The 56,172-nt window shown below is 63.1% G+C and carries 49 protein-coding genes and 2 pseudogenes; 26 read left to right on the plus strand and 25 right to left on the minus strand.

What is annotated here, in order from left to right:
- Positions 1 to 308: 308 nt before the first annotated feature.
- The 12 genes from AC0IYH_RS26025 to AC0IYH_RS26080 are packed head-to-tail and all read right to left on the minus strand — an operon-like array spanning position 309 to position 15,669.
- Complete coding sequence (locus AC0IYH_RS26025; protein ID WP_471836905.1) at positions 309 to 1,352, minus strand: acyltransferase family protein; 1,044 nt, start codon at positions 1,350 to 1,352, stop codon at positions 309 to 311.
- Positions 1,353 to 1,374: 22 nt separating this feature from the next.
- Entirely contained in the window at positions 1,375 to 2,784 is a 1,410-nt protein-coding gene (murJ, locus tag AC0IYH_RS26030; protein WP_471836907.1) for a murein biosynthesis integral membrane protein MurJ, read from the minus strand.
- Positions 2,784 to 4,211, minus strand: a complete 1,428-nt coding sequence (locus tag AC0IYH_RS26035) for an O-antigen ligase family protein (protein WP_471836909.1) — start codon at positions 4,209 to 4,211, stop codon at positions 2,784 to 2,786. Before AC0IYH_RS26035 ends, murJ begins: the two co-directional genes overlap by 1 nt.
- A gap of 2 nt (positions 4,212 to 4,213) precedes the next feature.
- Complete coding sequence (locus tag AC0IYH_RS26040; RefSeq protein ID WP_471836910.1) at positions 4,214 to 5,317, minus strand: glycosyltransferase family 4 protein; 1,104 nt, start codon at positions 5,315 to 5,317, stop codon at positions 4,214 to 4,216.
- Positions 5,308 to 6,525 (minus strand): glycosyltransferase family 4 protein, encoded by a 1,218-nt coding sequence (locus AC0IYH_RS26045; protein ID WP_471836912.1) that lies wholly within the window; start codon positions 6,523 to 6,525, stop codon positions 5,308 to 5,310. Before AC0IYH_RS26045 ends, AC0IYH_RS26040 begins: the two co-directional genes overlap by 10 nt.
- 8 nt (positions 6,526 to 6,533) lie before the next feature.
- Entirely contained in the window at positions 6,534 to 7,862 is a 1,329-nt protein-coding gene (locus AC0IYH_RS26050) for a glycoside hydrolase family protein (protein WP_471836913.1), read from the minus strand.
- Positions 7,852 to 9,042 carry a glycosyltransferase gene (locus AC0IYH_RS26055; protein WP_471836915.1) on the minus strand — a complete coding sequence of 397 codons (1,191 nt, stop codon included), beginning with the start codon at positions 9,040 to 9,042 and terminating at the stop codon, positions 7,852 to 7,854. Before AC0IYH_RS26055 ends, AC0IYH_RS26050 begins: the two co-directional genes overlap by 11 nt.
- Positions 9,042 to 11,033 (minus strand): GumC family protein, encoded by a 1,992-nt coding sequence (locus AC0IYH_RS26060; RefSeq protein ID WP_471836917.1) that lies wholly within the window; start codon positions 11,031 to 11,033, stop codon positions 9,042 to 9,044. Before AC0IYH_RS26060 ends, AC0IYH_RS26055 begins: the two co-directional genes overlap by 1 nt.
- A 14-nt stretch (positions 11,034 to 11,047) precedes the next feature.
- A complete protein-coding gene (locus AC0IYH_RS26065; protein ID WP_471836919.1) occupies positions 11,048 to 11,824 on the minus strand; it encodes a polysaccharide biosynthesis/export family protein in 777 nt (258 codons plus the stop codon).
- A gap of 29 nt (positions 11,825 to 11,853) precedes the next feature.
- Positions 11,854 to 12,765: a glycosyltransferase family 2 protein gene (locus AC0IYH_RS26070; RefSeq protein WP_471836921.1), complete on the minus strand. Its 912-nt coding sequence runs from the start codon at positions 12,763 to 12,765 to the stop codon at positions 11,854 to 11,856.
- 1 nt (position 12,766) lies between these two features.
- A complete protein-coding gene (locus tag AC0IYH_RS26075) occupies positions 12,767 to 14,230 on the minus strand; it encodes a mannose-1-phosphate guanylyltransferase/mannose-6-phosphate isomerase (protein ID WP_471836922.1) in 1,464 nt (487 codons plus the stop codon).
- The gene (locus AC0IYH_RS26080; RefSeq protein WP_116630549.1) at positions 14,230 to 15,669 is read right to left on the minus strand and encodes an undecaprenyl-phosphate glucose phosphotransferase; all 1,440 of its coding nucleotides are present in this window, start codon (positions 15,667 to 15,669) and stop codon (positions 14,230 to 14,232) included. The genes AC0IYH_RS26075 and AC0IYH_RS26080 overlap by 1 nt, the downstream gene beginning before the upstream one ends.
- A gap of 625 nt (positions 15,670 to 16,294) precedes the next feature.
- Between AC0IYH_RS26080 and AC0IYH_RS26085 the strand changes: the two genes are divergently transcribed.
- Complete coding sequence (locus AC0IYH_RS26085) at positions 16,295 to 16,924, plus strand: LysE family translocator (RefSeq protein ID WP_471836924.1); 630 nt, start codon at positions 16,295 to 16,297, stop codon at positions 16,922 to 16,924.
- A 46-nt stretch (positions 16,925 to 16,970) separates the two neighbouring features.
- Here AC0IYH_RS26085 and inhA read toward each other — a convergent pair whose 3' ends face one another.
- Entirely contained in the window at positions 16,971 to 17,651 is a 681-nt protein-coding gene (gene inhA / locus AC0IYH_RS26090) for an isonitrile hydratase (RefSeq protein WP_471836926.1), read from the minus strand.
- Between the two features lie 90 nt (positions 17,652 to 17,741).
- On the opposite strand from inhA, the gene AC0IYH_RS26095 reads away from it, so the two are divergent.
- On the plus strand, positions 17,742 to 18,710 hold the full coding sequence (locus AC0IYH_RS26095; RefSeq protein WP_471836928.1) for a GlxA family transcriptional regulator: 969 nt from the start codon (positions 17,742 to 17,744) through the stop codon (positions 18,708 to 18,710).
- Positions 18,711 to 18,818: 108 nt separating this feature from the next.
- A complete protein-coding gene (locus tag AC0IYH_RS26100; protein ID WP_471836930.1) occupies positions 18,819 to 21,026 on the plus strand; it encodes an ATP-binding protein in 2,208 nt (735 codons plus the stop codon).
- Here the strand turns inward: AC0IYH_RS26100 and AC0IYH_RS26105 are convergent.
- The 3 genes from AC0IYH_RS26105 to AC0IYH_RS26115 all read right to left on the minus strand — a co-directional run bounded on the left by AC0IYH_RS26105 (position 21,023) and on the right by AC0IYH_RS26115 (position 24,778).
- On the minus strand, positions 21,023 to 21,919 hold the full coding sequence (locus tag AC0IYH_RS26105; protein ID WP_471836932.1) for an alpha/beta fold hydrolase: 897 nt from the start codon (positions 21,917 to 21,919) through the stop codon (positions 21,023 to 21,025). The genes AC0IYH_RS26100 and AC0IYH_RS26105 overlap by 4 nt on opposite strands.
- A gap of 239 nt (positions 21,920 to 22,158) precedes the next feature.
- Positions 22,159 to 23,985, minus strand: a complete 1,827-nt coding sequence (locus AC0IYH_RS26110) for a glycoside hydrolase family 15 protein (RefSeq protein ID WP_122772817.1) — start codon at positions 23,983 to 23,985, stop codon at positions 22,159 to 22,161.
- Entirely contained in the window at positions 23,978 to 24,778 is an 801-nt protein-coding gene (locus AC0IYH_RS26115; protein WP_471836934.1) for a glucose 1-dehydrogenase, read from the minus strand. Before AC0IYH_RS26115 ends, AC0IYH_RS26110 begins: the two co-directional genes overlap by 8 nt.
- A 255-nt stretch (positions 24,779 to 25,033) precedes the next feature.
- On the opposite strand from AC0IYH_RS26115, the gene AC0IYH_RS26120 reads away from it, so the two are divergent.
- From AC0IYH_RS26120 to AC0IYH_RS26190, 15 genes are all read left to right on the plus strand, one after another.
- Complete coding sequence (locus tag AC0IYH_RS26120; protein ID WP_471836936.1) at positions 25,034 to 25,738, plus strand: HAD family hydrolase; 705 nt, start codon at positions 25,034 to 25,036, stop codon at positions 25,736 to 25,738.
- A 25-nt stretch (positions 25,739 to 25,763) separates the two neighbouring features.
- Positions 25,764 to 26,987: a transaldolase family protein gene (locus AC0IYH_RS26125; RefSeq protein ID WP_471836938.1), complete on the plus strand. Its 1,224-nt coding sequence runs from the start codon at positions 25,764 to 25,766 to the stop codon at positions 26,985 to 26,987.
- A complete protein-coding gene (locus AC0IYH_RS26130) occupies positions 26,984 to 27,712 on the plus strand; it encodes a sulfotransferase-like domain-containing protein (RefSeq protein WP_471836940.1) in 729 nt (242 codons plus the stop codon). The genes AC0IYH_RS26125 and AC0IYH_RS26130 overlap by 4 nt, the downstream gene beginning before the upstream one ends.
- A gap of 10 nt (positions 27,713 to 27,722) precedes the next feature.
- Positions 27,723 to 28,448: an SDR family NAD(P)-dependent oxidoreductase gene (locus AC0IYH_RS26135; protein WP_471836942.1), complete on the plus strand. Its 726-nt coding sequence runs from the start codon at positions 27,723 to 27,725 to the stop codon at positions 28,446 to 28,448.
- Positions 28,445 to 29,581, plus strand: coding sequence for a Rossmann-fold NAD(P)-binding domain-containing protein (locus AC0IYH_RS26140; RefSeq protein WP_471836944.1), 1,137 nt, complete (start codon positions 28,445 to 28,447; stop codon positions 29,579 to 29,581). The genes AC0IYH_RS26135 and AC0IYH_RS26140 overlap by 4 nt, the downstream gene beginning before the upstream one ends.
- 7 nt (positions 29,582 to 29,588) lie before the next feature.
- Positions 29,589 to 30,359 (plus strand): class I SAM-dependent methyltransferase, encoded by a 771-nt coding sequence (locus AC0IYH_RS26145; protein ID WP_471836945.1) that lies wholly within the window; start codon positions 29,589 to 29,591, stop codon positions 30,357 to 30,359.
- A gap of 10 nt (positions 30,360 to 30,369) precedes the next feature.
- Positions 30,370 to 31,599 carry an MFS transporter gene (locus AC0IYH_RS26150; protein ID WP_122772810.1) on the plus strand — a complete coding sequence of 410 codons (1,230 nt, stop codon included), beginning with the start codon at positions 30,370 to 30,372 and terminating at the stop codon, positions 31,597 to 31,599.
- Positions 31,596 to 32,195: an adenylyl-sulfate kinase gene (gene cysC / locus AC0IYH_RS26155; RefSeq protein ID WP_471836947.1), complete on the plus strand. Its 600-nt coding sequence runs from the start codon at positions 31,596 to 31,598 to the stop codon at positions 32,193 to 32,195. Before AC0IYH_RS26150 ends, cysC begins: the two co-directional genes overlap by 4 nt.
- Before the next feature lie 97 nt (positions 32,196 to 32,292).
- The gene (locus AC0IYH_RS26160; protein WP_471836949.1) at positions 32,293 to 32,937 is read left to right on the plus strand and encodes a CGNR zinc finger domain-containing protein; all 645 of its coding nucleotides are present in this window, start codon (positions 32,293 to 32,295) and stop codon (positions 32,935 to 32,937) included.
- Positions 32,938 to 33,028: 91 nt separating this feature from the next.
- The gene (locus tag AC0IYH_RS26165; RefSeq protein ID WP_471836951.1) at positions 33,029 to 33,529 is read left to right on the plus strand and encodes a sigma-70 family RNA polymerase sigma factor; all 501 of its coding nucleotides are present in this window, start codon (positions 33,029 to 33,031) and stop codon (positions 33,527 to 33,529) included.
- 29 nt (positions 33,530 to 33,558) lie between these two features.
- A complete protein-coding gene (locus AC0IYH_RS26170; RefSeq protein WP_471836953.1) occupies positions 33,559 to 34,512 on the plus strand; it encodes a FecR family protein in 954 nt (317 codons plus the stop codon).
- 97 nt (positions 34,513 to 34,609) lie between these two features.
- Complete coding sequence (locus AC0IYH_RS26175) at positions 34,610 to 37,015, plus strand: TonB-dependent siderophore receptor (protein ID WP_471836955.1); 2,406 nt, start codon at positions 34,610 to 34,612, stop codon at positions 37,013 to 37,015.
- A gap of 198 nt (positions 37,016 to 37,213) precedes the next feature.
- Entirely contained in the window at positions 37,214 to 38,149 is a 936-nt protein-coding gene (locus AC0IYH_RS26180; protein ID WP_471836956.1) for a type III secretion effector protein, read from the plus strand.
- 290 nt (positions 38,150 to 38,439) lie between these two features.
- Positions 38,440 to 38,601: a type III secretion effector protein gene (locus AC0IYH_RS26185; protein ID WP_116630529.1), complete on the plus strand. Its 162-nt coding sequence runs from the start codon at positions 38,440 to 38,442 to the stop codon at positions 38,599 to 38,601.
- Between the two features lie 179 nt (positions 38,602 to 38,780).
- On the plus strand, positions 38,781 to 39,686 hold the full coding sequence (locus AC0IYH_RS26190; protein WP_177411989.1) for a type III secretion protein: 906 nt from the start codon (positions 38,781 to 38,783) through the stop codon (positions 39,684 to 39,686).
- Positions 39,687 to 39,695: 9 nt separating this feature from the next.
- On the opposite strand, the gene AC0IYH_RS26195 is transcribed toward AC0IYH_RS26190, so the two are convergent.
- Positions 39,696 to 40,847, minus strand: coding sequence for an MFS transporter (locus AC0IYH_RS26195; protein WP_116630528.1), 1,152 nt, complete (start codon positions 40,845 to 40,847; stop codon positions 39,696 to 39,698).
- Between the two features lie 182 nt (positions 40,848 to 41,029).
- On the opposite strand from AC0IYH_RS26195, the gene AC0IYH_RS26200 reads away from it, so the two are divergent.
- Positions 41,030 to 41,989, plus strand: a complete 960-nt coding sequence (locus AC0IYH_RS26200; RefSeq protein ID WP_471836959.1) for a diaminopimelate epimerase — start codon at positions 41,030 to 41,032, stop codon at positions 41,987 to 41,989.
- A 23-nt stretch (positions 41,990 to 42,012) separates the two neighbouring features.
- Here the strand turns inward: AC0IYH_RS26200 and codA are convergent, their stop codons facing one another.
- The 5 genes from codA to AC0IYH_RS26225 all read right to left on the minus strand — a co-directional run bounded on the left by codA (position 42,013) and on the right by AC0IYH_RS26225 (position 46,492).
- Positions 42,013 to 43,248 carry a cytosine deaminase gene (gene codA / locus AC0IYH_RS26205; RefSeq protein WP_471836961.1) on the minus strand — a complete coding sequence of 412 codons (1,236 nt, stop codon included), beginning with the start codon at positions 43,246 to 43,248 and terminating at the stop codon, positions 42,013 to 42,015.
- 28 nt (positions 43,249 to 43,276) lie between these two features.
- The gene (locus AC0IYH_RS26210; protein ID WP_471836962.1) at positions 43,277 to 43,468 is read right to left on the minus strand and encodes a helix-turn-helix domain-containing protein; all 192 of its coding nucleotides are present in this window, start codon (positions 43,466 to 43,468) and stop codon (positions 43,277 to 43,279) included.
- Positions 43,465 to 44,733 carry a cytosine permease gene (gene codB / locus AC0IYH_RS26215; protein WP_122772805.1) on the minus strand — a complete coding sequence of 423 codons (1,269 nt, stop codon included), beginning with the start codon at positions 44,731 to 44,733 and terminating at the stop codon, positions 43,465 to 43,467. The genes AC0IYH_RS26210 and codB overlap by 4 nt, the downstream gene beginning before the upstream one ends.
- A 247-nt stretch (positions 44,734 to 44,980) precedes the next feature.
- Positions 44,981 to 45,337 (minus strand): 6-carboxytetrahydropterin synthase QueD, encoded by a 357-nt coding sequence (gene queD / locus AC0IYH_RS26220; RefSeq protein ID WP_003190259.1) that lies wholly within the window; start codon positions 45,335 to 45,337, stop codon positions 44,981 to 44,983.
- 75 nt (positions 45,338 to 45,412) lie between these two features.
- Positions 45,413 to 46,492 (minus strand): patatin-like phospholipase domain-containing protein, encoded by a 1,080-nt coding sequence (locus AC0IYH_RS26225; protein ID WP_471836964.1) that lies wholly within the window; start codon positions 46,490 to 46,492, stop codon positions 45,413 to 45,415.
- A 158-nt stretch (positions 46,493 to 46,650) separates the two neighbouring features.
- On the opposite strand from AC0IYH_RS26225, the gene AC0IYH_RS26230 reads away from it, so the two are divergent.
- The 4 genes from AC0IYH_RS26230 to AC0IYH_RS26245 are packed head-to-tail and all read left to right on the plus strand — an operon-like array spanning position 46,651 to position 49,242.
- Positions 46,651 to 46,953, plus strand: a complete 303-nt coding sequence (locus tag AC0IYH_RS26230; RefSeq protein ID WP_116630522.1) for a PepSY domain-containing protein — start codon at positions 46,651 to 46,653, stop codon at positions 46,951 to 46,953.
- Positions 46,953 to 47,264 carry a PepSY domain-containing protein gene (locus tag AC0IYH_RS26235; protein ID WP_116630521.1) on the plus strand — a complete coding sequence of 104 codons (312 nt, stop codon included), beginning with the start codon at positions 46,953 to 46,955 and terminating at the stop codon, positions 47,262 to 47,264. The genes AC0IYH_RS26230 and AC0IYH_RS26235 overlap by 1 nt, the downstream gene beginning before the upstream one ends.
- Positions 47,264 to 47,932 carry a response regulator transcription factor gene (locus AC0IYH_RS26240; protein ID WP_116630520.1) on the plus strand — a complete coding sequence of 223 codons (669 nt, stop codon included), beginning with the start codon at positions 47,264 to 47,266 and terminating at the stop codon, positions 47,930 to 47,932. The genes AC0IYH_RS26235 and AC0IYH_RS26240 overlap by 1 nt, the downstream gene beginning before the upstream one ends.
- Positions 47,929 to 49,242: a sensor histidine kinase gene (locus tag AC0IYH_RS26245; protein ID WP_116630519.1), complete on the plus strand. Its 1,314-nt coding sequence runs from the start codon at positions 47,929 to 47,931 to the stop codon at positions 49,240 to 49,242. The genes AC0IYH_RS26240 and AC0IYH_RS26245 overlap by 4 nt, the downstream gene beginning before the upstream one ends.
- 57 nt (positions 49,243 to 49,299) lie before the next feature.
- Here AC0IYH_RS26245 and AC0IYH_RS26250 read toward each other — a convergent pair whose 3' ends face one another.
- Together AC0IYH_RS26250 and AC0IYH_RS26255 are read right to left on the minus strand one after the other, a co-directional pair.
- The gene (locus AC0IYH_RS26250) at positions 49,300 to 50,055 is read right to left on the minus strand and encodes a methyl-accepting chemotaxis protein (RefSeq protein WP_471836992.1); all 756 of its coding nucleotides are present in this window, start codon (positions 50,053 to 50,055) and stop codon (positions 49,300 to 49,302) included.
- Between the two features lie 102 nt (positions 50,056 to 50,157).
- Positions 50,158 to 51,447, minus strand: a pseudogene (locus AC0IYH_RS26255) (methyl-accepting chemotaxis protein); the annotation flags it as partial.
- A 238-nt stretch (positions 51,448 to 51,685) separates the two neighbouring features.
- Between AC0IYH_RS26255 and AC0IYH_RS26260 the strand changes: the two are divergent.
- The 3 genes and pseudogenes from AC0IYH_RS26260 (at position 51,686) to AC0IYH_RS26270 (ending at position 54,748) form a co-directional block, all read left to right on the plus strand.
- Positions 51,686 to 53,005 carry a Na+/H+ antiporter family protein gene (locus AC0IYH_RS26260; protein WP_471836994.1) on the plus strand — a complete coding sequence of 440 codons (1,320 nt, stop codon included), beginning with the start codon at positions 51,686 to 51,688 and terminating at the stop codon, positions 53,003 to 53,005.
- Between the two features lie 63 nt (positions 53,006 to 53,068).
- A pseudogene (locus AC0IYH_RS26265) lies at positions 53,069 to 53,890 on the plus strand (cache domain-containing protein); the annotation flags it as partial.
- Positions 53,891 to 53,992: 102 nt separating this feature from the next.
- Positions 53,993 to 54,748, plus strand: coding sequence for a methyl-accepting chemotaxis protein (locus AC0IYH_RS26270; RefSeq protein ID WP_471836995.1), 756 nt, complete (start codon positions 53,993 to 53,995; stop codon positions 54,746 to 54,748).
- A 64-nt stretch (positions 54,749 to 54,812) separates the two neighbouring features.
- Here the strand turns inward: AC0IYH_RS26270 and trhP are convergent, their stop codons facing one another.
- Positions 54,813 to 56,126, minus strand: a complete 1,314-nt coding sequence (gene trhP / locus AC0IYH_RS26275) for a prephenate-dependent tRNA uridine(34) hydroxylase TrhP (protein WP_471836967.1) — start codon at positions 56,124 to 56,126, stop codon at positions 54,813 to 54,815.
- Positions 56,127 to 56,172: the final 46 nt, after the last annotated feature.

Genomic DNA, 56,172 nt, shown 5'->3' on the forward strand with positions numbered 1-56,172 from the left:
TAGGCGCCCCGTTAAACACGCTGGCCGAACGCAGGCTTGAATCCGTGGGTAACCCGGCAGGACGCCGGGTTAGCCGCACTGGGCCAAGGATGGCCCATTGCGGCGGCCCACGGATTCAAGCCGGAGAGAGGGCACACCGAGCCTAGGCGAGGTGCCGAGTGTAGGGGCAAGAGCCCTTTGGTTACTTTGGGGCTCTTTTCCAAAGTGACCCGCCGTAAGGGCGGAACCATAATCCGCCGTTACCTAAACAACGGATATGTACACCGACAAACCGCCATCGCAGGCAAGCCCCCTCCCACATTTTTGTTTCAGCGGCGCGCTTCAGGCGCCTTACGCACCGGAAACGGAAAGTAGAAAAACCGCAAAACCGCCACCCGCTTGATCACTTCCCCGATCAACAGCGGCACCACCACCGCCACCACAAAACCAACGCACGCCGCGACAAACGCGTGCAGCCCCAGGCGTTCCATCAGGTCAAAGGTCTTGTGCTGGATCTCACCGTGAAAGATCAACAGGATCAACGTCGACTGGCCGATGTAGGTCATCGCCCGGGTCACCAGCGCCGACACCATCAGCACCCGCGCCAAAGCCCAGCACGCGTACACGCCGATCACCGCCAACAGGCTGGTCCACAACCAGTGGTCATAGCGGCGTTGGGCCAGGTCCATGGTATCGCCCCGGTAGAGGAACACAGCGGCGAACAGCACCACGGCAACCAGCAGGGTCAGCCACGAGCCCGCATGGGTGCGCAGCCAGTCGCGCAGCAGGTAGCCGTAGATAAAGCAGGTGCTGCTGATCAAGGTGATATCCAGGCTGAACGGCAAGCCCGGCAGCACCCACGTGTGTTCGCTAAACGTCACCGGCAATTGCCAGAACCACGGCAGCATCCAGATGCCGAGCAGCAGCGGCACCAGCATCACCCCGCAGCTCACCGGCAGCGACAGGCGCTGGATCAGCCGCAGCACCACCCAGCTGAACAGGATCGCCACCCAGAAGTGCGGCAGAAACCACATCGCCTGCCACGGGATGGTGTCCACCGAGGCATACAGCACGCCGCCGATATCCGGCAGCAGCGGCTGGCCACGCAGCACGGCGCGCACGGTGACGTACAGCAGCATGGTGAAGAAAAACGGCTTGAGCAGGCCATCGGCCTTGCGCACCGCCATTTCCACAAACGGCTGCTCGGGCTTGAAGAACACCCCGGACAGGAAGAAAAACAGCGGCAAAATAAACGACGCCAGAATCGGGTACATCAGGTCCGGGGAGGTGGCGACGAACCAGCTGTGTGCGTACACGATCACCAGGATGCCGATGCCCTTGGCGATGTCCATTTGAATCCAACGATGCTTCATCCACGTTTCCCCAACCGATCATTCATGCCTTGCGCCACGGCTTGAGCCACAGCCCCATCGCGAGCAACACCACGGCGCCGGCCAGGGTGCTCAGCCCCAGTTGCAGCCACACGCCGTCAATCCGAAACAGCAGCAGCGCGGCCAGGCTCATCACGCCCGCGCTGATTACCCAATGTCGGGCCCAGGGCAGGGCATCGAGCAGACTCTGGCGTTGCATCAGCAGCAGGGCGGTGCAGAGCACTCCAGCCAGCGCGGCCAAGGGGATACCGGCCAGGCCGAACACGAAGGGCAGGGCGCCGAGCAGCAGCACGTTGACCAGGCTGCCGAGCAGCTCGCAGCGCAACGGCTGGCGCGTGTCGCCGGCGGCGTAGGCGTAACGCGCGAGCAAGGCGTTCCAGGCGCCAAACACCAGCGGCACGGCGAACCACGCCAACAACAGCGGCAGCGGCGAATCCGCCGATTGCTTGGGCAACAGCAGCGCCACCAGGCTCGGCGCCGCCGCTACCAGGCCGACGCCGGCGGGCAGGGTCAGCAGGCTGGCGGTTTCCAGGCCGCGCTTGAGCAGGGCCTGGCGCGCGTCGCCCTGGCGCCGGCTCATCATGCCCAGCAGCACCTGGTTGAGGCTCATCAGTGCAATCAGCGGCAGGTTCATCAGCTTGCGCGCCAGGTTCACCCAGGTCACCGCGCCTTCGCCCAGCAGCGACGCCACCAGCCGTTCGATCAACGCCAGGCCCTGGCTGGCGCCATTGCTTATCAACAAGGGACCGATGCGCTGGCCCAGCTCGCGCAACGGCGCAAAGGTCAGTTGCCAGCGCCACGGCCGCCAGCCCTGGCGCCAGATCGACGGCAGCAGCGCCAATGGCATCAACAGGCTGCCGGCCAGGCAGGCCAAGGCCAGCGCGTGTGGTTGGGTCGCGGTGCCGGCCAGCGCCAGGTAGGTGACCGGCGGCAGGTTGAACAGCAACGAGCCCAGCCCGGCCAGCACAAAACGTTCGCTGGCTTGCAAGGGAATGCTGAACAGCGCGTGCAGGATCAAGCCCGGCACGCACCAGGCGACAATCTGCAAATTGCTCCCGGCCAAGGCGGTGGCGCTGGCGGCCAGCCCTGGCCCGAGCAGTTGCACCAGCCACGGCGCCAACAGCGTCAGCAGCAGGCTGGTGACCAGCGCAATCAGCATCAACGCCGGGAACAGCACTGCCAGCCAGTCCAGGCGCTCGCCGTCCTTGCGCGCCAGGTACAGCGGCAGCGCGGCGGCGCTCAATACCCCACCGGCCAGCGACATGCGCAACGCCTCGGGTAAAAACAGCGCGATCAGGAACGCATCACTGCGCTCCCCCGCGCCCCAGGCCGCCACCAGCAGCCATTCGCGGGCGAAGCCCAGGCACAGGCCCAGCAGGGTTGCCACGGTCAGCCAGGCGGCAGAGCCCAGCATCAGGGTTGCGCGCCATCAAGCAGCGGTCCGCGCGACGCCACGGCCTTGACCTGCCCCAGCCGCGCCGGAAACAAGCGGCGCGCCTCCAGCACATTGATGCCCACCATCAGCCAGAACAGCGCGACCATCACCACCGCAAAGCTGAAGTAGTGGTCAAACAAACCGCTGACCAGCGCCGACAGAATCCCGCCGGTCGTGCCCAGCCACAGGGCGTTGTCCTTGGTCAGGCGGATCGGGCCTTTTTCCGGGCGCGCCTCACGCCACCAACGCACGGTCACGGCCACAAAAAACAGCATGCCGACGATGCCGATCTTGTAGATGTAGTTCAGCCACAGGTTGGAAATCCCCAGCAAATCCGTGCCCGGCACCGGCGGGTCGACCTTGAAGCCGATGCCGAACGGGTAGGCCGCCACGGCTTGGGGGAACATGCGGTATTCGTCGAAACGCACTTCGGTACTGGCGTTGCTCGAGGAGAAAATCGTCGCCAAGCGCTCCTGCAACGGTGGGTAGGCGATCACCAGCGCCACGGTCAGCGCCGCGCCGATCATCAACAGGCGCCCGGTGTACGGCACGCGGCGCGTCGCCATCCACACCAGCACCAGCGCCAGGCTGACCATCGCTCCGCGGCTACTGGCCAACAGCAAGGCCGCCGCCCCCAGGCAGGCAACGCCGAGGCCGAGTGCGCGCTTCCAGCCTTGCTCGGTCATGCCGAAGCAGAACGCCAGCGGCAGCAGCAACGCCATGATCCCGCCGATGGCATTCGGGTGGGTCCACGGCGAGCCCATACGCGACGACATCGCCTCGAGGCCGAATTTGAGCATGTCGAAGTTGGCGTAGTTGAACAGCGCCAGGATCGGCGCAATCCCGGCCCCGGAGCGCGTACGCACAAACACCCCGATCGACAGCACCAGCATCGCCAGGGTGCCCAGCAGCAGGGCGATCACCAGGTGTTCGCGGTGCTTGTGGTCCACCAGCAATTTGGCGGCGATAAATACTCCGGACAGGTTCAGCAGCCAGCGCAGCCAGTTGGCCACGCCGCTGGTGTCGGCGTGAATCGTGACCTGGCCGACAATGAACGGGAACACGCTGAACAGCATCAGCCACAACAGCATCTGGTCGGTGGGCCGGCGCGTCAGGCTCGGTGCCATGGGCAGGCGCACGAGGAAGCTCTGCCACAGGATCGCGCCCCAGGTCAGCGCCAGGATCGCCTCGCTGACCGTACTGCGGATGCCCAGGTTGACCGTGGAAAACGGCATGAACGTCGCCACAAAGGCAAACAGCAACAGGCCCCAGAACGGAAAGCGCAGGATGGTTACCGCCCCCGCCAGGCCGACCACGGCCACGAACGCCTTGGCCGGTGACAGCAACAGGGCCACCGCGCCAAACAGCAGGCCAAAGAGGATCGCGACGAGGCTTGTCAGGTTCACTCTCACGTAAGTTCCTCGATCAGTTCGGCCAGGCGCCGGCGGTAGGCGAGGTGGTTGAAACGCGCGGCCCATTGGCGGCGTTGCTCGGGTGTGTCTTCATCGGGTTGCCCACCCAGGCTGAGCATCAGCTGCACCAGCTCCGGGCCATCGGTGGGCGAAAAACGCGGCGCCGACGGCGGGGTGATTTCATCCAGCGAGGTACCACTGGCCACCGCCACCGGCGTGCCGACGCTCAGCGCTTCAATCACCGGCAGACCAAACCCTTCTGCATAGGACGGCTGCCACAGGCGCGAGGCGTTGCGGTACAGCGCGTGCAATTCGGCATCCGACACGCCGCTCAACGCGCGAATCCCCGACAGGCTGCGCTGGGCTTCGGGCAGGTGCTCCAGGCTGCCCACCAGCACCAGTTCCGGCACCTGGGGTGATTGGCGCCGCGCCTGCTGCCAGGCGTCCACCAGAAATGGCACGTTCTTGCGCAGCTCGCGCGTGCCCACCAGCAGCCAATACCGCTCGGGCAATTGGCGCGCGGACAGGTCGGCGGCCAACTCGGCAAAGCCATCGACCTGGTTAGGCAGCACACGAATCTTGCCCGCCGCCTTGGGAAACAGCCGCGCGGTTTCATCGGCGCTGTACTGCGACGGCGTCCACACACGGTCGGCGCTGTGCACCGCGTGGGCAATCGACAGCCGATCACTGGTCTTGTAGATAAGCGCCTTGAGGCGGTTGGCGTGGTAGTTGTTCAAGGTGATCTGGAACAGGTCATGCAGCAGCACCACGGTGCGCAAACCCTTGGGTTTGGGCGGCAACGGCAAACCCATGTTGAAGGTGCTGATGTACAGATCGATGTGCTGCTCACGCAACGCGCGCGGCAAAAAACCGGCCTCGAAGCGCAGGCGATTCTGCGGCTGGTGCATGGCGGTCTTCGCGCAACCCCAGTCCGGGCAGTGGGCCTGCAAGCGGGTTTCATCGCCCAGGGGCGCCACGGTAAAACGCTCAAGCTCGATGCCCGGCAAGGTCTGCAGGGCGCTTTCCAGCGCGTACACCTGGCGGCTGATGCCCGATTGCGGCGAGGTGCCGACGGTGCGGTAATCCAGGCCTATACGCATGCAGGCTCCTTTTGATTGTGCGGCGCGAGGCTCGCGTACACCTGCTCCAGCTGGCCGGCGGCGACGCTCCAGTCATGGGCTCGGCGTACATAGGCGCGACCGGCTTCGCCCATGGGCGCGGCGGCGTCGGGGAACTGCAGCAGGCGCACCACGGCGTCGGCCAGGTGCGTAGCGGTCTGGCCGCCAAGGTAGTCGAGGCCTTCCACCAGGTCCAGCCCCGACACGCCTTGCGCGGTGCTCGCCAGCGGCAGGCCGGCGGCCAGCGCTTCGAGGACCTTGAGCTTGGAGCCGCCGCCATGGCGCAACGGCGCCAGGAACACTGAACTGCTTGATTGCAGTTCCAGCAGGTCGGGCACAAAACCTTGCCATTCGATGCGCGGGTCCGGCCAGCGTTCGCGCCAGCTGGCAGGCATGCCGAACCCGCACACGCTCATGCGCGCCTGCGGGCAGCGCGCCCAGACCTTGGGCAGGATCTCATCCAGGGCCCACTCGATGGCGTCCACGTTCGGCGCGTATTCATAGTTGCCGAGGAACAGTACGCGGCGTGTCGACGGGTCGGGGCGAGCGTTGGCGAAGTGGTCGCAGTCCACGCCATTGACCACCACCGGCACCGGCTTGCCGGCGATTTTCGCCAGCACCTGGGCGTCGCTTTCGGTCACTGCCAACACCCGCGCGGCCTGGCGCATCACCCGACGTTCCCAACGCGCGTAGCGCCATTGGTCGTAGCGAATAAACGGCAGCGACCAGCCCGGCAGGCGGTCGTAGGTGGCGGCGCCGAGGGCCGATTCCACATTGTGTTCGGTCAGCACAAACGGCTGGGACTTACGCGCAAGCGCTTCTTCGTATGGCTGGAAACTGTAGCTGTGCTCGATCTGCACCACGTCCCAATGCTCACCCAGCAACCAGTTGAAGGTGTCCTGCAACTCGCCCGACAGGCCGTTCACACTCGCCAGCAGCGGGTAGGGCGCAAACAGCCCGGCCACCAGGGTCGTGACACTGCGCAGCGGGCGGCGCGGCAGGATGATTACCTGTTCGACCAGCGCCTCCAACACCTGGCGGTCGGTGAGCGACACGGGGTGCTTGTCATGCAGCAGCAAGGTGATCCGATGCCCACGCGCGGCGAGGCTGCGCAGCAGGTGGAACTGGCGCGTCTTGCCGCCGCTGGTGGCGGGCCAGGGCGAGTAGGGCAGGATCCATAAAATGCGCATGGCAGGCCTCAGTCCCATAACAGAATTTGCAGGTTCGGCTTGACCGTGACGGTCAGGCCGTTGGTGCCGCTCACCGGGGTTTGCGTGCCGCGCAGCGGGTCGTACAGGGTCGCGTTGGCCAGGTTCGGCAAGTGTGCGTTGCCGCCTTCGGCCGACCAGAAGAACCACAGCTTGTGCCCGTCGGCGCGGGTCCAGCCGATGCTGAACAGGCCGTCGGGCAATTGGTCGGCCACGGGTGGGTCGCCGGGGGTGAGCTGCGGGCCGCTGATGTCGAGGAAGTTTTTCAGCGCGGTGTAGGCCGGCTTGGGGTTGGCGTCGATATCCAGCAGGCCATAAAACTGGTCGCGCACGCTGGCGCGCTGGTCGAGGTCGCTGAGGGTGAACAGGAAGATCCGGTCAAAATCCATCGCACTCATCAGCGCCACGCGACGCAGGATGTAATCGGCCTGGCCTTGCTGGGTGATGATGTCCTGGGCGTCTTTGGGCCCGGGGTAGGTCGACCAGCCCCACTCGGTGCTCCACAGGGTTTGCACGCCGCCGTTGCGCAGGGCCAGGTTGAGCGCGTTGGTCTTGATGACAAAGTCCAGGTTGGCCGGGTCATTGCCTTCGGGCAGTTGGGTGTAAGGGTGATAGGAAATCACCGTGTTCAGGCTGGCCACGCCGAGTGCGCCGAGGGCGTCGAACATGGTCTGGCCGTTGGGCATTTCGCTGAAGAACGCCATGCCGGCGGCCACCACCGGCTTGCTCGGGGCCACACCCCGCAAGGCTGCGGCGCTGGCGGTGAGCAGCGCGGCAAAGCCGGCCGGGTCGGCCACCGGGCGCCAGAAGCCGAGCAGGTTAGGCTCGTTCCATACCTGCCAGGCGTCGACGCTGGGGTAACGCTGGGCCAGCAGCGCCATGCGCGTGGCAAATACGTTCGGGTCCTTGGGCGGGTACTGGTCCTGGTAGGGCGCACCGACCGGCGCGGTGGTGGCGAACGGCGCCGAGCCCACCAGGTAGAACACCGACTTGAGCTGGTTGCTTTGCAGGTTGCCGACCAGTTGATCCAGCGTGGCGACCTGGTACTGGTTCTCCACCGGCTCGAGTTGATCCCAGTGCAAATCCAGGCGCACCCACTCCAGGCCCAGGGCCTTGAGGCGGTCGATCTGCATCTGGTAACGCGCCGGGCTGAACCACAGGAACTGCGCGTTCACCCCCAGGAAATCCTTCCACACCACCACCTTGCTGCCCTTGAGCACGTGGTTCTCGGCGTCGGCCTGGCGCCCCCAGATAAAGGCGCTCAGGCCGATTACAGCGACCACCGCCAGGGTGGCCAGGTAGGTGCGTTTACGCGCCATGGCGGGCTCCGGCGATGGTTTCGGCAAACAGGTCGGCGAACTTCTGTGCGGTCAGCGGCCACAGGCGTTCGCGGCCGATTTCGCCGGCGCGTTCGGCCCAGTCGCGGGCCAGCAACGGGTTACGCGCCAGGCGCAGCAGCTGTGCGCTGAGCGCGGCCACATCGCCTTCGGGGTAGATGGCGCCGTTGCCGCTGGCGACTTCCTCGGCAAACGCGCGCGCATCCGAGGTGATCGCCCCGCGCCCGCACGCCGCGGCCCAGGACAGCGCGCCACTGGTGCCACGCTGGCGGCCGAGCAGGCCGAGTTTTTTCGATTCGCGGTAGGGCAGCACCATCACATGGTGGGCCTGGATGGTCTGGGCGATTTCGTCGGCGGGCAGGTTCAGGCGCCAGTCGATGGAATCGGTCAGGCCGAGTTCGGCGATCTGGCTCTTCAGCTGTTCCAGGTAGTTGCCGCCGGCGCCGAAGGCCATCTCGGCCGCGGTGCCGCCAGCCAGGGTCAGACGCACGCGGCCGCGCAATTCGGGGGCTTGGTTGAACACGTCCGCCAGGGCCTGTACCAGGTCTTCGATGCCTTTGCCGCGGTAGATAAACCCGAAGTACAGCAGGTGCAGGGTCTCCAGCGGCGGCAATGCTGCCGGCGGGATCGCCAGGTTGGCATGGTTGATCACTGCCACCTTGCCCGGTGGCAACTGCATGCGTTGGCTCAGGCACTCGGCGCCCAGGCGGGTGAGGGTGATCAGGCGGGTCAAACCGGCCGCCACCTGGCGTTCTTCACGCAGGGTCAACGGGTCGGCCAGCACCACAGCGGCCTGGGGCAGGGGGCTGGGCAAACGCTCCAGCAGGTTCAGCGGGAACGGCAACTGCTCACGCCGCCAGACGATGCGCTCCGGGTCGTGCACCGTGGCGGTCAGCGGCAGGTGCGAGTAGGCCTTGCGCAGCTCGCGCAGGGCCAGGAACTCGCCGAGGCGCCCGCCCCCCAGCTCGGCGTGTACCAGGTCCACGGTCTGCCAGTTGAAGGTCGCGACGGCCTGTTTGATCGCCGCACTGTTGCCCGGCACATCCGCCAGCGGCGTCAGCACCGTCACACCCAACTGCTCCAGCGCCGTGCGGAAATGGTTCGCGTAGTCGGCGATGCCGTTTTTCTCTGGCGGCAACGGCGCGAGCAGGGCGATACGCATCAGACTGCCCCTCGGTATTTGCCGATGGTCTGCAGCACTTTGCTCGGCACTTCAAACTTGCGACGGTTGATGATGATGCCGTCCACCTTGCCGAACGCGGTGTTGAGGATCGACAGCGCGTGTTCCACCACCGGCACAGTACTTTTGCGCGCTTCCACCACCAGCCCGATCAGGTCGGCGCGGCGCAGCGTGATGAACGCTTCGCGGTTGTCGAGCAACGCCGAGGCGTCGAGCAGCACCACTTCGCCCGGCGCGGCGGCTTCGAGCCCGCCGACCCGCACATTGATGCCGTTCTCGCGCAGCAACTGGCGCAGTTGTTCCACCACAAAGGTCACGCCTTCGCCATGCCGCGCCGAGGTCAGCCCCAGGGTCAGGCCCTGCTCGGCGATACGCGCGGGCTGCAACAGGCTGTACAGCCGGTAGATGCTTGCGTTGAAGGCGTTGGTGCTTTGCGCGGTGGTGGTGTCCAGCTCCGGCAGGGTGGTCCACAGCGGCAGGCCGAACTTGCGTTCCACCAGGCCGCCGTCGTGGATGCGCTGGTCGAGCAGGTAGCACAGGTAGATCACCAGCAGGCCGACGACGATCGCAAACGGGATCGCCAGCACCAGCATCACCAGGGTTTTCGGGAAGATGCGGCCGGGGTTCAGGGTGGCTTCTTCGATCACGGCGATGTTGCTGATCTGGCTGTTGTCCAGCTCACGGTCGATGCGCGATTTTTCCAGGTTGTCGACGTACAGCGCGTAGTTGCGCTCAGTGGTGTTCAGCTCGCGGGAGAGGCGCGCCAGTTCCGGTTCAATCTCAAGAGCCTCCTTGCGTTGGCCCTCCAGATTCACCAGTTGTTTCTGCTGCTCCACCAGTTGGGTACGCAGCGCCAGGTTGTTGCTCGACTCATCCAGCAGCACCCGCTGCAAGTGGATTTCCAGGGTGTTCGGCGCGCGGTTTTCCGAGGCCTGCACGGTGTTGCTCTCGCTGGCGACCATGCCCTGCATCGCGCGGATCGAGGCGTCCAGGGCTTTGACCGGCGGCGCGTTGTCGGTGTAGGTGCGCATCATGTCGGCTTTTTCCAGCAGCTTCTGGTTCAGCAGGCGACGCAAATCCTGCTGCTGCGGGTTGAGCGCGATCTGGCGAACCGTGGTGACTTCCTTGGGCTGGCCCTTGAGCTGGCTGCGGGTGCTCTGGATGGCGCTGTCGGACGAGGCGATCAGGCGCGTGGTGTTGAACACTTCGCCACGCAGCACGTTGATGCGCTCGGACAAGTCTTCCAGGCGGTCGGTGATGCTCGCCGCGCCAATCTGGTTGAGGTGCGTGAGGATCTGTTCCTTGTAGCTCTTGATCTCGGTGGCGCTGTTCGCCGCCTGGCCTTCATAGAAGGCGTACAGGCTCTTGCGCCCCAGGGCCTGGGTGCGTTCGTTGATGTAGGTTTCGACCCAATCCTTGACCACCGCCTGGGCGATTTCCGGGTCGCTCCAGGTAAAGCTGATGTCCATCACCGTGGAACCGGCGGCGTGGCTCACTTCAAAACTCTTCTCCAGGCCTGCGGCCAGGCGTTCCACCGGGGTGGTTTTTTCCACCACGCCGACGGTTTCCAGGACCACGCGCAGGCCATCGAACACCGCGCCGATGCCTTGCTTGACGTAGTGCTTGGTTTTCTTGATAAAACCTTCCGGCGGCGGCGCGTTGTTGATCACTTCCAGGTAGTGCTCGGCCACCGCACGCACGATCGGGCGCCCGGTCAGCAGGCGCTCTTCATCGACAATCGGGTCGCGCTGGGTGCTGGGCATCACCAGCGCCTGGCGGTTGCTGATCTCGATCGGCAGGGTCGAATCGCGCCCCGGTTTCACCAGCAGGCGCGCAGTGGATTCGTACTTGGCCGGCAGCAGGAATGCGCCCAGCAAGATGATCACCAGCGCGGCAATCGCTGCGAGTTTGAACTCGTGGCGGAAGATGAAGAACAGGCGAAGCAGATCACGAAAAGAACGGATCTCGATCATGGGATGTCGCTCCTTTAGTTATTGCCGCCGCTGGTGCGCGTGTAGTTGTAGCCAACCCCGATGGACTTGGTGAACGGGATCAGTTGGTTCATGTAGGTGTCCACTCCCTGGATGCGTTCGCCCACGTTGGATTTGGGCACGAACACCACATCACCGCGTTGCAGGCGCACGGGTTTGCGCCCGTTGGGGCCGGTCTTGAGCAACTGGCTGAAGTCCAGGAAGTAGGCGTGATAGGCGCCCTGGGCGTCTTCACGCAGCAGCGCGACCATGCTCGCGTCGCCCGCCGGGTTGACCCCGCCGGCACCGAGGATCGCCTGTTCCAGCGTGTTGGCCGTGGCGATCTGCACCGCCGTGGGGTTGTTCACCGCGCCGCCGACGATCACCGAATTTGCCGGTGCCTGGTTGATGTTCACCGTCACACGCGGCTCGCGGTAGGTCTGCGCGAGCTTGCCGGTCAGCTCGGTGGCGAGGTCCGAGGGCTGGCGCCCGGCCACCTGGATCGGGCCGAGGAACGGGTAGTTGATCTTGCCGTCGGTTTGCACCGTGTACAGCGTCAGCTCGTAGATGGTGCTGACGTTGAACGCCGACAGGGTCGGCATCTCGCCGGCGTCGCGCACAATACGCAACTGGTCGCCGACGCGGATGCGTTCGACCGCCGGCGGCAACTGGGCGAGCTGGTCGAGGGCGCGCTTGCCGTCTTCGACGGCCTGGCTGTCCGGTGACGCGATGCGTGCCGGGGTATTGCAGGCGGCCAGGGCCAGCATGGCCAGAGCGAGCACGGTTCTTTTCATCAAGGGGGACTTCCTGTGGGTCATGCTGCTCACCTCCAATAACCGGGAAACATGCTGATGCGCCGCTTGAGGGACAGCGGCAAACGACGCTCAAGATGGCCCAGCCGGTAGCCGAGCAATTTGAATGCACTGCGCACCAGCACTTCGGGCACGCGGTGCAGGGCACCGGCCTGGCGCAGGGCGGCGAGCTCGGCCAGCACATAGCGCTTGCCTTCGCCGCCGGCATCGCCAAACGCCTGGCGGATCCACGGTTCGCGGCCGTAGAACACGCCGATGTCGAAGTAGCGGTGAAACTCATCCATGAGTTTGTAATCGTGGGAGTGGTGCACCTGCGCCGTGGCGGCGTAGCGCACCTTGAAGCCACCGAGCAGCATGCGCGCGGCCACGTAGGCGTCTTCGCTGCCGATCACGTCGGCGGGGAAACCGCCCACCGCTTCCAGCGCACTGCGCCGGTACACCGAAAACGAGTCGGAGCTGAAGCAGGTCTTGATCCCCAGTTCAGGCGCATCCGCCAGGCTTTTGCTGCGGCTCTGCGCCGGGTAGTTGAAGTGCCGCGATTGCGCGCCCAGCACACCGGCGTCCGGGTGCGGCAGTTGGCGGCCGTAGGCCACGCCGTTGAGCGGGTCTTGCTGCAATTCATCGATCAGGTTGACGAAGGTGTCCGGGGTGGCGGGGATGGCGTCCTGAGTCATCACAATCAAAGCGTCGCCGCCCACTTGCTCGCTGGCCCAGCGCCGGGTGCCACCGTGGTTGAAGTCGCGGGCGTCGATCACTTCGACTCGCGCGCCGAACTCGCGAAAGCGCGCCACGGTGTCATCGCTGGAGGCGCTGTCGACCACCAGCATCTCGTCCGGTTGCAGGGTTTGCATCTGCAGCGCCGGCAGCAGGCGCGCCAGGTGGCTGGAGGCATTACGGGTCGGGATGATCAGGGACGTGCGCATATTATTGCTTCACATCGAGGGCGGGCGCGCGGCCGTAGATGTCGTCGAAGCGCACGATGTCGTCCTCGCCCAGGTACTCGCCGCTCTGCACCTCGATCATCACCAGGTCGATGATGCCGGGGTTGGTCAGGCGGTGTTTGTGCCCGGCCGGGATGTAGGTGGACTCGTTGGCGTTGATCAGAAATTCGCGTTCGCCATTGGTGATCTGCGCCGCGCCGCTGACCACCACCCAGTGTTCGCTGCGGTGGTGGTGCATCTGCAACGACAGCGACGCCTGGGGCTTGACCACGATGCGCTTGATCTTGAAGCGGCTGCTTTCCTCGAGCACGGTATAGGTGCCCCACGGCCGGGTGACGGTGCGGTGCAGGCTGTACGCCGGATGGTTCTGGCGCTTGAGTTCGGCGACGATGTAACGCACGTCCTGGCTGCGGTTGGCGTCGGCGATCAGCAGCGCGTCGGGGGTGTCGACGATGATCAGGTCGCGCACGCCCACCGCGCCCAATACGCGCTTGGGCGAGTCGATGTAGCAGTTGTGCACGTCATGCAAAATCGCCTCGCCATTGACCTGGTTGCCATGGGCATCGCTGGGGGTGAGTTGGCGCAGGGCTTCCCAGGAGCCGATGTCGCTCCAGCCGATGTCGCAGGGCACTACGGCGACTTGCGCGGATTTTTCCATCAGCGCCACGTCGATGGAAATGTCCGGCGCGCTGCCGAAGGCTTCTGGCTCCAGTTCACGCTGGCGCGAGGTTTTGTTCTGCAGGCTCTGGCTGTGTTCCAGCGCGGCGCGGGCAGCTGCCAGCACATCCGGGGCGTGGGCGCTGAGTTCGTCCACCAGGGTGCCGGCCTTGAAGCAGAACATGCCGGCGTTCCACAGGTGTTTGCCGCCGTCCAGGTAGCCCTGGGCGGTTGCCAGGTCGGGCTTCTCGACGAAGCGTTTGACCCGATTGCCATGGCTCAACGGCTCGCCTTGCTCGATATAGCCAAAGCCGGTTTCCGGGTGGTCGGGCTGGATGCCGAAGGTCACCAGGTAGCCGGCTTCGGCCAGCTCGCGGGCCTGGGTCACGGCCGCCGCGAACGCCACTTCATTGAGGATCAGGTGGTCGGCTGGCATCACCAGCAACTGCGCGTCGCCGCCAAAATGCTCCTGCACATGCAGCGCCGCCACGGCTATCGCCGCTGCGGTGTTGCGGCCAAAGGGCTCCAGCAACAGGTCCAGCGGCAGATGGGCCTTGTTGACCCCACGGTAGTCGTCCAGGGTGCGGAACAGCAGGTCGCGGTTGGTCACCGTCAACACGCTTTCCACGCCGGGCAGTTTGGCCGCGCGCTGGAAGGTCTTTTGCAGCAGGCTCTGGCCGTCGCGCATGCGCATGAACGGCTTGGGCATGTTCTGCCGGGACACCGGCCACAGCCGCGTGCCCGACCCACCGGAAATGATGCAGGGAATTAATCCGTTGAGGGTGTTCATCAATAGACTTCCTTGGTGGAAAGGACGGCGGGGACCGTCATGAAGACGATGTACAAGTCAAACCACACCGACCATTTGGAGATGTACTCGAGGTCGTATTCGACACGTTTCTGGATCTTGAACAGGGTGTCGGTTTCACCCCGGTAACCATTGATCTGCGCCCAGCCGGTGATGCCCGGCTTCACCCGGTGGCGCGAGCTGTATTCGCTCACTGCCACTTCGAAGGGAATGCCTGCGGCCTTGGTCGCCGTGGCATGCGGGCGCGGGCCGACCATCGACATGTTGCCCAGCAGCACGTTGAACAGCTGCGGCAGCTCGTCGATGCTGGTCTTGCGAATGATGCGGCCCACGCGGGTGATGCGCGGGTCTTTGCGGGTGGTTTGTTGTTCGGCGGTGAAATCGCTCTGGTCGGTGTACATCGAGCGAAACTTGAACACGCGGATTTCGTTGTCGTTGTAGCCGTAGCGGTTCTGGCGAAACAGGATCGGGCCCTTGGAGTCGAGCTTGATCGCAATCGCCGTGGCGACCATCACCGGCGCCAGGCACACCAGCGCCAGGCTGGCGAGCAGCAAATCCTCCAGGCGCTTGATCACCGGCGACCAGCCGCGCAATGGCAGTTGCGAGGTGTTGAACATCAGGATGCCGCCGACATCGGTGATCTTGCTGTGGCCGTAGCGCAGGGCGGCCATGTCGGGCACCAGCATCACGTTGACCGACATCTGCCGCAGGCGGTTGACCAGCCCGTGGATGCGCTGCTCGGCGGCCCACGGCAGGCAGATCATCACCTGGTTGACCTGCTGGCCGCGGATCAGCTTTTCCAGGTCGCGGGTGTTGCCCAGCAAGGGCAGGTTGCTCAGTTCCTTGGGGATACGCTCGGTGCGGTCGTCGATAAAACCAATCAGCCCGGAGCGAATATCGCCGTTGCGTTGCAGGTGGTCGGCGACGTGCACGGCGGTGTCGGTGAAGCCGAGGATCACCGTGCGCTGCAGGTATTTGCCGGCGCGCATCAGCTTGCGGTACAGGCGCAGCATCAGCAGGCGTTCGAGGCAGAACAGGGCCAGGCTGGCGAAGTACCAGACGAGCAGGTTACGTGGGGTCAATTGCGGGAAAAACTGCAGGATCTGGTACATGAACAGCAGGATGCAGAACGCCGCCGACCAGGCCTTGACCTTGGTTTTCAAGCGCAGGCGGTTGCTGAACAGCTCCTCGGAATAGATCCCCAGGGCCTGGAACAGAATGATGGTCAGCACCGCGAAAAATACCAGCAGCCCGATGAAGTGGGCGCGCAGCTCAGGGTCCAACGGGTCGATGAAAATCACCAGGACCAGAGGCGGCAGGATGGCAGAGAGGCCATGGATCAACTTGACGAAAACAACAAAGAACTCAACAAAACCGGCACGTGTTAAAAACAGGCTGTCGACGGACGACTTCTCTCGCATAAAACATTCCTCATTGCACTCCAGACTCTGCTGTTCGAGGATTTGTTCAATAAAGCAGTGGCTGCTTTAGAACGCGTGTCGAACTACGGCTACTCTGGGTAATACGCAACTATCAATCCAAATGCATAAACCAAACAAAGCTATGCAGTTGAAGGGAATCTGCGGGGTAGTGACTAAAGGAGTGTTCCCTTTTTGTGGTGGTCAATTAATTGACTATAGCGCGGAGGTGGCATGCTAGACAGGTTAATCAATCTCTTTAGTGTCATTTTATTGACTTTCCTTGTCCGAACACTCGGTGAATGGCTGTGTTTTTGAGTGTAGGAACAAATATCAAATTTTTCCTGCGAAAGGAAAAACCTTTTTCAATCGGGGAAGGGAAAGGGGGGACAAAGAGTGTGAGGCAGGGTGCACTAAGTGCCGTGCCAATAGGGGTTTCGTCTGGTCGTGAGTTGCATTTCAAACTAACTGTGAAAGGCTGCGATTTACCATTGAAGTTGCCCCGGCAGGCTGTTCCCAAGAGAAATCACTGGTGCCGGCATTGCGCTGAACAATGTATCCAGCACAATTTTTTGTTGGCCTGGACGCTGCCGGCTAATCTGCGGGTTTTCCTGCGGAGGGCTTGAGCATGATCGACCTTGCGACCCTGGCGGTTTTTTCCAGTGCGGTGCTGCTGCTGTTGTTATCGCCGGGGCCGAATATGGCGTTTGTGATCAGCCATGGCGTGACCCATGGCTGGCGCGGCGGGGTGGCGTCGGCCTTGGGGATTGGCGTGGCGGACCTGCTGCTGACGGTGTTGACGGCCACCGGGGTGACGGCGTTGGTGGCCAGTTGGCCGCCCTCGTTTGATCTGATTCGTTATGCGGGGGTGGTTTATCTGCTGTGGCTGGCGTTCAAGACCTTGCAGAAAAGCCCGCGCCTGGACGCGGCTCACGTCAGTCGAATACCGTTGGGCCGTGTATTTTGGCAGGCCATGTTAAACAGTTTGCTGAACCCCAAGGCGCTGCTGTTTTTTCTGGTGTTCCTGCCGCAATTCGTGCGGCCTGAGGCGGGAGCCATTGCCACGCAACTGATGCTGCTCGGCGGGGTGTTGACGTTGATCGCGGCAGTGTTTCACCTGCTGCTGGGGGCTTTTGGCGGAGCGCTGAGCCGATTTTTTGCCAAGCGCTCGCAAGGCGCGTTGCTGCAAAAGTGGGGACTGGCAACGGTGCTGACGCTGCTGGCCGTGCGCCTGGCGTTGATGTCGCGGCCCAACTGAATGCCCGTGTGGCGAGGGAGCAAGCTCCCTCGCCACAGGTATTGCGTCAGCCCAGCCGTGCCGCCGCCCGTGCAGTGATCTCACCACGCACCCTGCGTGACTCCACTACGCGTTTTTTCGCCTCTTCCAGCACATGCGCGGGCGCCGTCTGCGGGCTGCCGGCGTTGAACGGCGGCGCTGGCGCGTATTCGATCTGCAACTGCACCAGTTGCGCCGCCGCCTCGCTGTACAACTCGGCCGCCAGCACCAGCGCGAAGTCGATGCCGGCGGTAATCCCGCCACCGGTGAACAGGTTGCCGTCGCGCACCACGCGGTCCTGGACCGGGATCGCGCCGAGCGGGGCGAGCATGTCGTGGTAGGCCCAGTGGGTGGTCGCCTTGCGCCCGCGCAGCAAACCCGCCGCGCCGAGTACCAGTGAGCCGGTGCACACCGAGGTCACGTAGCGTGCGGTCTGCGCCTGAGCCTTGAGGAAGTCCAGGGTCTGCTCGTCTTCCATCAAGGCGCCAACGCCCGAACCGCCGGGCACGCAGATCACATCCAGGGTCGGGCAGTCGGCGTAGGTGGTGGTCGGGGTGAACACCAGGCCGGTGCTGGACGTGATCGGCGCGAGGTCTTTCCACACCAGGTGCAGCTTCACGTCCGGCAGCGAACCGAGCACGTCATAGGGGCCGGTGAGGTCCAGTTGCTGGATGCCGGGGAACAACAGGAAGCCGATCTGCAAGGTCATGAATGAAGCTCCGATAAAGGGGTGGACGGCTTCACTCTAGAGGCCTAGGCTTTGGCGAATACGCCATTGAGCCCACAAATCACGCCAATCATGCCCAGACTCATCCACGTGCTCGCTTTTGATAATGCCCAGGTGCTCGACGTGACCGGGCCGTTGCAGGTCTTCGCCTCGGCCAACGACCTGGCGCGCCAGCGCGGCTTGCCGTTGCCCTACGCGGTCAATGTGATCGCCGACCAGGCCGAGCCGGTGATGACCTCCGCCGGCCTCGCGCTGGTGGCGCAGCCGCTGCCCGCCGCCGACGCGCCGTGTGACACGCTGGTGATCGCCGGCGGCTGGGGCGTGTATGGCGCTGCCGAAGACTTGTCGCTGGTGGATTGGGTGCGCGGAAAAGCCCGGCACACCCGGCGAATGACCTCGGTGTGCACCGGCGCCTTCCTGCTGGCCGCCAGCGGTTTGCTCGACGGTTGCCGCGTCGCCACCCACTGGACTCGTTGCGAAGAACTCGCGCGCAAATTCCCTGCGCTGACGGTGGAAGCCAACCCGATCTTTATCCAGCAAGGCGCGGTGTGGACCTCTGCCGGGGTCACCGCCGGCATCGACCTGTGCCTGGCGCTGGTCGAGGAAGACCTGGGCCGCGCCGTGGCCCTGGAAGTAGCGCGCCACCTGGTGGTGTTCCTCAAGCGCCCCGGCGGCCAATCGCAATTCAGCGTGACCCTGGCCCTGCAAAAGGGCGGCAGCCGCTTTGCCGAACTGCACGCCTGGGTCGCCGAAAACCTCACCCTCGACCTCAGCATCGCAACCCTCGCCGCCCAGTCGGGCATGAGCGAGCGCAGCTTTGTGCGCCACTATCGCGCGGAAACCGGGCAGACGCCCGCGCGCGCCGTGGAGTTGATCCGCGTGGAAACCGCGCGCCGCCAGCTGGCCGACAGCACGGCCTCGATCAAGCGCATCGCCGTGCAGTGCGGTTTCGGCTGTGAAGAGACCTTGCGCCGCAGCTTTGTGCGCGCCCTGGAAGTCACGCCCCAGGCCTATCGCGAGCGCTTCTGCGCGCCGGCTTGAACGAAAACGTACACAGTTGAACCAAGGTGCTATGTTGGCGGACTACCTTCCGCAGTCAGCTCGAAGTGCTGCGCCGCTACTCCCTCCGCCCCCGGCGTGACGCTGCCCATGAAACCATTGCCTGCGACCGGCGCCGTCCTCAGTGACGACTGCGCCAGCGAGCCTATTCATATTCCTGGCGCGATCCAGCCCCATGGCCTGTTGTTGACCCTCAGCGAGCCGACGCTGGCGGTGCTGCAGGCCAGCACCAACGTCAATACCGAGCTGGGCCTGGGCGCTGCGTCGTTGACCGGCCAGGCGCTGGGCAGCCTGATCGGTGAGGCGGCGCTGGCCCAGGTGCGGCTGGCCCTTGCGGATTTGGATGCCGATGAGGACGAGCTGCATCACGTCACCCTCAAGGGCGAGCAATACGACGCCTTGCTGCACCGCCACCAGGGGCTGCTGTTTCTGGAGCTGGAGCGCAGCGTGCTGCCCCAGCATGCGGCAGCCCTGCACGTCGCTCGCACCCTGCGTCGCTTGCAGTCGGCCAAGACCCTCGATGGGCTGTACCAGCTCTGTGTCACCGAAATCCGTGCATTGACCGGTTACGACCGGGTCACCCTGTACCGTTTCGAACCGCAAGGCCACGGCAAGGTGATCGGCGAATCCCTGAGCGACGGCATGCAGCCGTACCTGGGCCTGTGTTTCCCAGCCTCGGATATTCCGCCCCAGGCCCGAGAACTCTACCGGCTGAACTGGATCCGGGTGATTCCCGATGCTGCCTATACGCCGGTGCCGATCCTGCCGGCCCTGCGCCCCGACACCGGCCAGGCCCTGGACCTCAGCTTTGCGGTGCTGCGCAGCGTGTCGCCGGTGCACTGCCATTACTTGAAAAACATGGGTGTGCGCTCCTCCATGAGCATCTCGCTGATCAAGGACGAGCAGCTCTGGGGCCTGATCACCTGTGGCCACCGCGAGCCATTGCGCGTGCCCCATGAACTGCGCACGGCCTGCACCAGTGTTGGCCAGTTGCTGTCGATGCAGATCACCTTGCTGCAGGAACAGGAGGCGCGGCGTCAGCAGCTGGAAAAAACCGCCATGATCGACGTCTTGGCCAGTGCCATGGCACAGGACACCTGCGACGTGATGGAGAGCCTGCGGCCGCACGCGCAGACCTTGTTGAACCTGACGGCGGCCAGCGGGCTGGCGATTCTGGTGGAGGAGCGTTTGCACTGCTTTGGCGTATGCCCCGGCGAAGAGGAAATCCGCGCGCTCTACCCGTGGGTCCGTCAGCAGGAAAAAGGCGTAGTTGCCAGTCACCAACTGGGTGCGGACTTTGCGCCAGCCGCCGCCTACCAAGATGTCGCCAGTGGCCTGTTGGCGTTTCGCCTGCCCAAACCGGTGGACAACGCCGTGATGTGGTTTCGCCCCGAGGTCAAGACCACGGTGCACTGGAGCGGCGAGCCGATAAAACAGCGCGAAGCCTTGGCCACCTCACTGAGCCCGCGCCAGTCGTTTGAATTATGGAAGCAGCAAGTCGACGGCAAGGCGCAGCAGTGGTCGAGCTCTGAATTGCAGGCGGTGGAGAGCCTGCGCCGTAACGCCCTTGAGCATGACCTGGCGCGCCAGGTGCAGCGCGAGCATGCCGCCGTGCGTGCACGGGATGAGCTGGTGGCGGTGGTCTCCCATGACCTGCGCAGCCCGCTGACCATCCTGTTGATGCAATGCGGGATGATGCGCAAGCTGGTGCCCGTCGAAGAAACCAAGGCCAACCGGCGCCTGACCACGGCGATTGAAACCATGCAGACCGCCACGTCGCGCATGAACACGCTGCTCGAAGACCTGATCGATATTTCGCGCATCGAGGCCGGGCGCTACCGGGTGGCCCTGCAACCGCTGGAGGTGCGCGCGACCCTCGACCAGCTCGGCCTGATGTGGCACCCGCTGGCGGCGGCCAAGGGCATCAACCTGACGTGGCGCGCCCAGCCGAGGCTGCGCGTCCAGGCCGACCCGGAGCGGCTGTTCCAAGTGTTTTCCAACCTGCTCGGCAACGCCCTCAAGTTCACCGACCTGGGCGGCGCCATTGAGGTGATCGCCCAGGCGGCAGACGATGAAGTGCTGTTTCGCGTGTGCGACAACGGCGTGGGGATCGGCGAGGCGCAACTGCCGTACATCTTCGAGCGCTACTGGACTTCCCGCGAGGGCAACCCCACCGGTAGCGGCCTGGGTTTGTATATCTCCCACGGCATCATCCAGGCCCACGGTGGCACGCTCTGGGCCGAGAGCGTGGCCGGGCAGGGCAGTGTGTTCAGCTTCAGGATCCCGGCGGCGGTTTAGGGCCGCTCGAGCAGCTCAAAGAGTGCCGCCAGCGTCGCTTGCGGCGCCTCCTGGGGAATATTGTGGCCCACGCCGGGCAACACCTGGCGCCGGTAAAAGCCGCTGAAGTGTTCCACGTCGTCATCCTCTTGCGGCGGCGGGCCCACGCCGTCATCGGCACCACACAGCGAAATGCTCGGCACCGTAATCGCCGGTTGCAGCGCCAGCGCCTGCTCGATGGCCTCCAGCGCCGGGTCGCCGGGCGCATACATGAAGCGGTGGCGATAAGAGTGAATCACCACCTCGACAAAATCCGGGTTATCGAACGACGGTGCCGTCTGTGCATACAGGCCCGGCCCCGCGGCCCAGGTCGGTGACCACAGTGACCACAGCAACTCACACAACTCACGACGGTTGGCGGTCAGCCCGTCCACGCCGCGCTGGGTGTGGAAGTAAAACTGGTACCACAGCCGATGCTCCGTCTCGGGCGCGCGTGGCTTGAGGGATTTGGCGATGTCCTGGATGTTGTAGCCGTCGCCGGTCACCAGGCCGTGCACCCGGTGTGGCCAGAGTGCGGCGACGATACAGGCGGCGCGGCCACCCCAGTCGTAGCCGGCGAGGGTGGCCTTTGGAATCTCGAGTGCATCCATGAAGTCCAGCAGGTCCTGGGCCAGGGCGGCTTGTTGGCCGGAGCGCATGATTTGTGGGTTGATGAACCGTGTGGGGCCGTAGCCGCGCAGGTAGGGGACCAGTACCCGGTAGCCGCGCCCGGCCAGCGCTGGGGCGATTGCGTCATAGCCACGGGGGTCGTAGGGGAAGCCGTGCAGCAGGATGACGGGTTTGCCGCCGGTGGGGCCGTGGCTTTCGTAGGCGATGTTGAGCATGGGGGTGCGGGCGTAGAGCAGGGTGGGCATGATGGGTTCCTGTCTGGGGGGCTGCTGGAACTCTAGCTGAAACGAATGACGAACCTCGTTCGTATCGAAGGCAATATTCTTACTTGTCCATGGGTTGTAATGCGATCCAAATGTGGGAGGGGGCTTGCCCCCGATAGCAGTGGGTCAGTTGCAGATTTATCAACTGACACACCCTCATCGGGGGCAAGCCCCCTCCCACATTTGGATCTCCACACATCAGGTGAGCCGCAGTTGGGTTTTCAGGGCTGCCAGGTGGTCTTCTCCCCGCTGAGTTTGCGGTCCAGGAAGGTCGCTGCGCTGATCAACGCCAGATGGCTCAACGCCTGTGGCGTATTACCCAAGTGTCGGGCCTGGCTGTCGAACTCTTCGGCGTACAGGCCCAACGGGTTGGCGTAGCGCAGCAGCTGTTCGAATTCCAGGTGGGCTTTTTCCACCTGCCCGGCGCGGGCCAGGCATTCGACGTACCAGAAGGAGCAGGCGGCGAAAGCGCCTTCGGTGCCTTGCAGGCCGTCGATCTGGTTATCGTCGTTGCGGTAGCGGTAGACCATGCCATCGCGCACCAGGCTTTTCTGGATGGCTTCCAGGGTCGAAAGCCAGCGCGGGTCGGTGGCGGCGACGAAGCGCACCAGGGGCATCAGCAGCATCGAACCGTCGAGGGCGGTGCTGCCGATATGCTGGACGAAATGCCCGCGTTCCTCATTCCAGAAGTTGCTCCAGATGTCGGCGTAGATCGCCTGGCGGGTCTGGTCCCAGCGTGCAAACGGCGCCGGCAGTGAACGCTTGGAGGCCAGGCGGATCGCGCGGTCCAGGGCCACCCAGCACATCAGTCGCGAATGCAGGAAGTGATGCTGCTCGCCGCGCATTTCCCAGATGCCGACGTCCTTCTGGTTCCAGATTTCGCAGACCTGGTCGGCAACTTCCACCGTGTGTTTCCAGCCTTCGTGGGAGATGGCTTCGCCGTATTTGTTGACCAGGTACACCGCGTCCATCAGCTCGCCATAGATATCCAGCTGGATCTGGTCGACCGCCTCATTGCCGATGCGCACCGGCGTGGCGCCGCCGTGGCCGCTGAGGTGGTCCAGGGTGGTTTCGGGCAGTTCCTGGCGGCCGTCGATGCCGTACAGGATGTTGATCTTGGTCGGCTGGCCGCAGCAGTCGCTGACCCGGCCTTTGAGCCAGCGCATGTAGGCGTTGGCTTCTTCGACGAAACCCAGGCGCATGAAGGCGTAGACGGTGAACGAGGCGTCGCGGATCCAGGTGTAGCGGTAGTCCCAGTTGCGCTCGCCGCCCGGGGTTTCCGGCAGGCCGAAGGTCGCGGCAGCGATGATGGCGCCGTGTTTGCGCGAGGTCAGCAGCTTGAGCGCCAGGGCCGAGCGGTTGACCATTTCGCGCCAGCGCCCGCGATAGGTCGACTGCGCGATCCAGCCGCGCCAGAACTTCAAGGTGTGCGCCAGCGCCAGGTCGGTGCAGCCGTTGTCGACGCGCTCATCCTCGAGGCCGCCGAGCACGAACTCGGCATCTTCCTCCTGGTTCAGCACGAAGCTGGCCACTGCAGCGTCGGCCTTGATCTGCAGCGGGTGGCTGCTGGACAGGCGCAGGCCGGGCTGGCCGTCGGCATTGAAGCACACCATGCCGTTATCCAGCGTTGCGACGGTGGGCGTGCGCGCATAGTCATGGCGCACGGCGCAGCGCAGGTGAATCGTGGCCTTGCCGCTGACCACGCGCACCCGGCGGATCAACAGCGGCAGGTCATCGGGCTCTTCGCTGATCGCCAGCAGGTCAGTGATCTCCACCACGGCTTCATCGCTGAGCCAGCGGGTTTGCAACACATTGGTGTCGGGCAGGTAGATCTGCTCGCGGCGGGCGTTGGGCAGGTCGGGGGTGAGTTGGAAGGTGCCGGCGTCGGGGGTGTCCAGCAGTGCGCAGAAGATCGAGGGGCTGTCGAATTCCGGCCAGCAGTAAAAGTCGATGCTGCCTTTGTCATTCACCAGAGCGGCGCTGCGCATGTCGCCGATGATGCCGTGGGCATCGATGGCGCTTTGTGGCTCGTTGTTCAAATCAACCATTGTCTCGAAACTCCGGGTAAAGGCTCATGCCGCCATCGATAAACAAGGTGCTGCCCACTACATAGTCGGAGGCATCACTGGCCAGCCACACCACGGCGTTGGCCACGTCTTCGACATCGCCGACGCGGCCATAGGGAATCAATTTAAGCAGTTGCTGTTCGGCTGCACCTTCGGTGGCGGCGCGATTGATTGCGGTACGAATCGCCCCCGGTGCAATGCCGTTGATGCGGATGCGCTGTTCGCTGACTTCCTGGGCGAGGGTGCGCATCAGCATTTCCACGCCGCCCTTGGACGCCGCGTAGTTCACATGCCCGGCCCAGGGGATCAGTTGGTGCACCGAACTCATGTGGATGATTTTGCCGGCCGCCCGTGACACGCCGTCGCGGATGCCCTGGCGCTTGAAAATCCGCACGGCCGCGCGGGCACACAAGAACTGCCCGGTGAGATTGACGCCGATCACGGCGTTCCAGTCGTCGAGGCTCATGTCGACCAGCGCGGCGTCCTTTTGCATGCCCGAGTTGGCCACCAGGATGTCGAGGTGGCCGAAGGCATCGAGGGTCTGGGCAAACAGGCGTTCGACGTCGGCTTCTTTAGAGACGTCGCCGCCGATGGCAATCGCCCGGCCACCCTCGGCCTTGATCTGCTCGGCCAGGGCCAAGGCCGGTGCGGCCTGACTGTTGTAATTCAGCACCACGGCGGCTCCGGCCTGCGCCAGGGCCTTGGCTGCGCCGGCGCCGATTCCGGAACTGGCGCCTGTCACCAGGGCCACTTGTTGCTCCAACGAAATGTGCATTGCCCACCCGGCCTTAAATTCGTGAATTCATTCAGCTGACTGACGCCGCGCGGCGGAAGTTCACCGGTGTGATTTTAGCGACTACAACCATGGTGATAAATGGAATAAAAGGATAATAAGAAATAACCATAAGATACTAAAAAACCGCTCAAAATCGTTTGACAGGGTTTTTTTGCCGCGTGTCTTATAGGCACTCCTCAGCCCGCTCCGTTGGTAGTTCGGAAGTCATCGCGGGGCCTTTTATAAGAGATGTTTATGTGCCTTTCGGCCGTTAAAGGAGAACTACCAGAACAGGAAAAATTGCCGGCCTGTTCCGGCGTGCCAAAGTTAGTGATCTTCGATTGCGACGGTGTACTTGTCCAAAGTGAAGAAATCACCCTGTCGGTGTTGATCGACCTGCTTAATGCCCGTGTGTCGGGTGACTTCAAATTTGACAAGACGCGGTTTATAGAACACTTCCGCGGGCGCAAGATTGCTGATTGTTTACGCGAAGCCGAACAGTTATTGAATCTTGAACTGGGCACTCAGTTCGAGGCGGACTTTAGAGCGCAGGCGCTGCATGCGTTGACGCTTGAATTGAAAGCCACCGATGGAATCCTTGAAGTATTGCAAGCGTTGCACATTCCTTACTGCGTGGCCTCGAGTGCGCCGCGCAACAAGATAGAACATTGTTTGCGCGTGGCAGGGCTGTTTTCTTATTTTGAAGGGCGAATATTCAGTTGTTACGAAGTGGGCCGCTGGAAACCCGACCCCTTGGTGTTTTTGACCGCCTGCGACACTTATAACATCGAAGTGGGCGATGCCCTGGTCATCGAAGACAGTGTTGCCGGTGTTCAGGCGGCAGTTGCCGCCAATATTAAAGTGCTGGGTCTTGCGCCTGTCGAGCGGCATGCGCAGTTGGCCGAGGCCGGCGCCTTACCGTTTGCCGATATGCGTGAATTGTTGACCCTTATTAATTAGCGAACTTCCTCAGGGAGGAGGCGTTGTGAATACTCTCGGTTACATCGAACGGCTTAAACAGAATGACCCCTCTTCAGAAGTGTGGTGGGATTCCTCAACCGTGGTGTATGCGCCTTATAAAAACTACTTGCTGGATAAGTACCCGGCGGCGGCCGCACATATTGAACAGCTGATGCCGGATGACTTCTCGCAGGCCCAAGGTTTTTGCAGTGTCACCACCAACCCCCGGCTGGTAACGGCGGTTATTCTCGAAAAACGTGAGTACTGGGCATCGCGATTTAACCTGGCGAGCCTGGCCCCCGCCGAGCTGCGCAAGAAGCTGTACAACGAAGTCATCAGCGAAGGCGCCACGGCACTGGCACCGCTATGGGTGCAATCGGCCCAGGCCGAGGGGTGGATCTGTGCCCAGGTCGACCCGGTGGACGTGCGCTGCGCCGAACGCATGACCGCCCGGGGGCTGGAGCTGCGGCAGCTGGCACCCAATGTGATGGTCAAGGTGCCCGGCAGCCTGGAAGGGATGTCGACCGTCGAAGACCTGGTGGCCCAGGGCGGATCGGTGAATATCACCTTCTGCTTTACGGTTTCGCAGTTCCAGGCCGGTATCCAGGCGATAGAGCGGGGCATGGCCACCGCCCGCAGCAACGGGGTCGACACCCGCCACTGCAAATACGTGATCACCTTCATGATCGGGCGCTTTTCCAGCCAGCCCGAGTTTGCCTTGCAGGCGGCAGAACGTGGCCTGGCACTGGATTGCGAAGCGCTGCGCTGGGCCGAGCTGATGGTTTACGAGCAGATACAGGCGCTGGTCGCGGCCTCGACTGTGCCGGTCAAAACCTTGCTCTCCAGTATAAAAATCGATGTCGACGAGCGCGGCAGCAAGCGTTGCTGGCACCTGGAAAAAACCGGCCAGCGCGCGACCTGCTACACCCTGACGCCGGATGTGGTGGAGTTCCTGATCGAGCGCGAAAGCCACGGCAAACCGGTATTGCCGGCGGACGAGCCATTGCAGGTGCCGCCAGCGATCTTCGCCAAGCTGATCCGCATCCCGTACTTCTGCGAAGCGTATTTCCTCGACAGCCTCGAGCCGTACGACTTCAGCAACCACGAGGCGTTTATCAACGCCTGCAATGAAGCCAACAGCGCGCACCGGCGCCTGGCGGATTACTGCGTGCGGCTCTGCCCGGTGACGAAGCCTTTCAAGCGTTCGCTCAACGCACTGCTGGCGGCTGAATTCGGGGTGGTGGCATGAACCGGATGGTCGGGTTATGGGCGCACCCACGCTCGCGCTCCACCGTGCTTGAGCGAGTATTTATCGAGCGCGGGGATTTCGAGGTCTTCCATGAGCCGTTCGCCCATATGGCGTTTTCGGCGGACTCGGCGATCCCTTCGGATGAATGGGACCACAGTTTGCCGACCACGTACCCGGGTATAAAAGAACACTTGCTGGCGGCTAAACAACGTACGAATGTCTTTCATAAAGACATGTGTTACCACTGCCTGGATGACTTGAAAGTTGATCTGGCATTTCTGGCCCAGCAAGACAACATCTTTCTGATCCGCGAACCCGCCAGCAGTATTATTTCCCATCACCGCGTCCACCCGGATATGCCGATGCAAGCCATCGGACATAAAGCTTTATATGACATCTTTTGTGTGGTGACCAAACTCACCGGCAAAGTGCCCTATGTCATTAATGCAGATGATCTCGCCGCCGAACCTGAGCGGGTCATTCGAAAACTGTGTGAATATTTGGACATCGAGTTCCTCCCCCACGCCATGACGTGGAAGCGCGAGTGCCCGCCCCAGTGGAAAACCTGGAGAAGTTGGCACGTGGCCGCCGAAAACAGTGAACGGATTGTTTCGCCGCAGACGCAACCGGTCGATATGCAAGTGCTCGACCAGCATCCGAAGTTAAGAGCGTTGTACGAATACCATCGGACGTTTTACGCACGTATGAACGAATTTTGCCAATAGGGATTGTTGTATGAAAAAGTTAATTGTGACCGGCGCGGCCAATGGTATTGGTCGCGCGACTGTAGAACAGGCGATCCAGGACGGCTATTTCGTTATTGCTGCGGATAAAGATGCACAAGGTCTTGAGGTATTACAAAACCGTTATACGGCGGATGTATTGGAAACCCATATTGCCGACTTCTCGGATAACGCGGTAATCAAAGGTTTTATTCCCGGGTTGTATGAACGGCATGCGACGATTTATGGCCTGGTCAATAACGCCGGTCTTTACCACGGTAAAAGTGTCTACGCCTATTCCGATGAGCAAATAGACGAAATTCTCAATGTGAACCTCAAGGCCCTGGTTTACCTGTCCAAAGACTTTGCCGAACGCGAGATGCAGCACGAAGCCCCGCGCAGCATCGTCAATATCAGCTCGGTGGCGGGGGAGGTGGGCAGTTGCGACGCGCTCTACGGTGCCACCAAGGCCGCCGTGATTGGCCTGACCAAGGCCAACGCGTGGAATTTCGCGCCGTTTGTACGGGTAAACGCAGTGTCCCCGGCGCTGATTCATGAGACCGCGATCTACGCCACCATCCCCGAATACCGGCGCGCCGAGTACGCACGCCAGGAAATCCTCAAGGACCCCATCCTGCCCGGCGGCGTCGCCGAGGTGATCTTGCTGCTGGTGGGCGAAGGCATGCGCCACATGACCGGCAAGGTCATCCCGGTCGACAACGGAGCCTACCCGCGATGAACCCGTCGACACGCCAGAAAAAACTGCTGCTGGTGGGCGCCGGCAACCTGTGCCTGCAGATCCTGAAGATTCTGGGGCCCAAAAATGCCTTCGAGTTTGTGGTGCTGGGCCGCAATGAAGAGGCCACGATCCGGCTGTGCAACCTGGTGGCGTTGTCGTGTGCGCAGTTGGGGCAAACCATTGCGATCAAGCCGGTGATCGCCGACCTGACCGATATCGGCCGGGTCACCCGTTTGCTGCGTGAGGAGGCGCCGGACATGCTGGTGAACTGCGCGTCGTTGCAGTCATGGCGGGTGATCACCGGCTTGCCCAAGCTGACGTTCGAGCAACTCGACCAGGCGCAGTTCGGCCCTTGGCTGCCGATGCACCTGACGTTGATGCACAGCCTGATGCAGGCGGTGAAGGCCTCCGGCATTGCCGTCAAAACCGTGAATGCGGCCTTTCCCGATGCGGTCAACCCGATCCTCGCGCGGGTCGGCCTCGCGCCGGATATCGGTGTGGGCAATGTGGCCAACCTGATCCCGGCCACGCGTTTTGCCATCGCGCGGCTGCTGGAATGTTCACTCGATGACGTGCAGGTGCAGCTGTATGCCCAGCATTACTTCAGCCACTACGTGCCGCGCGGTGGGCTGCCGCCGCGGGCCAGCTACCGTCTGCTGTACGAGGTGCGCGACCGGCCGAACGTAGCCCGCCTGCCGGCCGAGGCGATTTTTTCTACGGTGAAAACCGAGTTCAGCCGCCTGGGTGGCGTCGACGGGCAATTCCTCACCGCCTGTTCGGCGGTCACCGTGATCGAAGGGCTGTTTTCACCCACTCCGGTGCTGGTGCATGCCCCCGGCCCCCTTGGGTTGCCGGGCGGGTACCCGGTACGTCTGCAGGAGGGGCGCATCGAGGTGCAGTTCTCCGCGGCCTGCCCCCAGGACGAGGCGGTGCGCATCAACACCATCTGCCAGAGCCAGGACGGTATCGACGAAATCCATTGCGATGGGTCGGTCACTTACAACCCGCAGTGCATGGCCGTGATGCAGGCAATGCTGGGGTATTCGAAGACCACCATGTCCATCGAGCAGTCCGCCGATTTTGCCGGCGAATTGGCGAGCAAGTATTCCGCCTTTAAAAATTCAACCTGGTAGGTGTGTGATGAATCAGATGTCAGGGCGCAAGCACAACGAAGTTGCCAGTTACTCCGCGCAATACTCGGCGGATTTCGTCGAGCGTTGGGATGAGTTGATCGATTGGGACAAACGCAAGGCCGGCGAGGGCGGCTTTTTTGAAAGGCTGCTGCGCGAGCACGGCGTGCGTTCGGTGATCGATGTGTCGACCGGCAGTGGCTTTCATGCGGTACAGCTCAAGCAGGCCGGTTTCGAGGTGGTGGCCACGGACGGCAGCAGCACCATGCTGACCAAGGCGCGGGCGAACTTCCGCCAGCGCGGCCTGGAAATAGAATCCCATTACATGGAATGGCAAGCCCTCGACCCGAGCGTGCTGGGGCAGTTCGATGCGGTGGTGTGCCTGGGCAGCTCGCTGTGCCATGTGTTCGCCGCCCACGACCGCCTCCGGGTGCTGGAAAAATTCAGGGCCTTGCTCAAGCCGGGCGGCTTGCTGATTGTGGACCAGCGCAACTTCTTTGCGATTCGCGCCGGCAACTTCAAGGCCAGCGGCAATTATTACTACTGCGGCACGAACGCCTCGGTGAGCCTCGGCCAGGTCGACCAGCAGCTGTGTGAGTTCATCTACACCTTTGACGACGCCGAGCAGTACCGGTTGAAGGTCTACCCGTTATTGCCGGGTGAACTGGCCACGGAAATACTCGCCTCCGGGTTTTCAGACCATGAGAGCTACGGTGATTTCCAGCGTGATTACGACATGATGAATTGCGATTTCATCATCCACACCGCGCGCGCCAGTTAAGGGGAAACGCATGAGCACACTTGTACAGAGCCCCCCGCGCACGCTCGACAGCGTGGTGCTGGCGGTGGTGTTGACCGGCTTCGTGGCCAGCACCTATGGCTTCGGCGTTTACCTGTTCGCCAACCTGGTGGTGGACATGCGCCAGGACATCGGTTTTGACTACACCACCGTGGGCGTGATCACCGGCGGTGCGCAGATCGGCTTCCTGTTGTTTTCATCGGTTACAAGTGTCATCAGCCGGTTTGTCGAGGGCTGGAAAATCAGCCTGGTGTCGACGGTGGTGACGTCCCTGGCGCTGCTGGGGTTGAGTGTCAGCGACAGCATCTGGGTGTCCGGCGCCCTGTTGATTCTGCTCGGCGGCTGCTCGGCGTCGGTGTATATCCCGCTGGCGGAGATCGTCACCAAGGGCTTTAGCCCGGGTAACCGCTCGCGGGTCATGGGGCTGATTTCCAGCGGCACCAGCTATGGGGTATTCATCAATGGTTTGCTGGTGTCGTTCCTCACCCTGCATGGCGGCTGGCGTTCGATCTGGCTGACGGCCGGCCTGATCTCGGTGGCGCTGTGCCTGCTGGCGTGGTTTCTGTTGCGCAGCATGGCGGCGGGCCAGGACGTGGAGTTTTCCGCGACGCGCTCGGCGGCCGTGGGCAGCGACACACCCTGGCTGGGTCGTTCGTTGTACCTGACGTGGGCCATCGCGTTTCTCAATGGCATGGCGTTGCTGCCGTTCCAGACCTACCTCGCGCCGTTCCTGCGCGATGAGTTGGGTGTGTCGGTGCGGGACACCGGGTTTATCTGGACCACCCTCGGCGCGGTGGGCATGGCCTCGGGCTTCCTGGTGGGCTGGATTGCCGACAAAGTCGGTGTGCGGGCGTCGTTGGCGATGTGTTTTGTCAGCGCCGGGCTGGCCGCGACGCTGGTGTTCAGTTTCAACAGCCTCCCGCTGTTTTACCTGGCAGCGTTTCTGTTTGCGCTGGCGTTTTACCCGATCTTCGGGCTGGTCCCCAGCTATATCGGGCAAATCGTGCCGGTCAACCGCCTGACCCAGGCCTTTGGCATCGCCAATGTGTTGATCGGCCTGGGCGGCGTGTGCGGTAACTTCCTGGGTGGTTTTTCCAAGGACCTCACCGGGTCATTCTCGACCGTCTACTGGGTGGTTGCGCTGTTGCTGTTCGTGCAATGCGTGATGGTCTTCATGTTGGGTAAACCGCCGGAGTCGGCAACAGAGGGTGAGCGGCCATGAGTCCAGACCAGAACCTGCATGCCTTTGCGTTCAGCCATTTACGCGTCAACCCGGCACCCCTGCGGCAGAAGCCGCTGGTGATCTGGATGACCGGCCTTTCGGCCTCCGGCAAGTCGACCATCGCCGATGCGCTGGACATTGCCCTGCAGGCACAGGGGCGGTTTACCAGCATCATCGACGGCGACTCGGTGCGCGGCGGGCTGTGTCGCGACCTGGGGTTTACCGACAGCGACCGCGACGAGAACATCCGGCGGGTCGCGGAAGTCGCGCGGTTGATGCTGGACGCCGGGCTGATCGTGATCGTGGCGCTGATCTCGCCGTCAGCGGCCAGCCGGCATTACGCGCGCTCCATCATCGGCAATGAGTTCTTTGTTGAAGTGCACGTGGATGCGCCGCTGGAAACCGCCGAACAGCGCGACCCCAAAGGTTTGTACAAAAAGGCCCGCGCGGGGTTGATCAAACACTTCACCGGGATTGATTCGGCCTACGACCTGCCAGTGTTTCCGGAAGTACACGTGAATACCCAAGCGCTGTCGGTCGACCAGTCTGTCGCGACGATTCTGGACTGGATGGCGCATAGCAGCGATCAGCCTTAGCCGTCGGTCTTTGCGCCGGTTTGCCAATATCGGCACTTTGAGAAAACAAGGTACTCTGCGCCATCGCCGCAAGACCGCGTGATCCCAAGGAGCCGTTATGACGCATTTTACGGGCACTGCAAAATCTATCCGTCTGATTGGCGGGGCCCGGGTCCTGGACTTTATCAACACCACCAACGGCCGCCGCCCCGGCACTGCGCTCAAGGTGATGGAAGAGCGGCTTACCAGTTTTCAGTTCTTCTTTGAATGGGCACTGCATGCCTCATTGATCTCGGCCCAGGAGTTCGATGACTACAAACCGATGGTGTTTGAATCACCTATTTCGTACCAGCCGAACCTGGACGCGATTATTGCGTTCAGGGAGTGCCTGTACGCGGTGTTCTATCCGCTATCGATGCACCAGGCCGCGCCCGATGCGGCCTTGCAGCAGATCAACCAGGTGTTCCAGCAGGGCGTAACCTGGCGCGTGTTGCACGCGGTGCAAGGGCGGCCTGCCTGGGCGTGGAAGCCCTGCACCTCGGCGCAGGAATTGACCGAAATGCTGCTGGGGCGCCTGGCCATCGAGGCTACGCAGATGCTGGTGTCCGGCGACCTGCATGCATTGAGGAGTTGTACGGCCACCGACTGTGACTGGGTGTTCCTGGATATCTCCAAGAACAAACAGCGCAAATGGTGCCAGATGAGCGTGTGCGGCAGCCGCGAGAAGCTCAGTCGACTCAGGCAGGTGGCCGGCCAGCCTTGATTGCAACGCGCTGACACGGGCGACGGGTAGCAATTGCTCCGCTTAATAGGAAGCATTACTATTCACGCCCCGCCTCCCCAGTGCCCCCGCGATGATCCCTCAGCCGCCCCGCCGAACAGGCTTTTTCCAATACTACGAAGAGTTGATCGGGACCTGGACGCGCCGCCTGAGAAACCGTCAGCAGGCCGAAGACCTGGCCCATGACACCTTTGTGCGGGTGCTTGAGTCGAAATCTGCCGACATTGCGCAGCCGCGGGCCTACCTGCATCAAACCGCGCGCAATATTGCAGTGGACGGCTACCGGCGTGAGGACCGGCGCGAGGCCATGACCCTGGAAGCCTTTGACCAGAGTGCGCCCCACAGCGGCGACCCGGAGCATTACATGCATGCGATCCAGTTGGCGGACTCCATAGAGCGGGCCCTGGCCGAGTTGCCGCTGAACTGCCGCAAGATCTTCATCTGGCAGAAAATCGAGGGCCTGACCCAGCAGGAAATCGCCGAGCGCCTGGGGTTGTCAAAAAACATGGTGGAAAAGTATATGATCCGCACCCTGCGGCATCTACGTGACCGCCTGGACGCAATGGCCCCATGACCCATGCCCGCTCTGAAACAGGACCTTCCATGATGGATAGCCGTGCTCGCGACGAAGCCGCGCAATGGTTTGTACGCCTGCAAGACGCAGCGTTGAGCGTCGAAGACCGCCAGCGTTTTGATGCCTGGCGCAATGAAGCGCCCGAACACCAATATGAGTTCGATGTGCTGCAGGGCATGTGGAGCGCCGCTGACCTGCTGCCCAAGGCGCGCCTGCAGGCACTGTGCGAGACGCCGGCCGAGCGGCCCGAACGCCGTGGCGTATGGCGTTACGCAGTGGCCTCCAGTGTGGTCGCCGTGGCCTTGGGGTTGGGCCTGTTCAGCGGCCTTGATCACCCCAAACCCTACAGTGCCGAGTTCAGTACCCGCCTGGGCGAGCATCGTCAGGTCGCCTTGCCCGATGGCTCGGTGATGGACCTCAACAGCCGCAGCGTCGTCGCGGTGCACTATGAAAAAGGCCGGCGCGGCGTGGAGCTCAAGCAGGGCGAGGCGATGTTCAGCGTCGAGCACGACACCAGCCGGCCGTTTGTGGTCGCCGCCGGGGCAGGGCAGGTGACGGTCACCGGCACCCGCTTCGACGTGCGCCGCGATGACGACCAGACCCGTGTGGCCGTCGAGGCCGGTACCGTGAAGGTGCAAGGCCGCTCGCCGGAGGAGGTGGTGACGCTCACCGCCGGCCTCGGCTCCCATGTCGACAGCAAGGGGCAGGTGGCAACGGCCTATGCGGTGAACGCCGCAGAACTCACGGCCTGGCGCACCGGCAAGCTGGTGTTCAACAACGCCTCGCTGGCCGAAGTGGCGCGGGAAGTGTCGCGTTACCGCGAGCAGCCGCTGCGGGTCAGCACACCGGCGGTGGGCAACCTGCGCCTGACCAGCGTGTTCAAGGCCAACGACACCGACGCGCTGCTCAAAGCCCTGCCACACATCTTGCCGGTGGCCTTGCGCACCTTGCCGGACGGCAGCCAGGAAATTATTTCACGCTGACATTCAGGTTTTTTTCGAGTTCTTCGTCTTCTCCTGCAACTGCAACTGGTTTGCATTAACAGCCGCATACTTTTGCGATCACAGGACTAGGTTCGACGTGAAAAAACTTGCCGTTAACAACAATAAAATCTCCCGCTGGGCGCCGCTGGCCCTGGCGCTCGCCGTCAGCGCGGCAATGCCGTCGGCCTACGCGGCCGAGGGTATTCATATCCAGGCCCAACCCCTGGGCACGGCGTTGAGCCAGCTGGGCCAGCAGACTTCCCTGCAGGTGTTCTTCAGCCCCGATATGGTCGCGGGCAAGCAGGCGCCGGCGGTCGACGGCAACCTTTCCCCTGAACAGGCCCTGCGCCAGCTGCTGCAAGGCAGCGGCCTGGACTACCAGATCGACGCCGGTTCCGTGACCCTGCGCCCGCTGGGCAGTGGCACCGGTGAGGCCGTTCCGCCCCTGGAGCTGGGCGTTACCGATATCAAGGTGGTGGGTGACTGGTTGGGCGATGCCAACGCCGAAGTGGTGCAGAACCACCCCGGCGCGCGCACGGTAATCCGTCGCGAAGCCATGGTGGAGCAGGGCGCGATGAACGTCGGTGACGTACTGCGCCGGGTGCCCGGCGTGCAGGTGCAGGAATCCAACGGCACCGGCGGCAGCGATATTTCCCTCAACGTTGGTGTACGTGGCCTTACATCGCGCCTGTCACCGCGTTCTACCGTGCTGATCGACGGCGTACCGGCCGCGTTCGCGCCCTATGGCCAGCCACAACTGTCGATGGCGCCGATTTCCGCCGGCAACCTGGACAGCATCGACGTGGTACGCGGTGCCGGTTCCGTGCGTTATGGGCCACAGAACGTCGGCGGCGTGATCAACTTCGTGACCCGTGCAATCCCCGAGAAATTCTCCGGCGAAGTCGGCAGCACCCTGCAAACCTCTGCTCATGGCGGTTGGAAGCACGTCGATAACGCCTTTATCGGCGGCACGGCCGACAATGGCATCGGCGCCGCCTTGCTGTACTCCGGGGTCAATGGCAACGGCTATCGCAACAGCAACAACTCCAACGACATCGACGACGTGATCTTCAAGACCCACTGGGCGCCGACCGATCAAGACGACTTCTCGCTGAACTTCCACTACTACGACGCCAGCGCCGACATGCCCGGTGGCCTGACCCTGCGGCAATTCGACGCCAACCCGTACCAGTCGGTGCGTGACTGGGACAACTTCAGCGGCCGCCGTAAAGACGTGTCCTTCAAGTACATCCGCCAGATCGACGACCGCACCCAGGCCGAAGTGCTGACGTATTACTCCGACAGTTTCCGCGGCAGCAACATCGCCAACCGCGACCTGCGAACCCTCGGCTCCTACCCGCGTACCTACTACACCTTCGGCATCGAGCCACGGGTGTCCCATGTATTTGACGTGGGCCCGAGCACCCAGGAAGTCAGCGTCGGTTATCGCTACCTCAAGGAAGGCATGCACGAGCAAGCCACCAGCCTGGCCCTGGTCAACAACGTACCCACGCCGGTCGGCCAGAGCGACGGCCACGTTTATCAGGACCGTACCGGCGGCACCGAAGCCAATGCCTTCTATATCGACAACAAGGTCGATATCGGCAAGTGGACCCTCACCCCGGGCATCCGCTTCGAAGACATCCGCACCGAATGGCACGACCGCCCGGTGATCGCGCTGAACGGCACCCGCACCCAGGAAAAACGTCGCGAGATCCATAACAACGAACCGCTGCCGGCCCTGAGCGTGATGTATCACGTGTCCGACGCCTGGAAGCTGTTCGCCAACTACGAGACCTCGTTCGGCAGCCTGCAGTATTTCCAGCTGGGCCAGGGCGGCACCGGCGACCAGACCGCCAACGGCCTGAACCCGGAAAAAGCCAAGACCTATGAGGTTGGCACTCGCTACAACGACAACGTGTGGGGCGGCGAGCTGACGTTCTTCTACATCGACTTCTCGGATGAGCTGCAATACGTCAGCAACGACGTGGGCTGGACCAACCTCGGCGCCACCAAGCACACCGGTATCGAAGCCTCGGCCCACTACGACCTGGCGAACCTCGACCCGCGCCTGGACGGCCTGACCGCCAATGCCGGCTTCACCTACACCAAGGCCACCTCCGAGGGTGACGTGCCGTTCAAGGGCCGCGACCTGCCGCTGTACTCCCGTGAAGTGGCGACCCTGGGCTTGCGCTACGACATCAACCACTGGACCCACAACCTGGATGTGTACGCCCAGTCTGGCCAGCGCGCGCCGGGCACCACCGCCACCTACATCACCCAGGGCACGGCAGACGGCCAGTTCGGTGATATCCCGGGGTATGTTTCGGTCAACGTGCGCAGCGGCTACGACTTTGGCGAGCAATTGTCGAACCTCAAGCTGGGCGTCGGCGTGAAAAACGTCTTCGACCAGCAGCACTACACCCGTTCCAGCGATAACAATGCCGGGTTGTACCTGGGCGAGCCGCGCACGTTCTTCGTTCAGGCCAGCGTCGGGTTCTAACCCTCAGCCGTCAGGAAGCAGCGCAGCTCCACCGGGGCTGCGTTTTTTTTCGGGCGACTCCTACATTGGCGTTGCGTATTTCGCCCGCGAATCAGGAACCGATTCCGACACATAGGCCACATAGGGGAAAGCTGAACGGGCTTCGACGTCACGTTGGAGCACACGCTTGAAATCGCGCCCACTGTACTGGAGAACACTATGTCGGTATCGCTGCAGGACACACACGTCTTTACGTCATCAAACCCGGACCACGCGCACGGCAACGCCAAGGCAGAGCACACAGCCAGCCGGTCGGCACCTGCTGCGTTGTCCTTCAACGGCGGCAACGTGGCCACCGTCAGTTTTCAATTTAATGCACATCAGGCTGGCCCAATGTACGGCGATCAATACTCGCCAACGGACGGTCATCGTCACGCGCATCAACATGGCCATAACCAGGCCGGCCCTGAGATGCAGAGCTTCGTGCAACAGTTCCAGAACCTGCTGACCCAATGGTTTGGCGCCAATCGTTCACCGCGACCGGATACGAGTATCGGCAATCCTTACCCGCAAGCGCCGCGCAAGCACGACTCGCAGTACTCGGCGAAGAGTTCGCAGGAATTGACCACGCAGTTGCGCAACAACTTTGCCGCCCTCCAGAACCCTATGCTCCCCGGGTATGTGAGCGCCCAGAGCATTTTGGATACGGCGCAACGCGGGTGGTCCTTCAACAGCGCCGCTAACCACAACACGCGCCTGGCCAACGAACTGCTACGGCGTCCGGACCTGATGAAAATCTTTGATCGCAGCGGCCCTGACGGCCGCCTGGATGGGTTGATCAGCCTGCAGGACCTGGATGCGGTGATCAACGGCACCAACCCCTTCAAACTCACGCCTGACACGCAATTGGCCGCTGAGCTGCTCACGCATTTCGACGCGTTGAACGGCGGTCGTTACGGCCAGGATTTAACCTTCGATAACCTCAGGCAAATGGCCGGCCAGAGCCTGGCGGGAAACCCTCCCATGGCCCACGTGATCCAGTTGGCCCAGGAAGCGCTCAAGCGCGCCGATGTACTGAACGCCATCGACACTACCATTAAGGGGTTTCCTGACAGCCGGATCAGCCGGGAAGCGCTGCGGATGCTGGCGAGCTGACCCACATTCAGGCGCCGTGCCCTGGCTGCGGCGCCTGCCTTGAACATTTAAGGAACTCTTTACAGCCATTTACCACTTAGGTCCTACACGCCGGTTTGATCAGGCCGGTCGCTTTGTCAGATTTCAAGTGAGGGCTAACAATGACTTTAACCTCGTTTAATTCCCCCAAGCCCTGCTGCCATGAGCTGTTTCACAACCCCCATGACGCGCCTGTTCAGGTTTCAAGCTGGGATCTGGCGTCGCGAGAACTCCTTGGCGCCTCCACTGAACATGTGGTCGAAGCCCGCCGCATGAAAGCATTCGCCGGCCAGTGCAAATTCAAGGCGCCGGTCGCCGATGATTTTTCCCGAGGCATGCTCGCCGACGGGCAAGGCCCGGCCAGCAACGCACTGAAACACACCGGCTTGCTCAATGGCCTGACGACCTGGTGGCGCAGGCAGAAGCTGGATTGATCCACCCGGTAGTGGCGTTTTTTACATGCTGTCATGGGTCAGTGTCGATTGTTCGGAACTGTCGTATTCATCCAGCCACACATGAGTGGCTTGTCTGAGTGGAGCCCACTCGATGATTTTGGTCGCCACGATGGCGATCACCCAGCAGGCGTGTATCTGAAAAGAGTTGGAGAAAACCCATGACAATCGAGGGTGCATTACCTCACATCCGGCCCCTGGCCCTGGAGGAGCCCGACGTGCGATCACCGGCGGTCGCCCCTGAGCCCTGGAGCGAGAGCCCGCCTGCACGTAAGCAAGAGGCGGTTCGCCGGCCCTCGCTGCTGCGCGGAACCTTGTCTGTGCTGCATCACCCCACGCTGCAGAACTTCCCCGTTGCGCGTGCAAGCCTTTATCAGCCCGGCGCAGAGTCCACGGACAGCCAGTTGGTGACGGCGTTGAAAAAAGCCTTCGACCTGCTGCATCCCTTCTTGAACGACGGGTGCCTGACCTGTTCCTCATTACAGAAGATTGCTGCTCACCGCTACGCTGAAAGCGAGGCCCTGGACCGGACGATCCAGGTGGTCAAGGAAATACTCAAGCGCCCGCAGTTGAGCGATGCCATCCGCAGCCGCGACGGTGACATCACGCGCGACAGCCTGATGTTTGCCGCGTCAGCCTTGCAGGGCAACAGCTCCCCAAGCGTCTTCAGCCAGGACCCGTTCCATGCTCAGGGAAATGCCCAGGTGGTCCAGGCGTTGCAAGGCCAATTCGAGCAGTTGAGGGACACGAGCAAGGATCGCGCGTTTTTCCGCGAACAGCATCAGTATGTCGCGATTGCCACACTCAAGTCGGTCATGCAGGACCCGGAGGACGTTGATTCACAGGGTGCGCCCGTGCTGGAACCGTCCACCGGCCTGCCTAAATCCAGGTACAGCGAACTTTGTGTCTACACCGCCAAGAACATTCTCGAGCGCCCGGGTTTGCTGCCTGCATTGGTGCGCGCGAACGGTGCGCGGCTGTTTGGCCCGTCGTATAAGGAAGGCTGGCTCAGCAACAAAAGCCTCGACCGCTGGCTGGAGCAGGACGAGGCGCACAAGGCTCGCTGAAGCGCAGGTTTACACCTTGAGGATCTTGCCACTCACCGCCACCGCCGCCAGCAACACGGCGACCAGCACAAAGGCGGTGCTCAGGCTGCTGCCATGGGCGATAAACCCGATGACGGCGGGGCCGGCCAGAATGCCGGCGTAACCCAGGGTGGTAATGGCCGGCACGGCAATATGCTCCGGCATGACCGTTTGCTTGCCCACGGCGCTGTACAGCACTGGCACGATATTCGAACAGCCGGCGCCCACCAGCGCATAACCCAGCAGCGCGGTTTCCCAGGCAGGAAACAGGGTTGCCAGCAACATGCCAGCGGTGGCCAGCGCGCCGCCGATCACGATCACACGGGTGGCGCCCAGGCGCCGCACGATGGCGTCACCGGTCAGGCGCCCGGCGGTCATGGTCAGGGCGAACGCGGCGTAACCCAGGCCGGCGTAGGCTTCGTCCAGGCCACGCTCGGCGCTGAGGAACACCGCACTCCAGTCCAGCACCGCGCCTTCGGCCAGGAACACGATAAAACACAGGCAGCCGATAAACAGCACCACGCCATGGGGAATCGCAAATGCCGGCCCCGAGCTCTCACTGCCGTAAGGCAGCAGGTGCGGGGCGGCCTTGAGCAAGGCCGCCAGGGTGATGACGATGACCACCAGGGTCGCCTGCAACGGCGACAGGCCCAGCGCCAACAGCCCGGAAACCCCCGCCGCACCGACAATCCCGCCCAGGCTGAACAGCCCATGAAAGCCCGACATCATGGTTTTGCCGCTGGCCCGCTCGACGATCACCGCCTGCAAATTGACCGTGGAATCCACCGTGCCCAGGCCGGCGCCGAACAGGAACAAACCGGCCATCAGCAAGGGGATTGAACTGACCGTGGCCAGCAGCGGCAGGGCCAGGCAGATCATGATCGTGCCGGCGCTGAGCACCCGGCGGCAGCCAAAGCGCGAGGCCAACGCCCCTGCTACGGGCATGGCGATGATCGACCCCACCCCCAGGCACAACAGCAACAGGCCCAGGGTGCCTTCACTCAGGTCTGCACGCGCCTTGGCGTACGGCACCAGAGGGGCCCAGGCGGCGATACCGAAACCGGCGATGAAAAAGGCGATGCGAGTCGACATTTGCTCCAGCCGCCCGGGAACCACGGGGGCAGAAGTGGGGATGGCAGTCATGGAAAATCCTTGGTTTTGCGTTCAACGAACGATGTCCGGCGTGACATCCTTGCACATCAGGCCTTGGGGCGCGAGCCGGGTTCCCTTGGGATGGCAGACGCTGCGTTCTGTAATACGCTGCTTGGCATTTGTGTAGGAAACCAGACGGAATCGCCGATGAAAACTTTCAGGGACGCTGCGCTATGACCCAGTTTTATGACGCGCGCGGCAATATCTACGGGGTGGTCAGCCCGGCCTTTTTACGCGCGCGGGGCATTGCGCTGCCCGACGGTGCCGCCCAGGCGGCGAGCACGCGCACGGTGTGGGCTGCCACGGCCATCGACTCCGAATGCACTTGGGGTTCGACGCCACGTCCTGCAGACGCCAAGGCCCACCGTTGCGACGGGTTGCTGGTCGGGCCGTTCCAGGCTGCGCCGCCGTTTGACCTGCTGATCGTCAATACCGATGGATCGCTGGCCGAGCGCAGTGGCAACGGCTTGACGATCTTTGCCCAGGCGCTCACCGACCAGGGCTTGATGACCGACGCCGCCGAATTGCGCGTACATCACGACAAAACCGATGCGGTTTCACCGGTGGTCACAAGGGTGACCCCTGCAGAGTATGAACAGGTGACCGGGTTCTGGCTGGAGCTGGGCGTGCCTGCATTCGGGCCGTCCGCCGTGGGCGCGCAGGGGGTCGGGCACCACGTGAGCGAGCTGGCGGCGATCAACCCGCAGTGGGCGCACAGCCAGTTTGTGCGAGTGGGCAACCCGCATTGCGTGACCTTGGTGGAGCAGGTGTCGGCATTGCCGGACAACCTGCACATGCAGCAGCACGCCTTGTTCGAGCGGTTGAAGGCGATTGCCTTCGCGCCGCCTGCGGGAGCGGGGCGGCCCTGTGTCGCCGGGGTGAATTTGCAATGGGCAGCGCGCCAGCCCGACAATCGGGTGATTGCGCGGGTGTTCGAGCGGGGCGAGGGGCCTACGGCGTCTTCGGGTACCAGCGCCAGTGCGGTGGCCTGTGCGGCATGGCGGGCGGGGTGGGTTGAGAGTGGTGAAGTCGCAGTGGTGATGCCGGGTGGGACGGCGCCGGTGCGTTTGCAGGAACAGGCTGACACCTTGGTTAGCGTCAGCCTGTTTGGCACGGCGCGGGTCTGTGACTGAACCCCCCCCCCCCCCCCAAATTTTTAAACAAACTCCACCTGCGCCGGCTGGCGCTTCATCAATACCTTGCCATTACGGATCGAGTACAGCGGCAGGCCCTGGCTGCGGATCACTTCATAGTCGCTGTCGGCCGAGAGGATCAACAGGTTGGCCGGCCGCCCCGGTTCCAGCCCGTAGCGGTCGCCCAGGGCCATGGCCTTGGCGCTGTTGTCGGTGACCAGGTCGAGGGCGCTTTGCAGGTTGCGGTAGCCGAGCATATGGCAGATGTGCAGGCCGGCTTCCAGTACACGCAGGATGTTGCCGTTGCCCAGGGGGTACCAGGGGTCGACGATGGAGTCCTGGCCGAAGCACACGTTCATGCCGGCTTCGAGCAGTTCGTTTACGCGGGTTACGCCACGGCGTTTCGGGAAACTGTCGAAGCGGCCCTGCAGGTGGATGCTCTCGGTGGGGCAGGACACGAAGCTGATCCCGGAGTGCCCCAACAGGCGAAACAGTTTGGCGCAGTAGGCATTGTCGTAGGAGCCCATGGCCGTGGTGTGGCTGGCGGTGACGCGCGCGCCCATGTCGCGGCTGCGGGCTTCTTCGGCGAGCACCTCGAGAAAGCGCGAGTGCGGGTCGTCGGTTTCGTCGCAGTGCACGTCCACCAGGCAGCCGGTGCGTTCGGCCAGGTCCATCAGGAACTTCACCGAACTTACGCCCTGGTCGCGGGTGTATTCAAAGTGCGGAATGCCGCCGATCACGTCGGCGCCGAGGCGAATGGCTTCCTCCATCAGCTCGCGGCCATTGCGGTAGGACTCAATGCCCTCCTGAGGAAACGCGACGATTTGCAGGTCGATCAGGTGCGCGCTTTCTTCGCGCACTTCGAGCATGGCCTTGAGCGCGGTGAGGTCCGGGTCGGTGACGTCGACGTGGGTGCGCACGTGCTGGATGCCATGGGCGGCGAGGGCCTGGATGGTCTTTTTGGCGCGGGTCTTGGTGTCTTCCCTGGTGATGGTGGCCTTGCGTTCGCCCCAGCACTCAATGCCCTCGAACAGCGTGCCGCTCATGTTCCAGCGCGGCTCGCCGGCCGTGAGGGTGGCGTCGAGGTGGATATGCGGTTCGACAAAAGGCGGGGTCACCAGGTTGCCGGCGGCATCAATGTCATCCGGCCCCACGGTCGGCACGCTGGTTTGTGGGGTGATGCTGGCGATCCGGCCGTGTTCCAGGTGCAGATCATGCAGGCCTTCACGGTCGCGCAGGCGGGCGTTGATGATGTGCATGGGCAAGTTCCTCTTGGCTAAAAACAGTTCAGGCAGACTGCCGCCAGATCATCAGCGCGATGCTGATGTCCAGGCGGTCATAAGAATTTTCCAGCCGCAGCCCGCACAGGGCTTCCATACGCTGGATGCGGTGCGTGCGGTGCAGAGCCAGGCGCGGGGCGGCAGTCATCAGGTTACCATTCTCGTGGAACCCGACGTCCAGGGTCGGCCTCAGACTCATGCCCGTGCGTCAGCCAACGGCGCGCGAACCCGTAGCAGGGCGGTGAGCGCGATGTAGGTCAGCGACGCGACAACAATCCCCACCAACGGCGCGACCCACGGCGAGTTGAACGCCAGCACGGTGCCCACGGCATACGCCACCAGCCCCGGCCAGTTGAAGGCCGGCAGGCGTGCATCCGCCAGGCGCGGGTATCGGCCGCGATAGCGGTAGAAGAAGTCCGCCATGATCACCCCGCCAATCGGCGGAATCACGGTGCCCAGCAGAATCAGGTAGGGCACCAGCATGTCGTACATGCCGAGCAAGGCGAGCAGGGTGCCGATGACCGCGCCGGCCAGGGTCACGGTCTTGCGGCGCCGGGTGCGCAACAGGTTGCAACCGGCCACGGCGAAGTTGTAGATCGTATTGTCCTGGGTGCTCCAGATATTCAGCAGCAGCATGGCCATCGCCGCCATGGCGAAGCCTTGCAGCAGCAACACTTCCACCACGTCGGGCTGCTGATAGACGATGGCGCCATACGCGCCGATCAGCACCATCAGGCCATTGCCGATAAAGAAGCCGATCAGGCTGGCCAGCACTGCCACCTTTGCCGAGCGCGAAAACCGCGTCCAGTTGGTGGCCTGGGTCGCGCCGCTGACAAAGGTGCCGAACACCAGGGTGATCGCTGTGGACAAATCCAGCTCGCCGCTCGGCACCACCGCCAGCAAGCCGTCGAGCCCGCCGACTTTCACCGTGGCCACCCACATCGACACAAACAGCAGGATGCCCATGGCCGGCACGGCGATGTAGGAGAGAATCTCCAGCCCGCGATAGCCCACGTAGGCCGTGGCGCAAAACACCAGGCCGAACAGCACCATCAGGGCCAGCACGCTGCCCTGGCTCAGTTCGAAATACTTGCCGAGCACTACCGCGGCGGTGGCGGTGCCCCAGGCGTACCAGCCGATCTGGGTGAAACCGAGGATCAAGTCACTGAGCTTGCTGCCCACTTCGCCAAAGCAGAAGCGGCCCATCAACACCGAGTTCAAGCCGCTCTTGAAGGCGATGTAACCCAGGCCGGCGGCGTAGATGCCCAGCAGAAGGTTACCCAAGGCCACCACGCCGAGCATCTCGGTGAAACTGAACGCCACTCCCAGCTTGCCGCCGGCAAACATGGTCGCGGTAAAAAACGTGAAGCCCAACAGCACCATGGCGGTGGACGCCAGGCCCTTGCGCGCATGCATCGGGACTTCGCTGAGGGGGTAGTCGTTGCCCGGTTCTTGCTGCGTCATGTGCCTTGCTCCCTGAATGAGTGACGCAGGCCTGTTGCACTGCGCGTGCCAAATCAGCGGCAGTGAAGGGCGCACGGTCGGCACTGTGCACGCTGCAGAGTATTTATAGCCAAATCGGGGAGAAATGCAGGAAGGGCTGTTCGCCGTGCCCAGTCGGGCACGAAAGCGGTGCAGCGGTGATACAAACTGGATCAGTCGCTCGGGCACAAAAAAACCACCGCAAGGGTGGTTTTTTCACATCAAAGGCTTACTCGCCGCGATAGATGCAGCCGCTGGTGCAGGTCTCATGGATGCGGATCGCACTGAGTTCCGGCAGCAGGGGTTTCAACTCGTTCCAGATCCACTTGGCCAGCACTTCGCTGGTAGGGTTTTCCAGGCCGGGGATGTCGTTGAGGTAGTTGTGGTCGAGGCGTTCGTAGAGCGGCTTGAAAATCGCCTTGATCTCCGAGAAGTCGCGAATCCAGCCGGTATGGGGGTCGAGGTCGCCGCTCAGGTGGATCGCCACCTTGAACGAATGCCCATGCAGGCGCCCGCATTTGTGGCCTTCCGGCACGTGCGGCAGGCGGTGGGCGGATTCGAATGTAAATTCCTTGAAGATTTCCACAGTATTTTCAGCTCGGTCAGTATCTGGCAGGCGGCGAGTTTAACAGCTTGATCCCTCTGCGCGCATACCGCTGGGTCAGAGGGCTTGCAGGCGCTCGCCGAGCCCACCGTTATCGGCCAGTTGCAGAAACTCATCGCCCAGCCGCCGGCTCTCGCTCATTGCGGTTTGCCAGTATTTGTTGCGGCTCGCGTCGTCGCCCATGAAGCGCTTGAAGTCGCTGCGGTCCGGCAGCTTGCCGTGGGGCAGGCGGGCGAGGTAATCCCTGGACGGCGCGAGGAGCAGCACATCCTGCAGGCCCTGTTGACTGCTGCGCCGCCACGGCAGGCCCTTGTCGAACCAGCCGGGGATGACCCGGTCGGTGAAGTGCGGGTACAGCACGATGTCGTCGCCGTGGTAGGGCAGGTCGAGGTGATAGTCCAGCAGGCCGCCGTCGCGGTAGGTGCCGGCGCCGGCACCGGGCAGGTCGCGCACGCCTTGCATCACCATGGGGATCGAGCCCGAGGCCAGCAGCGCCTGGCGCAGGTTGCCGAGGTCCAGGCTGAGGAAACGCGAGGGGAAATCCGTGAGTGCATGCAGCGGCGGCGCCTGGCGCGGGTCATGGACGATCAGCCGCTCGAAATGCCGCGCCAGCCGCGCCCGGCCGCGCAGGTTGTCGGCAATCACCGACGACAGCCCCAGCCCCAGCCGCCCTCGGTGGTCATCGGCGAGCAGGCCGTGGCTTTTGACCACCATGATGTTCAGGCGGTAGTCGGGGTTGTCCAGCACCCGTGCATCGCGCCCGGCCAGCAGGTCGTCGAGCATGCGCTGGCAGCTGTGGCTGACCTCGGCCATGGTCACGCCTTTGGCAAAACGCTGTTCGTTGTACAGGCGGCCGAGGTCCAGCAGGCCTTGCACCGGGTCGGGCAGGCAGGCGCTGGCAAACCGCCAGGAGCCGATGGACGCGCCGATCAATGCGCGTTCCCGTGGCGCGCGCGGCAGCCAGTCGCCGAACAACGCCAGGTCCAGGCCCTGGATGCCCAGCGCCTTGGGGCCGCCGGCCGCGCCGGGGAGGATGCCGACGTCGGCAGGCGCCAGGCCCTGTTCGCGGATGCGGGTGAACGCGCGTTTACCGGCCTTGAGGGTCAGGGCCGGGAACTTGATGTGGATGGCTGTCATGCCGGTCTCCGTTGAAGCGAGCGGGGCATTATAGGAAATCTCGCCGAGAGTGAAATAAACAGCTGGCCCGGAATTGCCATGGTGGCAATTCAGTTTCAGTTAAGTTGCAGGGGGTACCGTGCCGGCGTAGGAAAAATATTGTGTAACGGAGACTTTTCATGAAGCGCCTCACAGCTCTGGTCGCCGCCGCTATCATCGCCTTTACGGCAACCCAGGCGGCAGCGGTGGGCCCCGACAAACCGCTGACCGTGCCCGCCACTGTTACTATTGTGGCTTTCGATCAACTCGACGCCACGGCCCTGGCCCTGCATCCCGGTTCGACGCTGCAAGATACCGACCTGGATGAGGCCTATGGCAAGTATGTGTATGAAGTCGAACTGCAAGATGCCAACGGCATTGAATGGGATGTTGAATTGGACGCGCTCTCCGGGCAGGTTCTCAAGAATCATCAGGATACGTAATGAAGGTAAATTTACGCGCCGGCAGCCGAGCACTGTTGTTGCTTATGGTGTTTTGCTCAAGCCTGGCGGCCCGCGACCTTAACCAGGATGAAGCCCTGGCGCTGCGCCAGCAGGGGGTTATCCTGCCGCTCGAGCAACTCTTGCAGCAGGCCATGGCACGCTACCCGGGCTCGCGGCTGCTGGAGGCGGAGCTGGAAAAGAAACACGGCCAATACGCCTACGAAGTGGAACTGGTAACCACCGAGGGCGTGGTGCGCGAGATCAAGCTCGACGCCACCTCCGGTGCGCTGATCAAAGACGAGGAAGACTGATGCGCCTGCTCCTGGTGGAAGATAACGTACCCCTGGCCGATGAGCTGCTGGCCGGCCTGCAGCGCCAGGGCTACGCCGTCGATTGGCTGGCCGATGGGCGCGACGCCGCGTACCAGGGCCGCAGCGAGCCCTATGACCTGATCATCCTCGACCTCGGCCTGCCCGGCCTGCCCGGGCTTGAGGTGCTGGCGCAATGGCGCGCGGCCGCGCTGGCCACCCCGGTGCTGGTGCTCACCGCCCGCGATTCCTGGGCCGAGCGCATCGAAGGGCTCAAGGCCGGCGCCGACGACTACCTGAGCAAACCCTTTCACCCCGAAGAGCTTTACCTGCGTATCCAGGCGCTGTTGCGCCGTTCCCATGGCCAGGCCAACCAGCCCACCTTGCAGGCCGCCGGCCTGCATCTGGATGAAGGCCGCCAATGCGTGCTGCGCGATGGCGACGAGATCCAGCTGACCGCCGCCGAATTCCGCCTGCTGCGCTATTTCATGTTGCATCCCGAACAGATCCTCTCGAAAAGCCACCTGGCCGAGCACCTGTATGACGGCGAGACCGAGCGCGATTCCAACGTGTTGGAAGTGCACGTCAACCACCTGCGCCGCAAGCTCGGCCGCAGCGTGATCGAAACCCGGCGCGGCCAGGGTTACCTGTTTGGCGCCAGCCCTGCATGAAGTCGATTCAGCGGCGCCTGAGCCTGGGCCTGATCAGCGTGATGGTGGTGGTCGGCGTGGTGCTGGCGCAAACCAGCCTGTGGTTGTTCGAGGCCGGTTTGCAGCGTTACCTGGAAGCCGGGCTGCGCAACGATGCCGAGAACCTGCTGGTGGCGCTGGTGCGCGGGCCCAATGGTGTGCAACTGGATGAGCAGCGTTTGTCGCCGGCCTATCAGCGGCCGTTTTCCGGGCATTACTTTCGTATTGATTTTGCCGACACGCACTGGCGCTCCCGTTCGCTGTGGGACCAGGAACTGCCCCAACTGCCCGAGGCCGGGCTCAAGGGCAACCTGCAACTGGGGCCGGAGGGCCAGCAACTGCTGGTGCTGCGTTCGGACTACAAGCGTTTCGGCCAACGAATTTCCATCAGCGTGGCCCAGGACTACACCCCCGTGCGGGAAAGCTTTCGCCTGATGCGGCGAATCGGCCTGGTGCTGGGGGTGGTGGCGTTGCTGCTGGTGTTGGTCCTGCAACGGGTGACTGTGCGCCGGGCCCTGCGCCCGCTGGAAACTGCGCGCGAACAGATCGCCCAGCTGCAACAAGGCCAGCGCTCGCAACTCGATACCCAGGTGCCCCTGGAACTGGAGCCGCTGGTGGCGCAGATCAACCACCTGCTGGCGCATACCGAAGACAGCCTCAAGCGTTCGCGCAACGCCCTCGGCAACCTTGGCCACGCCCTCAAGACCCCGTTGGCAGTGCTGTTGAGTGCCGCCTCCAGCGAGGCGCTCAAGGATCACCCCGAGCTGAGCAAACTGCTGCGTGACCAGCTGGAGCAGGTGCAGCGACGCCTCAACCGCGAACTCAATCGCGCGCGCCTGGCCGGCGAAACCTTGCCCGGAGCCTTGTTCGACTGTGAAAAAGAACTGCCCGGCCTGCTGGCGACACTGAACATGATCCACGGCGAGCACCTGGACCTCAGCTACCACGTCGCCCCGGGCCTGCACCTGCCCTGGGACCGTGAAGACTTGCTGGAGCTGCTCGGCAACCTGCTGGACAACGCCTGCAAATGGGCGGACGCCGAAGTGCGTTTGACGGTCAGTGAGGCGCAAAAAAGCTACGTGCTGGCGGTGGAAGATGACGGCCCCGGCATCCCGGAAACCCAGCGCGACCAAGTGTTCAGCCGTGGCGCTCGCCTGGATGAACAGATTGACGGCCATGGCCTGGGGCTGGGGATCGTACGGGATATCGTCGAGGTGTGGGGCGGGGTGTTGCAGTTGCAGGAGAGTGAGTTGGGTGGGTTGAAAGTGCTGATTGAACTGCCCAAACGCTGACGCGGTTCAAATGTGGGAGGGGGCAAGCCCCCTCCCACATTAGATTCCCTGCAGCTTTCAGACCCGGAACTGATCCATCAAGCCCTGCTGCTGATTCGCCAGGCTGTTCAACGCCTGGCTGACCCGCGCCGACTCGTTGGCCTGCTCCGACAGCGATTCGGTCACATCGCGGATGGTCGCCACATTGCTGTTGATCTCCTCGGCCACCGCGCTTTGCTCCTCGGCGGCACTGGCGATTTGCAGGTTCATGTCGCTGATCACCGTCACCGCCTCGCCGATCTGGCGCAGCGCGGTAACAGCCTCGCCGACTTGCTCGACGCTGCCCTGGGCCTGGCGATAGCTGTTGCCCATGGAGCCGACGACCTCCTCGGTGCCGCTCTGCAAGTGCTCGATCACCAGGCGGGTTTCTTCCACCGATTCCTGGGTGCGGCGTGCCAGGTTGCGCACCTCATCGGCGACCACCGCAAAGCCACGGCCGGCCTCACCGGCGCGGGCGGCTTCAATCGCTGCGTTGAGCGCCAGCAGGTTGGTCTGTTCGGCGATGCCACGGATCACTTCCAGCACTGAGCCGATTTTCTCGCTGTTGGCGGCCAGGCCTTCGACCTGGGCCATGGCGGTGCTCATGTCCGCGGCCAGCTCGCCAATATTACGGGTGGTGCGGTCGATCACCGTGAGGCCGTCGCGGGTGGCCTGGTCGGCATCGCGTGCGGCTTGCGCAGCCTGGGCGGCGCTGCGGGCCACGTCCTGGGCGGTGGCGCTCATTTCGTGGGAAGCGGTGGCCACCTGGTCGACCTGGCGGTATTGCTGCTCCATGCCGGCGCTGGTTTGCGTGGCGATGGCGGCGGACTGGTCGGCGGTGCCACGGGCGTCCTGCACCGAGCGTTTCACTTCGGCGATGATCGGTTGCAGCTTGTCGAGGAAGCGGTTGAACCAGCCGGCCAGTTGGCCCAGCTCATCCTGTTTGTCATAGGCCAGGCGTCGGGTCAGGTCGCCTTCGCCGCTGGCGATGTCTTCGAGCATGTGCGCCACGCCGAGGATCGGCCGGGTCACGCTGCGCGCCATCAGCCACACCAGCATCAGGCCAACCACCGCGGCCAGCAGGCCCAGGCTCAGTTCGAGCAGGGTGCCACGGGTGTTGTCGGCGTCCATCTGCGCTTTCAGCGCTTCGGCGGGGCCCACCAGGACTTTTTCCGGTACATCCAGCAACACGCCCCACGGCTTGCCGTCGGGGATGGGGGCGAAGGGCGCGAGCACCTTGAGTTGATGGTCGGTGCGCAAGCTGCGGATCTGCGTGCTGCCGGCCAGCGCGCTGATCAACTGGGCGCCGTTGGTCGTGTCGACCTTGTCCAGGCGCTGGCTGAGCTTGCTCGCGTCCGCGCTGTAGCCGGCGAGTATGCCGGTGGGGCTGAGGATGCTGACCTGGGTCTGGCCGTCATACAGCTTGTGGCTGGCCTGCTGGCTCACGGCCTGCAGGCTGTTGAGGTTGATGTCCACCGACAGCGAGGCGATGACTTTGCCATTGACCATCAGTGGAAACACGATGCTGGTCATCAGCACGTTTTGCCCGTCGATCACGTAAAAGTACGGCTCGATCACACAGGGCTTGAGGGTGCTGCGCGGGCAGGTGAACCAGGCGTTGGCCTTCTCGCCGCTGGGTCCGATAGTGGTGTCGGACATGTCGCTTTCCGGCAGTGCCATCGAGGTCAGCTTGCCGGGGGTGGGCTGCGACCAGTACAGGGCGAAGCGGCCCTTGTCGTTGCTGCCCAGCTCGGCCTGGTCGGCGAACAACTCGTCCTTGCCGTCCAGCGCATTGGCTTCGAACACCAGGGATAGGCCGAGCAGGTCCGGGTTGGCCTGCAGCGCGGCCTTGACCTGGCGGGTCAGGTCTTCGCGGGTGTCGAAGGCGTCGAGGAAGCGCTTCTCGGCTTGCTCGCGCAGGAACAGCACCTGGCGGGAGAAACCGTGGCCGTATTGGTAGGCGTCCATGAACTGACGGCGGATGCCCAGCGCCTGCACTTCACCCTGGGCCTCGATGCGCGCCTGGGCCGCTTCATCGAGCATCTGCATGCTCGACGCTTTGACCTGCTCCGAGCTTTGCGCCATGCGATACAGCGACAAACCCACCAGCAGGGTCACGATCCCCAGCAGGCAAAGGCCGGCGAGCAGGGTGATTTTCCATTGAATGGAGAGCTGCCTAAGCGACATCGGTACATCCTTACCTGAAAACACATAGAGCCTGTGTATCGGCCGATCTGGGATTTTCTTAATCAAACGGTCAATTTAATTCTGAAAGCGGCGCCGTTTTTTGACATGCGCTCCCACCTGTAGCAAAGTGCGCGCCCTCTAATAAGACCGCCTTCAAGCCTGCACGCTGGCAGCCAACCCCATGGCCGCCGGGGCGCGGGCATGCCTGTTTTTATGTTTTTTGCCTGAGGTAACCATGATTAACGCAGTCATCGCCGCGGTCGGCACCATGCTGGTGCTCAGCTTGTCCCGTGTGCATGTGGTCATCGCCATCATCGTCGGCGCCCTGGTGGGCGGGCTGACCGGTGGCCTGGGCATCGAGGCCACGCTCCAGGCCTTCAACGGCGGCCTGGGTGGCGGTGCGACCGTGGCCTTGTCCTACGCTTTGCTCGGCGCGTTCGCAGTGGCGATTGCCAAGTCCGGCCTGGCCCACGCCCTGGCGGACAAGGCCTTGCTGCTGGTGGATCGCCAGGAAGCCACCGGTGGCAGCCACGTCAAATGGCTGCTGATCGGTCTGTTGTGGGTGGTGGCGATTGCTTCGCAGAACATTCTGCCGATTCATATCGCGTTTATCCCGCTGCTGGTGCCCCCGCTGCTCTATGTGTTGACCAAGCTGCAACTGGACCGCCGTTTGATTGCCTGCGTGATGACCTTCGGCCTGATCACCCCTTACATGTTCCTGCCGGTGGGCTTCGGCAATATCTTCCTCAATCAGATCCTGCTGGCCAACGTGGCCAAGAGCGGCGTGGACATCAGCCAGGTCAACGTGACCCACGCCATGAGCCTGCCGGCGCTGGGCATGGTGGTCGGCCTGCTGGTGGCGGTGTTTATCAGCTACCGCAAAAAACGCGTGTATGACCTGGAGAAAATCGAACGGGTCGAGCAGGTGGCCGTGCAGTACAACCCGCTGACCCTGCTGGTGGCCGGTGTGGCGATTGCGTCGGCGTTCTTCATTCAATTGTGGCTGGACTCGATGATCATCGGCGCGCTGGCCGGGTTCCTGATTTTCTCGGTGTCGGGCATCGTGCGCTGGCGCGACACCGACGACCTGTTCACCGAAGGCATGAAGATGATGGCGATGATCGGCTTCATCATGATCGCCTCGTCGGGGTTTGCCGAAGTGCTCAAGGCCACGGGTGATGTGCGCTCGCTGGTGGAAGCCTCGGCGGCGTTCATCGGCCATAGCCGTGGTGTTGGCGCATTGCTGATGCTGCTGGTGGGGCTGCTGGTGACCATGGGCATCGGCTCGTCGTTTTCCACCGTGCCGATCCTGGCGGCGATCTTTGTGCCACTGTGCGTGCAACTGGGCTTCAGCCCGGTGGCGATCGTGTGCATCGTCGGCACGGCGGGAGCGCTGGGCGATGCCGGTTCACCCGCCTCGGATTCCACCCTCGGCCCGACCTCCGGCCTGAATATCGACGGCCAGCATCACCATATCTGGGACACCGTAGTGCCGACGTTCCTGCACTACAACATCCCGTTGCTGGCGTTTGGCTGGTTGGCAGCGATGAGCCTATAACCTACAGATATTTCCCGGATGGCCGATAACTTCTCCAAGTCGCCTAATAAGAGAGAAAAAGCCATGCGTCTGAGTTTGAAGGCCAAAGTCCTGTCCCTCGCGGTTGTGCCGGTGTTGCTGTTTGCCGTGGTGATCAGCCTGACCACCGTGTGGATCCTGCAAGGGCAGGCACGCAACGAGGTGGACGAAACCCGCCAGCGCCTGCTCAACGACGCCAAGGCCACCCTGCAAAGTTATGTGGAAGTGGCCATGAGCACCATCAAGCCGCTCTACGACGCAGCCGCCCCCGGCGACACCGCCGCGCGGGCCCAGGTGGTCAAGCTGCTGTCCAACACCAGCTACGGCAAGGACGGCTACTTCTTCGGCTACGACTCCGAGACCATCCGCCTGTTCAAGGGCAACAGCCCCGACGGCGTGGGCAAGAGTTTCAAGGATAATCGCGACCCCAACGGGGTCTACGTCAACCGCGACCTGGTCAAGGTCGGCAAGGACGGCACCCACTACCTGCAATACAGTTCCACGCAGCCAGGGCAGACCGAACTGGTGCCGAAAATGGGCTACACCGAATACCTGCCCAAGTGGGACATGGTGATCGGTACCTCGGTGAACCTCGACGGCATCGAAGCCCAGGTGGCGGTGGTCGAAGCCAAGGTCGAAAAACGCATGGAGGGCGTGCTGCTGAGCATCCTCGGCGTGGCCGTGGTGGTGCTGCTGGTGATCGCCGCCGTCGGCATGCTGCTGGCCAATACCATCCTGCGTCCACTGCACTTGATGAAAGCCAACCTCGACGACATCGCCGCCGGTGAGGGCGACCTGACCCGCCGCCTGGCCATCACCAGCCAGGACGAACTCGGCGACCTGGCCGGCGCGTTCAACCGCTTTGTCGACAAGATCCACGGCTTGGTGCGCCAGATCACCGAGATGACCAGCCAGTTCACCGGCCTGGTCAGCCAGGTATCCGACCAGGCCCAGCGTTCCGAGCAGGCCATGGAGCGCCAGCGCCACGAAACCGACCAGGTGGCCACGGCCATCAATGAAATGTCCTCCGCCGCCCAGGAAGTCGCGCGCAGTGCCCAAGGCGCCTCGGTGGCCGCGCAACAAACCGACGTCGAAGGCCAGGCTGCCAAGCGCGTGGTCGACGGCAGCATCGCGCAGATCCACGCGTTGGTGAACGATATCCGCAGCAGCGGGGTGTCCCTCGACAGCCTGCAGCAGGACGTGTCGTCGATTGTCAGTGTGCTCAGCGTGATCCGCTCGATTGCCGAGCAGACCAACCTGTTGGCCCTCAACGCCGCGATCGAAGCCGCACGGGCAGGGGAAGCCGGGCGCGGGTTTGCGGTGGTCGCCGACGAAGTGCGCGCGCTGGCCAGTCGCACCCAGACCAGCACCCAGGAAATCCAGGGCATGATCGACCGCCTGCAAAAGGGCACCGAGGCCGCCGTGGACGCCATGCGCCGTTCCAGCGATGCCGGCGACGGCACCTCGGCCCAGGCCAACCAGGCCGGCGCGTCGCTGGACACCATGGCCCAGTTGATCGGCACCATTAACGCGATGAACGCGCAGATCGCCAGCGCCGCCGAAGAACAAACCGCCGTGGCCGAAGAGATTAACCGCAGCGTGCATCAGATCGCCGTGGCGGTGGACAGCGTGGCCGATGAAACCCAATTGGGCGCGCAGACCTCGCGCAGCCTGGCCGATCTTGGCCAGCGGTTGGGGCAGTTGGTCGGCCAGTTCCGGATCTGATCAGCCATAGCAATCACCCGCGATGACCGCGTGCGGGTGATCGCCGCTGCTGCGCGGCCACCCGCTAAACGTCGCGCATCAGCAGGCCGAAACGCAGGTCCATCGCGGCCGGCACGCGCACATAAACGGTGTGGCCGTCGCCCGGCGCCACTTCGATGGCTGCGTCCTTGGCGTTGTGCAGGCTGGCCAGGTCAAAGTGGAAATTGCCGGCGGGCGTCATCAATTCCAAGTGATTGCCCACCGCAAAGCGGTTCTTCACCTTGACCTCGGCCAACTCGCCGCGCCGCTCGCCCGTCAGCTCGCCGACAAACTGCTGGCGCTGCGAGACCGAGCTGCCGTTCTGGTAGTTCTGGTATTCGTCGTGCACATGGCGCCTTAGGAAACCTTCGGTGTAGCCGCGCTGGGCGAGGGATTCGAGGTCGGTCATCAAGCCTTTATCAAAGGCGCGACCGGCCACCGCATCATCGATTGCCTGGCGATACACCTGGGTGGTGCGCGCGCAGTAGAAGTGCGACTTGGTGCGGCCTTCGATCTTCAGCGAATGCACACCCATGCGGGCCAGGCGCTCCACGTGCTGCACGGCGCGCAGGTCCTTGGCGTTCATGATGTAGGTGCCGTGCTCGTCCTCGAAGGCGGGCATCTGCTCGTCGGGGCGGTTGGCTTCCTGCAACAGGAATACCTGGTCGGTCGGCGTGCCGATGCCCAGTGTCGGCTCACACGTCTGGACGATATCCCCGGTGGCGTTTTCCTGCGCCGGCGTGGCCTGGTATTTCCAGCGACAGGCGTTGGTGCAACTGCCCTGGTTGGCGTCGCGCTTGTTCATATAGCCCGACAGCAGGCAGCGCCCGGAATACGCCATGCACAAGGCGCCGTGCACAAACACTTCCAGCTCCATGGCCGGCACCTGCTGGCGGATTTCGTCGATTTCTTCCAGCGACAGTTCCCGCGACAGGATCACCCGGCCAATCCCTTGCTGCTGCCAGAACTCCACGCTGGCCCAGTTCACCGTATTGGCCTGCACCGACAAGTGAATCGGCATCTGCGGGAAGTGTCGGCGCGCCAGCATGATCAGCCCCGGGTCGGACATGATCAGCGCATCCGGGCCCATGGCGATCACCGGCGCCAGGTCCTTGAGGAAGGTTTTCAGCTTGGCGTTGTGCGGCGCGATGTTCACCACCACGTAAAAACGCTTGCCCTGGGCATGGGCCTCGTCGATGCCGAGGGCCAGGTGGGCGTGGTCGAACTCATTGTTGCGCACGCGCAGGCTGTAGCGCGGCTGGCCGGCGTAGACCGCATCGGCGCCGTAGGCGAAGGCGTAGCGCATGTTTTTCAGGGTGCCGGCGGGGGCGAGCAATTCGGGGGCTTGGATGGGCGGCATCGGGTCGGGTCGCAAAAGGTCGCGAGCGTAAAGCACTGCGCCCAAG

The organism is Pseudomonas sp. AC463, assembly GCF_979253585.1.

What these genes read in the sequence shown, in the direction of transcription:
- AC0IYH_RS26065 (WP_471836919.1), bottom strand. Translation starts at nt 11,824, where the DNA reads ATGAAAAGAACCGTGCTCGCTCTGGCCATGCTGGCCCTGGCCGCCTGC.
- AC0IYH_RS26165 (WP_471836951.1), top strand. Translation starts at nt 33,029, where the DNA reads ATGATCCCTCAGCCGCCCCGCCGAACAGGCTTTTTCCAATACTACGAA.
- trhP (WP_471836967.1), bottom strand. Translation starts at nt 56,126, where the DNA reads ATGCCGCCCATCCAAGCCCCCGAATTGCTCGCCCCCGCCGGCACCCTG.
- AC0IYH_RS26135 (WP_471836942.1), top strand. Translation starts at nt 27,723, where the DNA reads ATGAAAAAGTTAATTGTGACCGGCGCGGCCAATGGTATTGGTCGCGCG.
- AC0IYH_RS26070 (WP_471836921.1), bottom strand. Translation starts at nt 12,765, where the DNA reads ATGCGCACGTCCCTGATCATCCCGACCCGTAATGCCTCCAGCCACCTG.
- AC0IYH_RS26120 (WP_471836936.1), top strand. Translation starts at nt 25,034, where the DNA reads ATGTGCCTTTCGGCCGTTAAAGGAGAACTACCAGAACAGGAAAAATTG.
- AC0IYH_RS26150 (WP_122772810.1), top strand. Translation starts at nt 30,370, where the DNA reads ATGAGCACACTTGTACAGAGCCCCCCGCGCACGCTCGACAGCGTGGTG.
- inhA (WP_471836926.1), bottom strand. Translation starts at nt 17,651, where the DNA reads ATGACCTTGCAGATCGGCTTCCTGTTGTTCCCCGGCATCCAGCAACTG.
- AC0IYH_RS26240 (WP_116630520.1), top strand. Translation starts at nt 47,264, where the DNA reads ATGCGCCTGCTCCTGGTGGAAGATAACGTACCCCTGGCCGATGAGCTG.
- codA (WP_471836961.1), bottom strand. Translation starts at nt 43,248, where the DNA reads ATGCACATCATCAACGCCCGCCTGCGCGACCGTGAAGGCCTGCATGAT.
- AC0IYH_RS26045 (WP_471836912.1), bottom strand. Translation starts at nt 6,525, where the DNA reads ATGCGCATTTTATGGATCCTGCCCTACTCGCCCTGGCCCGCCACCAGC.
- AC0IYH_RS26200 (WP_471836959.1), top strand. Translation starts at nt 41,030, where the DNA reads ATGACCCAGTTTTATGACGCGCGCGGCAATATCTACGGGGTGGTCAGC.
- AC0IYH_RS26075 (WP_471836922.1), bottom strand. Translation starts at nt 14,230, where the DNA reads ATGAACACCCTCAACGGATTAATTCCCTGCATCATTTCCGGTGGGTCG.
- AC0IYH_RS26130 (WP_471836940.1), top strand. Translation starts at nt 26,984, where the DNA reads ATGAACCGGATGGTCGGGTTATGGGCGCACCCACGCTCGCGCTCCACC.
- AC0IYH_RS26080 (WP_116630549.1), bottom strand. Translation starts at nt 15,669, where the DNA reads ATGCGAGAGAAGTCGTCCGTCGACAGCCTGTTTTTAACACGTGCCGGT.
- AC0IYH_RS26270 (WP_471836995.1), top strand. Translation starts at nt 53,993, where the DNA reads ATGGAGCGCCAGCGCCACGAAACCGACCAGGTGGCCACGGCCATCAAT.
- AC0IYH_RS26180 (WP_471836956.1), top strand. Translation starts at nt 37,214, where the DNA reads ATGTCGGTATCGCTGCAGGACACACACGTCTTTACGTCATCAAACCCG.
- AC0IYH_RS26050 (WP_471836913.1), bottom strand. Translation starts at nt 7,862, where the DNA reads ATGGCGCGTAAACGCACCTACCTGGCCACCCTGGCGGTGGTCGCTGTA.
- AC0IYH_RS26170 (WP_471836953.1), top strand. Translation starts at nt 33,559, where the DNA reads ATGATGGATAGCCGTGCTCGCGACGAAGCCGCGCAATGGTTTGTACGC.
- AC0IYH_RS26140 (WP_471836944.1), top strand. Translation starts at nt 28,445, where the DNA reads ATGAACCCGTCGACACGCCAGAAAAAACTGCTGCTGGTGGGCGCCGGC.
- AC0IYH_RS26040 (WP_471836910.1), bottom strand. Translation starts at nt 5,317, where the DNA reads ATGCGTATAGGCCTGGATTACCGCACCGTCGGCACCTCGCCGCAATCG.
- codB (WP_122772805.1), bottom strand. Translation starts at nt 44,733, where the DNA reads ATGACGCAGCAAGAACCGGGCAACGACTACCCCCTCAGCGAAGTCCCG.
- AC0IYH_RS26100 (WP_471836930.1), top strand. Translation starts at nt 18,819, where the DNA reads ATGAAACCATTGCCTGCGACCGGCGCCGTCCTCAGTGACGACTGCGCC.
- AC0IYH_RS26145 (WP_471836945.1), top strand. Translation starts at nt 29,589, where the DNA reads ATGAATCAGATGTCAGGGCGCAAGCACAACGAAGTTGCCAGTTACTCC.
- AC0IYH_RS26025 (WP_471836905.1), bottom strand. Translation starts at nt 1,352, where the DNA reads ATGAAGCATCGTTGGATTCAAATGGACATCGCCAAGGGCATCGGCATC.
- AC0IYH_RS26210 (WP_471836962.1), bottom strand. Translation starts at nt 43,468, where the DNA reads ATGAGTCTGAGGCCGACCCTGGACGTCGGGTTCCACGAGAATGGTAAC.
- AC0IYH_RS26235 (WP_116630521.1), top strand. Translation starts at nt 46,953, where the DNA reads ATGAAGGTAAATTTACGCGCCGGCAGCCGAGCACTGTTGTTGCTTATG.
- cysC (WP_471836947.1), top strand. Translation starts at nt 31,596, where the DNA reads ATGAGTCCAGACCAGAACCTGCATGCCTTTGCGTTCAGCCATTTACGC.
- AC0IYH_RS26105 (WP_471836932.1), bottom strand. Translation starts at nt 21,919, where the DNA reads ATGCCCACCCTGCTCTACGCCCGCACCCCCATGCTCAACATCGCCTAC.
- AC0IYH_RS26250 (WP_471836992.1), bottom strand. Translation starts at nt 50,055, where the DNA reads ATGGAGCAGCAATACCGCCAGGTCGACCAGGTGGCCACCGCTTCCCAC.
- AC0IYH_RS26230 (WP_116630522.1), top strand. Translation starts at nt 46,651, where the DNA reads ATGAAGCGCCTCACAGCTCTGGTCGCCGCCGCTATCATCGCCTTTACG.
- AC0IYH_RS26185 (WP_116630529.1), top strand. Translation starts at nt 38,440, where the DNA reads ATGAAAGCATTCGCCGGCCAGTGCAAATTCAAGGCGCCGGTCGCCGAT.
- AC0IYH_RS26190 (WP_177411989.1), top strand. Translation starts at nt 38,781, where the DNA reads ATGACAATCGAGGGTGCATTACCTCACATCCGGCCCCTGGCCCTGGAG.
- AC0IYH_RS26225 (WP_471836964.1), bottom strand. Translation starts at nt 46,492, where the DNA reads ATGACAGCCATCCACATCAAGTTCCCGGCCCTGACCCTCAAGGCCGGT.
- AC0IYH_RS26160 (WP_471836949.1), top strand. Translation starts at nt 32,293, where the DNA reads ATGACGCATTTTACGGGCACTGCAAAATCTATCCGTCTGATTGGCGGG.
- AC0IYH_RS26095 (WP_471836928.1), top strand. Translation starts at nt 17,742, where the DNA reads ATGCCCAGACTCATCCACGTGCTCGCTTTTGATAATGCCCAGGTGCTC.
- AC0IYH_RS26110 (WP_122772817.1), bottom strand. Translation starts at nt 23,985, where the DNA reads ATGGTTGATTTGAACAACGAGCCACAAAGCGCCATCGATGCCCACGGC.
- murJ (WP_471836907.1), bottom strand. Translation starts at nt 2,784, where the DNA reads ATGCTGGGCTCTGCCGCCTGGCTGACCGTGGCAACCCTGCTGGGCCTG.
- AC0IYH_RS26085 (WP_471836924.1), top strand. Translation starts at nt 16,295, where the DNA reads ATGATCGACCTTGCGACCCTGGCGGTTTTTTCCAGTGCGGTGCTGCTG.
- AC0IYH_RS26195 (WP_116630528.1), bottom strand. Translation starts at nt 40,847, where the DNA reads ATGACTGCCATCCCCACTTCTGCCCCCGTGGTTCCCGGGCGGCTGGAG.
- AC0IYH_RS26115 (WP_471836934.1), bottom strand. Translation starts at nt 24,778, where the DNA reads ATGCACATTTCGTTGGAGCAACAAGTGGCCCTGGTGACAGGCGCCAGT.
- AC0IYH_RS26245 (WP_116630519.1), top strand. Translation starts at nt 47,929, where the DNA reads ATGAAGTCGATTCAGCGGCGCCTGAGCCTGGGCCTGATCAGCGTGATG.
- AC0IYH_RS26060 (WP_471836917.1), bottom strand. Translation starts at nt 11,033, where the DNA reads ATGATCGAGATCCGTTCTTTTCGTGATCTGCTTCGCCTGTTCTTCATC.
- AC0IYH_RS26055 (WP_471836915.1), bottom strand. Translation starts at nt 9,042, where the DNA reads ATGCGTATCGCCCTGCTCGCGCCGTTGCCGCCAGAGAAAAACGGCATC.